Below are 40,689 nucleotides of genomic sequence, written 5' to 3' on the forward strand. Positions count from 1 at the left end.
CGGCGAGCGCGTGCTCGCCGGGGCCTCGTGGTCGGTCGCGGGCCCGTCCCAGGCCCGTCCGCGGGGGTCAGTCGGAGGGCTGGTCGCCGTCGCGCTCGGGGTGCGTGCCGAACGCGAAGTGCCGCCCGGAGAGGCGGGAGATCTCGACCTCCACGTAGAAGTCCTTCAGCGTCGGCACCCACGGCTCGATGCCGAGGGACTCGGCCTCCGCGATCTCCGCCTCCGTGTCCAGGCGGCGGGCGGTGCCGCGGGCCAGCACGGACCAGGCCTGGTCGGAGAGGATGCCGTCGGCCTGGACCACCACGGTGGGGTTGATGGTCAGCTCGGCGAGCTTGGAGCCGGGCGCGGTGCGGAAGTAGACCTTCCCACCGGAGCAGGCGACGTTCACCGGCACGATGTCCGGCTCGCCGTTCACAGCCAGCCCCAGGCGGGCGTGGCGGGTGCGCTCCAGCAGCTTCCAGCACTGCTCGTCGGTCAGGACCAGCACGGGCCCGCCGTCGGCGTGCTCGAACATCATGGGGGACCCGGACTCGTGGGACACGTTCATCATGGACGGCTTGTCGGTGTGGGTCATGCGGGGTCCTCCTCGCTGCCTGCTGCCAGGCGATCTGGTTCCTGTTCCCAGTCTATGTCCGGGGCGTGACGCGCGTCTCGTGGATGACGTGCAGCACCCGTGCCGCCGTGGGGGCCCGGCGCCCGGGTGCGAGCGCCAGCGCGAAGGGGGCGGTGTGGGCCGCGGCTGTCATGGCGGCGGACGCGTCCGAGGACAGCCCGGTCCAGGTGCCTCCCGCTGCACGCAGCAGGTGCATGCCGGCGGCCACGTCCCACGGCTTCGTGTCCACGTAGAGGGCGGCGTCCGCCCAGCCGGCGGCCGTGTGGGCGAGCTCCAGGGCGCCGGAGACCGTGCGGCGGACCGTGGCGTAGGTGCGGACCAGCTCGCCGAAGCGCTCCAGCGCGGCCGTGCCCTCCAGGGCGAGGGCCTCGCCGCCGGATACGAGGTCACCAGGTTCAGGCCGCGCTCGCCGAGGGCCGGATCCGGGGCGGGCCGGGAGAGCTCGGCCAGGGGCCGTTCGTCCTTCACGACGACGGCGCTCGCCTCCGGTGCGCCGCCCGCCCTCTCCATCGGTGCTCCGCCCGCCCTCTCGGTGCGATCCGGTCGCGGCCGCCGTGCAGGACGGTCTTCCCGGGGGCGTCGGGGGCCGGTGCCGCGGCCGGCTCGACCTCGGCGAGATAGGCGCCCGTGTCGTCCGAGGAGAAGACCTGGCCGGCGGCGGGGTCGGCGATCGCGCCGGCGACGACCTCGCCGTCCACCTCGGCGGCGATCGAGACGGAGAACATCGCGAAGCCGTGGGCGAAGTTCGAGGTGCCGTCGATGGGGTCCACGATCCAGCGCAGTGGATGGCCGGCCGCGCCGTGGGTGCCGGTCTCCTCACCGAGCACCCGGGAGCCTGGGACGGCGTCGGTCAGGGCCCGCACCAGGGCCGCCTCGGTGGAGCGGTCGTGCTCGGTGACCAGGTCGTGGTGGTTGGTCTTCAGGCTCGGGCGGGCGGCCGTCGTCGGGAAGCGGGGGCCGGCGCGGAAGGCGGCCCGCAGGGCCGGCACGCGGGAGGCGGCGGCGTCCACGGCCAGGCGCCGCAGGTCAGCGGGGGAAGGGACGGGGGCGAGGGTGCGGGCCATGGACACAGCGTAGTGAGAAGCCGTAGTGAGAAGTCGCACGTACGCGTGCACGCGCGAGCGGGTTGTGGGATTCTTGAGGCTTGTGGTCCGCCTCTGCAGGGGCGGCCGCAGCCTCGTCCGTGCCGGAACCGTCCTGCCCGGACGTCTTCCCCCAGCATGTGAGGAGCTTCCCCTTGCCTCGTCCGGTCAACAAGTCCGCTGCCTACTATCCCGGGCTGGACGGTCTCAGGACGATCGCCGTGGGCCTCGTGGTGGCCTACCACATCGGCGTGCCCGGAACCGGCGGCGGCCTGCTCGGCGTAGGCGTCTTCTTCACGCTCTCCGGCTTCCTCATCACCATGCTCCTGCTCAACCGCTGGGAGAAGCACGGGGACCTGGACCTGAGGCACTTCTGGATCCGCCGCTTCCGCCGTCTGCTGCCGGCGGTGGTGCTGCTGCTGATCGTGGTGCTGGTGGCCACCGTGTTCGTCCACCCGGACAAGCTCGGGGACCGCGGCGAACAGGCGTTCTTCGCCCTGATCTACGTGGCCAACTGGCACACGATCTTCACCGGCGGCTCCTACTTCGAGCAGTTCGACGGCCCGTCCCCGCTGGACCATCTGTGGTCCCTGGCGGTGGAGGAGCAGTTCTACGTGGTGTGGCCGCTGCTACTGCTCGGCATGCTGACCCTGTTCCGGGCCAGGAAGGACGGCGAGGGGACGGCGTCTGCGTTCAAGAAGGCCGCCGTGGTGACGTTCGTGCTGGGTGCGGCCTCCTTTGTGCTGCTGGCCCTGCTCGCGGACCCGACCGGGGACTCCACCCGTGCCTACGAGGGCACGGACACCCGCGCCGGCGGCCTGCTCTGGGGCGCCGTGCTGGCCATGCTGTGGCGGCCGAAGAAGGTCGCGCAGATCCAGTCCGAGAAGGCCCTGTGGACCCTGGACGTGCTGGGTGCGGTCGGCGTGGCCGGGATCCTCTACCTGGCCGCCACCACGGACCAGCTGGACTACAGCCTCTACACCTGGGGCATCGCCGCGCTGACCGTGTCCACGGTGCTGGTGCTGATGCCGCTGATCCACGCCCAGTCCTGGACCAACCGGATCCTCGGTGTGGCCCCGCTGCGCTGGATCGGAGAGCGCTCCTACGGCATCTACCTGTGGCACATGCCGGTGGTGGCGTTCCTGCCGGAGCGCACCCTGTACGGGCAGGACGTGTGGCGAGGGCTGATCGTGGTGGCGCTGACCGTGGTCTTCGCGGAGCTGTCCTGGCGGTTCGTGGAGGACCCGATCCGCCGCCACGGGTTCCTCCCGCTGATCACCGGCCGGGCCCAGCGCGAGGCGCGTGAGCGCCAGGCGACCGTGGAGGAGGGCAACCAGCGTGCCCGCCGCGCCCAGGTGGAGCAGACCCCCGTGCCGAAGGTGGTGGGCCGTGGCCTGCTGGCCGGCGGCGCCGTGGGCGTGACCGTGCTGGCGACCGCCGCGATGGCAGGCCTGGCCGTGCTGCCGCAGAAGTCCGTGGTGGAGATCGCCCAGGAGGAGCAGGCGAAGCAGGCCGAGACGGGCGCCCCCGGCGGCGCCGGGTGCGGCCAGGGCGAGGGTGCCGCCCCGTCACCGACCCCCACGAAGCCCGTGGCCCGCCCGGCCGCCACCGAGACCTTCTGCGAGACCGTGATCCACATCGGCGACTCGACCTCGATCGGCCCGTCCAACAACTCCCTGACCAAGGTGGCCGACCCCGCTAAGCGCATCACCGGCCAGTACGAGGCCGTGGGCGTGCAGGTGGTCGTCGAGGAGGTGGCCGGCGGCCGCTCCATGATCGAGACCCTCGAGCCGTCCGAGCTGAACCCGGGGGAGAAGGGCACCAACGCCCCGGACACCATGCGCGAGCACGCCGGCGAACTCGGGGAGGACGGCTGCTGGGTGGTCAACGTGGGCCTCAACGACGCAGCGAACATGGCCAGCCAGGGCGACTTCTCCAGCACCGAACGGCGCATCGCCGGCGTGATGGAGGCCTCCGAGGGCAGGCCGGTGCTCTGGGTCAACGGCATCACCATGCCGTGGACCAAGAACGAGAACTACGCCAACGAGAACGTCCAGAGGCTCAACGCCTCCCTGGTGGAGGCCACCGAGCAGTACGACAACCTGCGCATCTACGACTGGGCCGCCGACGCCACACCGCACCCCGAGTGGTTCCTCGAGCAGGACGCGAACCACAACAACGCGGAAGGCTCCGAGGCCAAGGCCGAGCACATGGCCAAGGCCCTCGTGGCGGCGTTCCCGAAGGGCGAGGACATGGTCGAGGAGAAGGTCGTCCGCATCGACTGAGGTGCCGTGCCCGCCGGGGGCGGCTTGACGCCCGGTCCGGTCGTTTGCGCTAGTGAGACGGGAGGCGCCGGGAAGGGCCCGGAGGGAATCCCCTCGCTTTCGCTAGCGAAACGGGTGAGTCCCGCCCGGGGCGTTTTCGCTCGCGGAACGAGCGGTCGTCTGCATCCGTCATGTCCGGGGGACGCCGTTATCGCCCCCTTCCCCCCCCTGACCACCCGGTGGTCCTGGACTCCCATCGCTCCCACACCCTCCCCGCATGCGGAATACTGGTCTGCATGTCAGAGCGCGAGTCGCACACCACCCTGCCCCCGTCCGCCCACAACGAGGCCTTCGAGGAGCAGCGGGACGCCCACGAAGCCGTCCCGGCCCAGGCGGACGAGGTGAAGTCCCCGGCCGGCAGCAGCCACGTCTCGGAGAAGCCGACGAAGGGTGAGCACATCGCCACCCGGCTGCAGGACAAGTGGAACGTGTGGCAACGGGAAAGGGCGGAGAAGCGCGGGCACGTGCCACGGCGATCGCGTTCACGGGTTACGGCACCACCGAGTGGGTGCGTGTGCTCTCCCGTGTGATCGTGGCCCCGGACGAGGACTTCCTCAACGGCCGCCGCGTACACAAGGTGGTCGCGGACGGCATCCGCGGCTGGCGCAACTTCTCGTCCCCGCCGATGGTGGGCGCCGAGGTGCAGGTGACGGTGGACGGTCAGACGCACACCGTGCTCACGGACCGCATGGGTGTGGTGGATGAGGTCCTTCCCGCGTCCTTGAAGCCGGGCTGGCGCACCATCACCCTCACCGTCGGGGACGACGAGGTCGTCACCTCGGACGTCTACATCACCGACCCGTCCGCGGATGTGGGCATGGTGTCCGACGTCGACGACACCGTGCTCGTGACCGCCCTGCCGCGTCCCATGTTGGCCGCGTGGAACTCGTTCGTGCTGGATGAGCACGCCCGTACGCCGACCCCGGGCATGGCGGTGCTGCTGCGCCGCATCGCCACCGCCAATCCGATGGCCCCGGTGCTGTACCTGTCCACCGGCGCGTGGAACGTGGCGCAGATGCTCACCCGGTTCCTGGGCCGCAACCTGTACCCGGTGGGTCCGTTGCTGCTGACCAGCTGGGGTCCCACGAAGGACCGCTGGTTCCGTTCCGGCCAGGAGCACAAGCTCACGCAGCTCGAGCGTCTCGTGGGGGAGTTCCCGCACATCAAGTGGATCCTCATCGGCGACGACGGCCAGCACGACCCCGAGATCTACGCCGACTTCGCCAAGCGCCATCCGGAACGCGTGAAGGCGATCGTGATCCGTCAGCTGACCCCGTCCGAGGCGCTCCTCGCCGGTGGTCGCGCGCAGGACACCCGCCACTCCACCCCGGGCGTGCCGTGGTGCTATGGCCCGGACGGTGCGGCGCTGGCGGCCCAGCTGGAGGACCTCGGCATCCTGGAGACCGAGTTCGTGGACGTCCGCCCGGATGGCTGGCGGGACGAGATCGAGGGATGGGACGAGGAGTGACCGTGGCCCCTGGCACCGTTTTCCTTGACGACGACGGCCACCTCGCCGTGGACGTGCACGTCCCCTTGCGCTGGAAGGACATGGACGCCTACGGGCATGTCAACAACATCCAGGTCGTGCAGCTCATGGAGGAGGCCCGTGTGGCCGCCTTCGGCGTCCCCGCCGGGTCCGCCGGTGACGCTGAGGCCGAGCCGGCCCCCATGGATCTGACGGCCGGTGCGGGGGAGGGCGTCCGGGCGTTCGTGTCCGAGCATCGCGTGAAGTACCGCGCGCAGATGAAGTACCGGGTGAAGCCGGTGCGGGTCCGCGTCTCGATCGACGAGGTCAAGGGCGCGTCCGTGCATGTGGGTTACAAGATGTATGACGGCGTGGACGATGCGCTGCTGGTGACCGCCACCTCGGTGATGGTCTATGTGGACGCCGAGAGTGGACGCCCCGTCCGGCTGACTGCTGAGCAGAAGGCGGCGTTGACCGGCGGTCAGTGACGCGGTCGCACTGAACGTGGCCGAGCTGAACGCGGTCTTGCGGGACGAGGCCATGCAGACGGGCCCGGGAGGATCTCTCCCGGGCTCGTCTGTGTCATGGGCGCTGAACTGATCGCTGCGGTCAGTCCGTGGGCTCGCTGCCCGGGGCGCCGCACCCCCAGCCGCTGGGGTTGGAGACGCAGTCCTCTGCGACATTGCGGGTGACGGAGCGGAAGATGTCGGCCTGGGCCGGGTCGGAATCGATCACCAGCTGCCCGGGGACAAGCTCCCAGGTCTCGCCGTTGTCATAGGAGACTTCGCCGATGAACACCGTCGACAGGCCCACGGCGTACGTGCCGGTGTTCTCGTAGATATGACTGGTCGAGGTCTCGGTGTTGAATTCCGCGATGTCCTGGCCCGGATCCGTGGTGGTGCGGGTAGTCCCGTCGCCGTAGTCCCAGCGGAACTCGATCGGTGTCAGACGCATCAGCGTCAGCTGGCCGAACTGGGTCTTCCGCTCAAGGATCTGCTCCGCGTCCGCGTAGATGTTGGTGTGGGCATCGCGCATTCCGCGACCGCCGTTCTGCAGGTGGATGTCGATCTTGCTCGGGGCCACCTTGGCCAAGTCCTCCATGGTGATGGCAGGCCGCTCCTGTGAGCCGTCTGCTCCAGCGCCACCGTCACCGGCACAGAAGCGTGACCCGTACTCGATCGGTTCGTCGGGATTCTCCTGCCGGACGCGCACCTGCTGTACCCAGGTGGCCTCGTCGCCGCAGAAGACCTCCTGCTGGCGCTGACAGTCTCCGAAGTCCGGGTTCTGGAGCTGGTCGGGGTAGCAGCCAGAAACGTGGCGTGAATAGACCGCGTGGGACTTGTCGTAGGCACTTGCGCCAACTCGTCGATCATTCGTTCCTGACCCGGGGCGCTGGGCTGTCGAGCACTCTGTCGTCATGTTGTACGACTTGTTATCAAGATCGACGGCTGCTTCAGAATCACACCTGGTCAGCTCACTCCAGTCTGCCTGAGCTGGACCAGGAAACGCGATCACGCTGACGAGGACGGCGAGTGCTCCTTGGCTTGCTGCGAGACGCTTCATTCCGGCTTTCCTTCGAGACGAGCATAGGTCGTGCGCCAATGACCCATTTCGGAATCGAACTGAACATCTGTAATCCAGGGGGCATCAGTTCTGGCGTCCGTTCTCTGATCTTCGACCTCGGTGCCGTCCTTGTTGAACGCTTTGGCGTCGCTCATGTCTAGCAATGTGGTGACCTCAAGGATCCCCATTTCACTGTTGAGGACACCCGTCAACGCTGAGGTCACCCGGATGTCGGTGCCGGTGAGCCATCCGCCTGCCTCATAGTGCTCAACAACGTCATGGGCGTAATCGTTGCAGAAGTCGCATTCGTCCGCAGAGACCTCTCGCATCGGTCCAATGTCACCCGTCCGCTGCAGGTACGTCACCGTGTCCCACCAGTACTGCACCGCAGCCTTGGCGCCCTCCGGGGTCTCCTCCTTCATCTCCTCGGGCATCTCGGGCTTGGGCACGTTCTTCGCGGGACCGTCGGCGGAGGCGGGGACGTACTTGCCGTCGTCCTCCCTGCTCGGGTCGCTGTCGCCGCCATCGGCCTCGGTGGACTCTCCGTCGCTCGGCCGGTCGTCACTCGGCTCGGTCGACTCGTCGGTGCCCTCGGACTCATCGGCTCCGTCGGACTCGGAACCCTCCGACCCCGACCCCTCGGACTCGGTGCCCTGCGAGGCGGAGGCGGGTGCCGTCGTCGTGGGCGAGGTCGTCTCCTCCGGTTCCTTCTCCTCACCGCCGGTGCAGGCGGTGAGTGAGAGTGCGAGGGCGGCGGTCAGTGCCAGGCCACGGGCGGGTGCGCCACGGCGCATGAGAACCCCTCCAGATGTCTCATCGTCGGTAGGCCACCGGGCCGGCCGCTGATCCCGCAACGACCTCCGACCCCCACGGTCGGCGGTGACACATCCCACAGTCTAGACAGACGCGGCGGCGGAGGGGGAAGTTCTCCACAGCCCCTCCGCCGCCGCGCCACGGTGCCGCAACCTCGCCGCGGCTGAGTCCGCTCAGACGATGCCCTGCGCCAGCATGGCGTCCGCGACCTTGATGAAGCCGGCGATGTTCGCGCCGGCCACGTAGTTGCCCGGGGCGCCGTAGCTGTCCGCGGTCTCCACGCAGCGGTCGTGGATGGAGCGCATGATCTGCTCGAGGCGCTCGTGCGTGTAGTCGAAGTCCCAGGTGTCGCGCTGGGCGTTCTGCTGCATCTCCAGCGCGGAGGTGGCCACACCGCCGGCGTTGGCGGCCTTGCCCGGGCCGAACAGGATGCCGGCGTCCAGCAGCTGATGGGTGGCCTTCTCGGTGCATGGCATGTTCGCGCCCTCGGCCACGGCCTTCACGCCGTTCTTGATCAGGGTGGCGGCCGCCTTGTTGCCCAGCTCGTTCTGGGTGGCACAGGGCAGGGCCACGGTGCCCGGGACGTCCCACACCAGGCCGCCCTCCACGAAGCGCGCCCCGTTGCCGCGCCGCTCGGCGTACTCCGAGATCCGGCCGCGCTCGACCTCCTTGACCTGCTTGAGCAGATCCAGGTCCAGGCCGTTCTCATCCACCACGTAGCCCGAGGAGTCCGAGGCGGTGATGACCTTCGCACCGAGCGACTTCGCCTTCTCCGCCGCGTAGATCGCCACGTTGCCCGAGCCGGAGATCAGCACCTGCTGGCCGTCCATGGACTCGCCGCGGGTCCGCAGCATGGAGTCCGCGAACATCACGGTGCCGTAACCGGTGGCCTCCTTGCGCACCAGGGAACCGCCCCAGGTCAGCCCCTTGCCCGTGAGCACACCCGCCTCGAAGCGGTTCGTCAGCCGTTTGTACTGGCCGAACATGTAGCCGATCTCCCGGGCGCCCACGCCGGTGTCACCGGCCGGGACGTCCGTGTGCTCGCCCACGTGGCGCCACAGCTCCGTCATGAAGGACTGGCAGAAGCGCATGACCTCGCCGTCGGACCGGCCGGACGGGTTGAAGTCAGAGCCGCCCTTGCCGCCGCCGATCGGCATGCCGGTCAGCGAGTTCTTGAAGATCTGCTCAAAGCCCAGGAACTTCACGATCCCCAGGTACACCGACGAATGGAAGCGGATGCCGCCCTTGTACGGCCCCAGGGCCGAGTTGAACTCCACCCGGAAGCCTCGGTTCACCTGGACCACGCCCTCGTCGTCCACCCAGGGGACACGGAAGATGATCTGCCGCTCCGGCTCGCAGAGGCGGTGCAGGATGCCGGCCTCCACGTACTCCGGGTGACGGTCCACCACCGGGTCCAGGGCCTCGAAGACCTCGGAGACGGCCTGGTGGAACTCCTTCTCACCGGGGTTGCGGGCGAAGACCTCGTCGCGGAGGGCGGACAGCTCGGTGTGCATGGGACGACTCCTCGGGTGGGCCTCCCCGGCCGCGAATCTGGTGCGGGAACAAGGCGGGGACGGCGGCGTTCACAGTGCTGTGCTCGGGGCGAGGTCGCCCCGGGGCTCCATGGTCCCAGGGGAGTGCCGGGTCAGGCCGGTGTGTGTCAGCAGATGGACACACACGCACACCGGGTCAGAACGTCAGCGGCCAGGTGGTGTGGTGCTGCAGGTGACGCAGCGCCACCTCGTCCCGGCGGCGTGAGTCCACGTGGATCGCCTTGCCGTAGTACCCCAGCAGCTGCTCGCAGAGCACCGCCCAGGTCCGGCCCTTCACGGACTCGCGGGCGGCCTCGGCGAAGGCGGCGCGCTTGGCGTCGTCATAGACCAGGTCCGCCACCCGCTCGCGCAGTTGTCCCAGGTTCTTCGGCTCGTAGATCCAGCCGGTGCGGGAGGAGTCCACGATGTCCAGCGGGCCGCCACGGCCCACCGCCACCACCGGTACGCCCGAGGCCATGGCCTCCTGCAGCGTCTGGCCGAAGGTGTCCGACTCGCCCGGGTGCACGAACAGGTCCAGGCTCGCCACGTGCCGGGCCAGGTCCTCCCCGCCCTGGAAACCGGCGAAGTGCGCGCCCGGCAGCGACCGCTGCAGCTGATCCTTCAGCGGACCCGAGCCGATGACCACCAGGCGCGTGCCCGGCAGGTCCGCGAGCACCGCCAGGTCCTCCACCTGCTTCTCATGGGCCAGTCGGCCCACGAAGCCGATCAGCCGCTCGCCGTTCGGGGCCAGCTCCGCGCGCAGCGCCTCGTCCCGCTTGGCCGGGTGGAACCGCTCCGAGTCCACGCCGCGCGCCCACCGATGCACCCGGCGGACACCGCGCTCATGCAGCTGCCTGATGGTGAACGAGCTCGGCGCCACCGTCAGCGTGGCCGTGTTGTGCAGCCGGGCCACGTGGTTCCAGAGCAGGTCCTCCAGCCACGGGGCGCCGTAACGGGCCGCATAGCGGGGGACCTCGGTCTGATAGACCGCCACGGATGGGACGCCCAGCTGGTCCGCGGCCTGCACGGCCCGCCAGCCCAGCACGAACGGCGAGGCGATGTGCACCACGTCCGGGCGGAACCCCGCCAGGATCGAGCGGACCCGTGCCACCGGTCCGGCGGCCACCCGCACGGACGCGTACCCGGACATCGGCACCGACGGCAGCCGGTGCACGTCGAAGCCCTCGACCTGGGCCGGGGCCGTGCCCTGGCCCGCCCCCTGCGTCCAGCCGGCCATCCAGGAGGAGGCTGGGGCGATCACGATCGCCTCATGGCCCTCGCACCGCAGGTGCTTCAGCACCTGGAGCACGGAGTTGGTGACCCCGTTCATATGGGGCAGGAACGACTCGGCGACCACGGCAACGCGCATGCGAGGCACGCTATTCGGCGCATACGACCGGGCTGTGGCCGCTGCGTGGCCCTGCCGTGAACTCTCTGGCTCCGGTGGTGAACTCCCGGTGACCACACGGCCCCGGTGGGCGGGCCCGACCGGGGCAGCGGCCGTCGTCGGGAGACCGGGCGGGGCACCATCCCGAGAGCACCCTGTGAGGTGGGTCCCGGGGCCGTGCCCCGCAGTCCCGGAGGCCCCCGACGGTGGCACCATGGTGGGGATGACTTCCCCCACCTCTCGCACGTCCCGCCTGCTGCGCCCCCTGCCCCTCCCGCTCTGGGTGCAGGGGGTGATCGAGGCGCTCATCGCGGCGCTGCTGAGCCTGGTGATCGTGGTGGTCCCGACCCTGTTCGTGTGGGTCACCGGCGGATTCCACATGCCACGCATCGACGACGTCCTGCAGACCGCCGGCGTCCTCTGGCTCGTGCTCCACGCCGCCCCCGTGACCGTCACCTCCGGCATGCCGATCGTGGACGGCGAGGTCGCCGCCGGCCTCGTCTGGATGGTCCCCTGGGGCCTGTCCCTGCTGCCGATGTGGCTGTCCTGGCGCGCCGGACGCAAGCTCGCCCGCGCCTCCTACCGGGACCAGGCGTGGCAGGCGCTCGCCGGCGGCATGGGCGCCTACGGGCTGGTGGGCCTGACCCTGGCGCTGCTGCCGGGCACCAGCGGCGAGACCGTGCACCCCGTGGTGGGGACGCTCTTCCCTGCGCTGTTCTTCGCCGTGTGCGCGGTGGCCGGGGCGCGCCGTGAGGCCGGGACCTGGGCGCATCTGGTGGGCGTGGACGTGACCGAGCGGATCGCGAAGCGCTCCCAGTACGAGCGCTGGGCCGGGTCCTACGCCTGGTCCGTGCTGCGCGCCTGCCTGGTGGCCGTGCTCAGCCTCGTGGCGATCCACGCGCTCCTGGTGTCCGTGACCCTGGCGATCCGCTGGGCCGACGCCGTCCGCATGTACCAGCTCGTGGACGCCGGCCCCGTGGGCGGCACCATGCTCACCCTGCTGGAGATCGGCTACCTGCCGGCCATGATCGGCTGGGCCGTGGCCTGGTCCGCCGGCCCCGGCTTCTCCGTCGGCTCCCAGAGCCTCTACTCCGCCTTCGGCACGACGACGGCCCCCCTCCCCGCGCTGCCCGCCTTCGCCGCGCTTCCCGCACCCTGGGAGCCCTGGCACCAGGCGTTCGTGCTGCTCCCGGTGCTGGCCGGCGCCGTGGCCGGCTGGTGGCTGCTGCGGGAGGGCGAGAACCACCTCGACGACTGGATGGTCCGCCGCGTGAAGACCCGGTGGATGTCCCTGCTGGCCTCCACCGCCGTGCTGGCGCTGCTGCTCGGCGTGGTCTCCGGGCTCATGACGATGGTGCCCCTGGCCCTGACCTCCGGGTCCATGGGCGTGGGGACGTACACGGTGATCGGGTCCAACGTGTGGCTGGTGGGTCCCGCCGTGGCCGGATGGATCGCGCTCGGCGGCTTCGTGGGGTATCTGGTGGCCATGGGCCTGCAGTCCCGTGAGCTCGACGCCGAGGCGCGGAAGGCCGAACGGGATCGGACGCGCGCGGAGAAGAAGGCCGCGAAGGAGTCTGCGAAGGCCGAGAAGGAGGCTGCCAAGGGGGCCGCGAAGGGTGAGAAGGCCGCGAGGGCCGGGAAGGGCCAGCGCCGCGGTGCCGAGGGCAGTGCGGCTGAGGCTCCGGAGGCGGGGGTTGAGACCGGCGACGCCGCGACGAAGGCAGCTCAGGACGTGAAACAGGCCGCCTCCGCAGATGCCGAGGGCCAGTCGGCGCAGGCGACGCCGAGACCGACGGTGCGAAGGGCGCCGGAGGTGAGGGCGCCGCCGTCGGGAAGGGTGGAAGCAAGCCCGGGAAGAAGACCGGCAAGGGCAGGCGCAAGGACGGGAAGGGCGCTGCCGCTGCCCGCTTGGGCAAGGGTTCGACCGCCATGGTCGTCAGCGCCGAGCGGCCCGTGAAGGACGATGCCGAGGTCAAGAGTGCGTCGGCTGAAGGCGGTGGGCCGAAGGCCCAGCTGAAGGGTGCCGAGAAGGACGCCGGGCGCGACGCCGAGCCGGGCGAGTCCGAGGGCACCGCCCGGGACGCAGCCGAGGGTGGCGAGGCCGGAGACGGAGCGGCGGCGAAGTCCGAGGCGCCGACCGACGAGCGCACGCCCGATGCGGAGGAGCGTGCTGACGTCACTCCGATGCGGCCGGTGAAGGCACGCATTCCGCGCCCGCCCCGGTCGTCGCGCGGCGGTTCCGTGCCCGCGGCGAAGAATGCTGCGAAGGGTTCTGGAGAGCGTGGGGAGGAGGCCGCGAAGGCCGAGGAGTCGACGGGTGTGGCGCCGGCCCGGGGCGGGTCCACGGGCGAGGCGCGTGCCGACGCGAAGGCCCCGGCGAAGGGCGCGGCCTCGGAGGTGCCGGCCGATCGCCATGGCGCCTCGCCGAGGCCGACGGAGAAGACCCCGGCGGAGGCCACCGTGACGCCGACGGGTGCGGGCGAGAAGACGGCCGGTGCGAGTGCAGGTGCGGGTGCCCGTGTCGGCACGAAGCCGAGCGGGTCGAGCGAGTCGAGCGAGTCGAAGGTCCCGCAGGGATCGCCGGAGAGGTCCCGGGAGCAGCTGGCCGCCGAGCGTCGTGCCCGGGTGGCCGCCCTGGCCCGTCGCCATCGGCAGAAGCAGGCGCCGGCGGACGAGCCCCGCCGCCGTGTGTTCCGCGACGAGGACGAGCGGCCTGCCGGCCGGGCCGGAGCCGCGGGCGCCCGAGAGCGGGCGTGCTCCGCAGGTGGAGCGTGGTGCCCCGGGACCCGAGCGTGCCTCGCAGGCGGAACGGGAGGCAGCGCAGGCGCACCAGCGGGAGATCGTGCAGGCGCGCCGGCGGGAGATCGCGCAGGCGGAGCTGGAGGCCTCGCAGGCGGAGCGGGAGGCCGTGCGCGGTCACGACGGTGCCCGGGGTTCGGAGGCCACGAAGGACCATGGCGGACATGGCGGACATGGCGTCGGTGGCGAGCGGGGCGCCGATGGCGAGCGCACCGTCGAGGCGACTGCTCCGGCACCGTCCCGCGGTGCAGCCCGTCGCGTCGGGGAGCGTGAGGGGCGTGTCGAGGCAGAGGTCGGTGACGCCGGCCGGTCGGATGAGAAGAAGCCCGGCCTCTTCGGCCGCGGCCGAGACACGCGGTCGGCGAAGGGCAAGAAGCCGAAGCCGAGCTTCGACGCGATCGTCGCAACGCGTGACCCGCACGCCGGCACCGGTCCCTCGGCGCAAGGCGGTCCGGGGGAGCTGGGCGACCCGTCCGGCACCGGCTCCCACCCGGCAGGATCGAAGGGGCCTGCCCGAGTTGACGAGCGCGACGACGACCGCAGCCCGGACCCCGCGGGCCGTGAGCGCCGGGACGGCAACGGCCCCCGCCGGGCTCGTCCGCGACGCGCGCTCTGAGCCGCGGGAGGTCCCGGCTCAGTCCCGGTCAGGCTCTGCTGGATCACGACCGGACAGCCCAAGTGCGGCCGGTCTGGCTGTGGCCGGGCCGGGTTTGACCGGGGCCAAGAGAAGTTGGACACCCAAGCGGGCATCAGAGTTGCCGGAACTGCCCTCGTTGAGGCGGCGGTTCCGGCACATCTGATGCCAGCTTTGTCGTTCGAGTAACCCCCGTATCCAGGCACCGGAGGGCGAACGTCTCCTCCACAGCAGACGGATACCCGCGCTGTGTCCACAGATCGTGCGCACCGGCCTGCAGCAGGTGAGGCCTCGCCGCCACTGTGGAGCCATGCGACCGCCGAATACCCTGCCCCCCCGCGCTGCAGGGGTGTGTGTTCAGCATCGCGGAGGCAGAGGCCCACGGTGTGCCGTACTCACGCTTGCGACGCCGAGACATCGAACGCGTGAGCCGTGGACGGTTTCGGCAGATCGCCGGTCCCGCACCCACCACGACTGCGGACCGTTCGAAGCAGATCGACTTCGAAGGCAGATCACCGGGCACCGCAGAACAGGGGCCGGGGCTCGAGCCGCGCGGGAGGGCAGTTCAGAGCAAAGCGGCACTGACGAGGAGGGCCCGGGCGGTGAGATCTATCGCTGGAGTCCGCCGCTGTCCCGCCCCATGCTGATGCGGTTGGGCGCCGCCCTGGCAGGGAGGGAGGCGACCGCAGTCTCACACGAGACGGCGGCCCGGCTGCAGAACCTCTGGTTGCCGCACCGGCTCCATGACCAGCAGATCCTGCACATCAGTCGTCCTCGCAGACAAGGGGCGCTGCGCATCCCGGGGCTGATCACGCACCGCACGTTCATCACCGCCGGCGAGGTGACCACGCTGACGGTGGGCGGAAGGACGATCGATGTCACGTCCCATCCGCGGTTGTGGGCGGATCTCGGGCGGACTCTGACCGAGTCGGAGCTCGTGGTGCTGGGGGAGCATCTCATACGCCGCACAGTGGGCAGCCGAGAGGAGCTCCTCCGGCGCGGCCCCGAACTGCTGGCACACCTGAGAGCGGCCGCGCTGTCCTCAGCGGGCCGGGCCTCCCGGCGCAGACTCCTGCGCGCGCTTGCCAGGATGCGGCTGGGCGCAGACTCCCCGCCGGAGTCGGAGCTTCGCCTGGCGATCGTGGCCGCGGGGCTTCCTGAACCCGAGTTGCAGATCCGTGAGAGTGCGGTCAGCGGGTGGCCGATCAGGACCGCGACGGCAGACATGGGCTGGCGGTCCGCCAAGATCGTGGTGCAGTACGAGGGCGAGCACCACGGGCACCAGATCGCCGACGATGTGGACGGCGACGCGATCTTCCAGAGTCGCGGGTACATCGTGATCAGGGTGTCCAAGCGGGACCGGCGTCAGGGATTCCGTGCCGTGATCCAGACTCTGCGGACGCTGCTCGCGGAGAGGACGCCCGCCTGACCCACCGGCTGGCTCTGTGGGGCCGGGCGAGGGATAGACGTGGCGAGCTTCGGAGCCGGGCCGGGGGTGGACGTGACGAGCTTCGGGGCTGAGGTCGGCGGGGAAGAGATTGGACGGCAAAGCTGGCATCAGAGTTGCCGGAACTGTCTCGCTTCATCGCGCAGTTCCGGCAGATCTGATTCCAGCTTCACTGGTCGAACGATTTCGAGCCGGGTGAGAGGCGGTCCGAGTTCCAGGTGGGGAGGACCTGCGGTGCTGGGTGTGACGGCTGGTCCTGGTTCCAGGTGGGGAGGACCCGCGGTGCCGGGTGTGCCGGGCAGCGCTGGTTCCTGGTGGGGTGGAAGCGCGGTGCCGGACCCAGGGCACTTCAGTTCAGCCCATATGTCGGTGGCCGGGCCGACCTCAGCCCCGGAGGCCGCCGAACTGCTGCACGGTCTCGGTGAACTCGGCCTCGCACGTGGCCTCGGACTTCAGGGTCAGGGCCTGGCGCAGGCACTCGTCGTAGGTGGTGGAGGCGTCCCAGAACAGCAGCGGGGTCAGGGAGCTGACCGTGATGAACGTGCCGAGCGCCAGCCCGGCGCCCAGCATGAAACGCAGGAACCCGGGCTTCTTCAGCTTTCCGGCCTTCCGCCAGGCCACGAACCCGACCACCACTACACCGACGGCGAACACTGCGGCCAGCATCTTCCACGGCAGCATCAGGTCGATCGCCAGCACGGTGCAGAGCAGCAGCCCGCACTGCCAGAGCAGCATCCGGCCCACCTTCTTGCGCAGCTCGGCGTCCTCCGCGTCGTTCACGGGCGGAGTGGCGTTCGGGCCGGCGGGAGGCATGGGAGCTGACACGCGTTCCACCCTACGATGAAGGCATGCGCATCGTTGCCCTCGTCTCCGGTTCCGGCACCAACCTGCAGGCCGTCCTCGACGCCGTCGCGCGCGGCCACCTGCCCCTGGACATCGCGGCGGTGGGCGCGGATGTCCCCGGGGTGCAGGGCCTGGCCCGGGCGGAGGCCGCGGGCGTGCCCACGTTCACGGTCTCCCCGAAGGACCATGCGGACCGTGAGGCCTGGAACGTGGCCCTGGCGGACGCCGTCGCCGCCCACGATCCGGACCTCGTCGTCTGCTCGGGCTTCATGCGGATCCTCGGCAAGGACTTCCTGGACCGGTTCGCCGGCCGCATCGTCAACACGCACCCCGCGCTCCTGCCGTCGTTCCCCGGCGCGCACGGGGTGCGCGACGCCCTGGCCTACGGCGTGAAGGTCACCGGCTGCACGGTCCACTGGGTGGACGCCGGCGTGGACACCGGCAGGATCATCGCGCAGGCGGCCGTCCCCGTCCTGGACACGGACACGGAGCAGGAGCTGCACGAGCGCATCAAGGTGCAGGAGCGTGCCCTGCTCGTCCGCACCCTCGGTGAGTTCGCGGCCCGGCACGCGGAAGGGGACACGGTCTCGGCCTGAGACCGTCACGGCCCGCCCGGACGCACGGTACTTCGTGCCACCCGCCCGCCACAGCACCCAGGCAACGACGACGGCGCGTCACCTCATCGAGGTGACGCGCCGTTCGCTGTGGTGCGGTGGTGGGTTCACCAGCCGCGGCGGTAGTGGCGCATCGCGCGGTCGCGCTCGCGGGAGTTGAACGCGGCCACCTGGATCGGCAGGGTCACCAGGTCCCACACGATCATCAGGCCCCAGGCGATGAGCGGGATCCAGCCGATGAGGATCGCGGCGGTCGCGGAGCCGACGCCGAACAGGACGGCCATGGTGAGGCCGGTGATCCACTTGCCGAGGTACATGCGGTGCACGCCGAGCCAGCCGAGGAGGACGAGCAGGACGTACGCGAGGACGGTGCTGCGTCCCTCCTGGACGATCACGGTCGGCTGCGGGGGATAGGCCATGGGCAGGGATTCTAGACCGCGTTTGCTGGAATTGTCTGTCCTTCTCCCGCACAGGTCGTTCCCCTTCGGGCCGTCCGCGCAGGCCTGCCGGGCGGACATGGCCCCGCCGCCCGCCCGGCCCCACCCGGGTCACCCGCTCACTGCTGCACCGGCAGCGTCCCCTAGGCTCCCTCGAGGTCCTCGCCGGTGGTCTCCGGCGCCACGAATGCCATCGCCGCGAGGGACAGCACCACCAGCACGCCGGTCACCATGAACGCCCCGGTCAGTCCGAACATCGGCTGCAGCCAGCCCACGAACACCAGTGGTCCCACGCCGGCCGCCACGCGGGAGGCCGCGGAGGCCCAGCCGAAGCCGGAGGCCCGCAGCGTCGTGGGGTACAGCTCGGTCACGTACGTGTAGAGCACGGGGATGGCCACCTGTACCAGGAAGCCGAACAGCAGCACCAGCGGCAGGGCCGCGGCCGGCACACCGAGCACCGCGCTCAGCCACACCAGCACGGCGCAGGAGGCCAGGGCGCTCACGGCCAGCAGCCAGCGGCGTCCGGTGCGCTCCACGAGCACGGCGGAGACCACCACGCCCAGCAGCCCGACCGCCGCCATGCCGGAGGTCATCACGAACGCCCTCGACTGCGCGTAGCCGGCCTCCACCAGGAACGTCGGCAGCCACTGCAGCGCCAGGTAGTAGCTGAGCATGATCGTGCAGAACAGCGCCCAGGCCACCGCGGTGACCTTCGGCGAGTGGCGCCACACGGCCACGAGCTGCTCGCCCACGGCGCTCAGCCCGCCGCCGAGTCCGCCGCCGGTGGCCGGCGGCATCGTGTACTCGCGCCGCTCGGCCCCGGTGTCCGCCACCAGCGTGTCGACGACGGCACGCGCCTCCGTCTCCCGGCCGCGGCTCATCAGGTAGAAGGGGGACTCGGGGACGCCGCGGCGCACCAGGAAGACCAGCAGTGCGGGCAGGACCATGGCGAACAGGGGCAGACGCCAGTCGCCCCAGGTGGCCACCAGCCAGGCGGAGACCAGGCCGCACAGCGCCGCGCCGACCGGCCACCAGCCGTCCATGGCGGTCAGCACGCGTCCGCGCAGGCGCCGCGGCGTGAACTCGGAGACCAGGGCGTAGTCCACGGGGATCGTGCCGCCCAGGCCGATGCCCGCCAGGAAGCGGAAGAACGCGAACCAGCCGATGGACGGGGCCAGTGCCCCGGCCAGCGTGAACACGGAGAACACCAGCAGTGTCAGCGTGAAGGCCTTCTTGCGGCCCAGCCGGTCGGCGACCGTCCCCCAGAGGAACGCGCCGACGCCCATCCCGATGAGGTTCGCGGTGCCGATCCAGGCGGCCTGCTCCTTCGCCAGTCCCCACTCGGCGGTGAGCAGGGGGATCATCACGCCGTTGAGGGCCACGTCCCAGGCATCGAACATGAAGCCGAGGCCGCCGATCAGGAAGATCCGGCCCTGCACGGACCAGCGCCACGGCAGCTCCTGCACGACCTCCTCGCCGGTCGGCAGGCGGCCGCCGGCGCGGCGGACGTCGGTGGTGGGGGAGGAGGACATCGCGTCGGTCTCCTGTGTCTGAAGTGCGGTGGGCCGCCCACCTGCGCCCGCCGGGTCCCCTCGGACCCGGCCACGCAGGTCACGGACGGCGACCCACGCGGGGCGAGTGCCGTCGTCGTGGGTCTGGGGAGAGTATGCGGGTGGGGGAACCGCACGTCACCCCTAGACTGGCTGCGTTACTTCACTCCTGACTTTTCCCTTGACGCTGAGGAGAGCCCTGCCGTGACCACCGCGCAGCCGAACGCCGCCGCCCTCGACACCGTCCCGCTGAAGCGGGCCCTGATCTCCGTGTATGACAAGACCGGCCTCGAGGAGCTCGCGACCGGCCTGCACGCCGCGGGCGTGGCGATCGTCTCCACCGGCTCCACCGCCAAGCGCATCGCGGACGCGGCGTCCCCGTCACCGAGGTCTCCGAGGTCACCGGCTTCCAGGAGTGCCTGGACGGCCGCGTGAAGACCCTGCACCCGCGCGTGCACGCCGGCATCCTCGCCGACCGCCGCCGCGAGGACCACCGCGGCCAGCTGCAGGACATGGAGATCGAGCCGTTCGACCTGGTGGTGGTGAACCTCTACCCGTTCGTGGACACCGTGCGCTCCGGCGCCGGCGAGGACGACGTGGTGGAGCAGATCGACATCGGCGGCCCGTCCATGGTCCGCGCGGCGGCGAAGAACCACGCCTCCGTGTCGATCGTGGTGGACCCGGCCAAGTACGGCGAGGTCGTGGAGGCCGCCAGGGCCGGCGGCTTCGACCTGAAGGCCCGCCGCCGCCTGGCGTCCCTGGCCTTCGCGCACACCGCCGCCTATGACAACGCCGTGGCCGCCTGGACCGCCGCCCACTTCGGCGCGGACACCGAGGACGAGGACGTCCCCGTGTTCCCGCCGTACGCCGGCTTTTCCCTCGAGCGTGCGGACATCCTCCGCTACGGCGAGAACCCGCACCAGCCGGCCGCCCTCTACGCGGACCCGGCCGCCGCCCCGGGCATCGCGCAGTCCGAGCTGCTGCACGGCAAGGCCATGTCCTACAACAACTACGTGGACGCGGACGCCGCCGTGCGCGCCGCCTACGACCACGCCGGCCCGGCCGTGGCGATCGTCAAGCACGCCAACCCCTGCGGTGTGGCCGTGGCCGCCGAGGGCGAGGACATCGCCGTCGCCCACGCCAAGGCCCACGCCTGCGACCCCGTCTCCGCGTTCGGCGGCGTGATCGCCGCGAACCGCCCGGTGACCGCCGCGATGGCCGCCCAGGTGAAGGACATCTTCACCGAGGTGGTGGCCGCCCCGTCCTTCGAGCCCGAGGCCGTGGAGATCCTCACCGCCAAGAAGAACCTGCGCCTGCTGGCCCTGCCCGAGGGCTTCGAGCGGGACACCGTGGAGGCCAAGCAGGTCTCCGGCGGCATGCTCATGCAGATCTCCGACGCCGTGGACGCCGAGGGCGACGACCCGGCGACCTGGACCCTTGCCGCCGGCGAGGCCGCGGACGAGCAGACCCTCGCCGACCTCGCCTTCGCCTGGCGCACCGTCCGCGCCGCCAAGTCCAACGCCGTGCTGCTGGCCACCGACGGCGCCACCGTGGGCGTGGGCATGGGGCAGGTCAATCGCCTGGACTCCTGCCGCCTCGCCGTGGAGCGCGCCAACACCCTGGGCACCGCCGTCACCGGCGGCCAGGACGTGCACTCCGCCGGCGGCGCCGAGAACGTCTCCGGCACCGGCGCCCCCCGAGCGTGCCCGCGGGGCCGTGGCCGCCTCGGACGCGTTCTTCCCGTTCGCCGACGGCCTGCAGATCCTCATCGACGCCGGCGTGAAGGCCGTGGTGCAGCCCGGCGGCTCCGTGCGCGACGCCGAGGTGGTGGAGGTTGCGAACGCCGCCGGCATCACCATGTACCTCACCGGCGCCCGCCACTTCTTCCACGGGTGAGCCGCTGACCTCCCCGGATCCCCGCCGTGACGCCGCCCCGCTCCATGAGGACCGGGGCGGCGTCGCCACGTCCGGCCTGCCCGAGCCCACCGAGGACGCCTCCCGCTCCGGCGGCGTGGAGCCGTTGGGCCGGCTCTACCTGTCCACCCCGGTGCGGACCCTGATGCGCGCCCGCATCGTGTGGCTGCTGGTGCTGGCCGTGGGCGCCACCCTGACCGTGCAGGTCCTCGAGGTCTTCGAGGAGCCCCTGGAGGAGCTCGTGGTGCTGTCCCTGTTCGTCCCGCTGGTGATCGGCACCGGCGGCAACACCGGCAACCAGGGCGCCACCACGGTCACCCGCGCGCTGGCCCTGGACGACGTCCGCCCCCGCGACGCCCTGCGCGTCCTCGCCCGCGAGCTCCGGGTGGGCCTGGCGCTCGGCGCCTTTCTGGGCGTCCCCGGCACCCTCGTGGACGCCCTGGGCCTGGTCCTGTACTTCCTCATCGCGCGGGCACTTCTCGGACTGTGAGCCTGCTCCCCGGAAGGGGAGGGGACAGGCGGACGCGCGGGCCGTCGTCGGGATACCGTGGGCTCACGACGACGGCGCCTCGCCCTGCGCGGGTCCGTCACCTGACGCATCGCAGACATCGGAGGGCCACGATGAGCACGCCGTACGAGCCGCACGAGAAGGACGCCCGCGCCCCGGAGCAGGGCCGATACAGCTGGGATCGGACGGACGAGCGTCAGCCGGACCAGGACCGAGACCTGGACCGAGGAGGCCCCGGCGCGGACAGGCAGGGCGGCTACGGTGCGGCCCCGCAGGGCGACTACGGCGCAGGGGCTCCCGGAGCCTACGGCGTGGACCCGCAGGGCGGCTACGCGCCGGCCCCGTACCAGCAGTCCTACGGCATGGCGGTCGCCCAGGAGGGTCGCCGGGCGGGGCAGCTGGCCATCGCCTTCGGCGTGATCGGCCTGTTCTTCAACCTCGGCCTGATCTTCGGCCCCCTCGCGCTCTGGCAGGCGAACAAGGCGGACCGCGCCGGCGGCGTCGGCCTCGGCGGCCGCGTGCTCGGCTGGGTGGCGATCGCCCTCGCGATCGTGGTGACGCTGTTCTTCATCGCCTACGGCGTCTTCGTCTTCAGCATGCTCGAGTACATGTCCACCGAGCTCGGCGACGAGTTCAGCACCCGCTCCTGACCACCGCCGGAGGAGCTCACAGGAGGCGGTGCGGCCTCCGGGCGACCCGAACGGGCCGCCGCGATGCTCCTCCGGTAGATTTGGGGGCAGAGGAAGCCCATTTCCCCTGACGAAGACCCGGGGTGCCGACGAGGTGCGCCCCAGAAGGAGAGACGTCCCGCATGTCCAAGATCACCTACACGTTCACCGACGAGGCCCCCATGCTGGCCACCGGCTCGCTGCTGCCGATCATCGAGGCCTACGCCGGCACCGCCGGTGTGGAGTTCGAGACCAAGGACATCTCCCTGGCTGGCCGCATCCTCGCCGCCTTCAACGACGTTCTCCCGGAGGACCAGCGCACCGCCGACGCCCTCGGCGAGCTCGGCGAGATGGTGAAGACCCCGCAGGCCAACGTCATCAAGCTCCCGAACATCTCCGCCTCCGTGCCGCAGCTGCGCGCCGCGATCAAGGAGCTCCAGGCCGCCGGCTACGACCTCCCGGAGTACGTGGACGAGCCGAAGACCGACGCGGAGAAGGACGTCAAGGCGCGCTATGACTCCGTCAAGGGCTCCGCCGTGAACCCGGTCCTCCGCGAGGGCAACTCGGACCGCCGCGCCCCGAAGGCCGTGAAGAACTACGCCAGGCAATTCCCGCACTCCATGGGCGAGTGGACCGCCGACTCCAAGTCCGCCGTCGCCACCATGGGCAAGGACGACTTCCGCTCCAACGAGAAGTCCGTGACCCTGGAGAAGGATGACGTCCTGACCATCGAGTTCACCTCCACGGACGGTCAGACCACCGTGCTCAAGGAGGGCCTGAAGGTCCTCGAGGGCGAGATCGTGGACGGCACCTTCATGTCCGCCAAGGCCCTGGACGCCTTCCTCGCCGAGCAGGTCAAGCGCGCCAAGGAGGAAGGCATCCTCTTCTCCGCGCACCTGAAGGCCACCATGATGAAGGTCTCCGACCCGGTGATCTTCGGCCACGTGGTGAAGGCCTACTTCGCCGACCTCTTCGCCCAGTACGGGGAGAGGCTGGCCGAGGCCGGCCTGTCCGCCAACAACGGCCTCGCCGCCATCGAGGGCGGCCTGGACAAGCTGGACGCCGAGACCGCCGAGGGCGTCAAGAAGGCCATCGCCGACGCCTACCAGAACGGCCCGGACCTGGCCATGGTGAACTCCGCCAAGGGCATCACCAACCTGCACGTCCCCTCGGACGTGATCGTGGACGCCTCCATGCCGGCCATGATCCGCACCTCCGGCCAGATGTGGAACAAGGACGACAAGACCCAGGACGCCCTGGCCGTCATCCCGGATTCCTCCTACGCCGGCGTGTACCAGGCCGTGATCGAGGACTGCAAGGCCAACGGCGCCTATGACCCGACCACCATGGGCACCGTCCCGAACGTCGGCCTCATGGCGCAGAAGGCCGAGGAGTACGGCTCGCATGACAAGACCTTCGTGATGAAGGCGGACGGCAAGGTCGAGGTCAAGAACTCGGCCGGCGAGGTGCTCATCTCCCACGACGTCGAGGAGAACGACATCTGGCGCGCATGCCAGACCAAGGACATCCCGGTCCAGGACTGGGTCAAGCTGGCGGTCACCCGCTCGCGCGACTCCCAGACCCCGGCCGTGTTCTGGCTGGACTCCGAGCGCGGCCACGACGCCGAGCTCATCAAGAAGGTGGAGAAGTACCTCGGCGACCACGACACCGAGGGCCTGGACATCAAGATCCTGTCCCCGGTCGAGGCCACCAAGCTGTCCGTGGAGCGCATCCGCCGCGGGGAGGACACCATCTCCGTGACCGGCAACGTGCTTCGTGACTACAACACCGACCTGTTCCCGATCCTCGAGCTGGGCACCTCCGCGAAGATGCTGTCCATCGTCCCGCTGATCAACGGCGGCGGACTGTTCGAGACCGGCGCCGGCGGCTCCGCCCCGAAGCACGTCCAGCAGCTGCTGGAGGAGAACCACCTGCGCTGGGACTCCCTCGGCGAGTTCCTCGCCCTGGCCGTGTCCTTCGAGCACGAGGCGAAGACCAACGACAACCCGCGCGCCCAGGTCCTCGCGGACACCCTGGACGCCGCCACCGGCACCCTGCTGACCGAGGGCAAGTCCCCGTCCCGCAAGGCCGGCGAGCTGGACAACCGCGGCTCGCACTTCTACCTCGGCCTCTACTGGGCCCAGGAGCTGGCCAAGCAGACCGAGGACAAGGAGCTAGCCGACGCGATCGCTCCGATCGCCGAGGAGCTGGCCGCCAACGAGGAGAAGATCGTGGCCGAGCTCAACGGCGTCCAGGGCAAGCCCGTGGACATCGCCGGCTACTACTACCCGTCCGTGGAGAAGGTCGCCGAGGTGATGCGCCCGTCGCAGACCCTCAACGCGATCATGGCGAAGCTCGCCAAGTGACCTGCTGACCGGCCGGCCGCGCCCCACCCCGGACGTTTTCGTTCGTGAAACGGTCGGGTTCCCGGACGCTTTCGTTCGCAAAGACGTCGGGTTCGCCGAGCTGATCGGCCGACCGAGAAGGGCCCCGTCCTACCGGAGAGCTCTGGTGGGACGGGGTCCTTCGTCATGGGTGGGGCGGGTACTTCTCGGGGGGCTGCGCACGCGTGGTGAAACTGGTGCCTGCACACACGCGGCGAATCAGTGCCCGCCCCTGCGCGGCGAACCAGAGACTTCGGCTGGTTCAGAGGTCACGGAAGTGACCGATTGTTCTGGTTCGGCGGGCGGGGCGGCGTGCTGACCGGAGGAGCGTGGCCGGTGCCTCAGGAGGCCGCGCTGCAGGTCGCGCTGCGCTGGCCGAACGCTTTCTGGAGCGCACCGCCCTGGAGCACACAGCCCCTGTCACCCCGCGTGCTTCGCCTCATGCTCCAGCAGTGCCTGCTTGGCCTCCGCCCCGTAGAGGTAGGACCCCACGGACCCGTCGGCCTTGACCACGCGGTGGCAGGGCACCACCACGGCGGCCATGTTCTTCGCACAGGCGGTCCCCGCCGCACGCACGGAGGTCGGCTTGCCGATCAGCTCCGCGAACCGCCCGTAGGACACCGGGGCGCCGGCGGAGATCCCGCGCAGCCCGTCCCAGGCCGCCTGTCGGAACGCGGTGCCCGGCTGCTCGACGGTCAGTCCGTCCAGCGCGGTCACGTCACCACGGGCGTACCTCGCCAGCGCATCCGCCACCGGCTGCTCCACCCCCTCGCGCGGCTCCACGGGCATCGGGTTCATCTCGCGGGCCGCGGTCTGCGGTGCGTCGTCCTCGAGCCGGTCCATCAGCTCCAGCAGCAGCCGGCCGATCGCCGCGGCCGGCGGTTCGCCGTCGGCGGGCACGGCCACGCCCGAGGCCCGCACGGTCTGGTCCTCCGGGGAGAACACGGCCACCAGGGTCAGCTCGGTGCCGGGCAAGGCCGCGGCCGTCCAGCGCAGCTCAGGCAGGAAGTCGTCGAACGAGGTCACGGTGGCCTTCCGGTGGGGACAGGGATCAGGACGAGGCCGCCCACCAGGAATCACAGGATCCACGGAGCCGACAGCCCCCTGACAGTGTCCCACCCGCATGGGACGCTGGCCACATGACCACCGCTGACGAGAACGTCGCCCCCGAGACCCCCGCCAAGACCCATGTCTTCGAGCATCGCACCCTGCTGCGCCACCCGCGTGAAGTCGTCTGGCGCTGGCTGACCAGCAAGGGGGCCCTGACGCGCCTCACCCCGGACTACGCGGGCACCGTGCTCCAGGAGCCCGAACCGGGCCTGCCGGTCGGCGCCGAGGCCGTCCTCAGGATCTCCGCCCCGGGAGGCCTGGGCCTGTTCGCCGGCGCCGCCCACGGCACGGTCTCCCAGGCCCTGTCCGCGCTCCTGCCCACGCGTCTGCCGGCCCCGCAGGCCACCTGGCGCGCCCGTCACACGGCCCTGGAGCCGGGCACCATGTTCCGGGACGAGATGGTCTCCGGTCCGCTGCGCTCGTGGGTCCACACGCACACGCTCTCCGACGCCGCCCCCGGCGAGGCGGACACGGCGGACGGCCGGCCCGGCACCGTGGTCCACGACCGCATCGAGTACGCCCTCCCCGCCGGTGACGCCCTGACCAAGGTCCCCGGAGTCGGCGACCGCACCGGCCGCGCCGCCCACAACGCCTTCGAGCGCACCCTGGCCGCCCAGTTCTCCTCCCGCGCCGCGATCATGGCCGAGGACCTGGACTTCCACGCCGCCCACCCGGGCCCGCTCCACGGCGCCCCGGCCAAGACCATCGTGGTCACCGGTGCCAGCGGCCTGATCGGCACCCGCCTCTGCGCGCTGCTGACCTCCGGCGGCCACACCGTGGTCCGCCTCGTCCGCGACCCGAAGCAGGCCTCGGCCGAGGACGCTCCCTCTGGGACCCGCTCAAGGGCGAGGTGGACCGGGACGTCCTCGCCTCCGCGGACGCCGTGGTGAACCTGGCCGGCGCCTCGATCGCCGGCCGCATGACCGACTCCCACAAGGAGGCCGTCCACCACTCCCGCGTGGCCGGCACCCGCACGCTGGCCGAGGCCCTCGTCGGCCTCGCCTCCTCGGACACCTCCGGGAACCACGACGACGGCCGCCCCGCTCCCGCTCTCATCAACGGTTCCGCGGTCGGCTGGTACGGCGCCGACGCCGGAGACGGGGGCCTTCCCGAGGGGCTCACCGAGGACCTCCCCTCCGGGGAGGACTTCCTCGCCGAGGTCTGCCATGACTGGGAGGCCGAGGCCCAGGCGGTCGAGGCGGCGGGTCTGCGCTGTGCGCGTATCCGCACCGGCATCGCCCTGAGCCCTGCCGGCGGCATGCTCCAACAGCTGCTGCCGATCTTCCTGGCCGGCCTCGGCGGGACGCTGTCCACGCAGGGCACCGGCCCGGACGGCACCCCGTGGATCAGCTGGGTCTCGGCGGACGACGTGGCCACGCTCTTCGCACATGCCGCCCTGGACGACTCGGTGTCCGGCCCGCTCAACGCGGTCGGCCCTGAGCCGGTCACGGCGAAGGAGTTCGCCGCCACACTCGGCACCGTCCTGCACCGCCCCGCAGCGATCCCGGTGCCCGGCTTCGGCCCGCGGTTGCTGCTGGGGCGCGAGGGAGCCGAGCTGATCGTGGACGCGGACCAGAAGGCCTCCTCCGCCGCGGCAGAGCAGGCCGGTCACCGTTTCCGGCACCGCACCCTCGAGCAGGCCTTGCGCAGCGTCCTCGGCCGCTGAGCGGGCGGAGCGACTCGGAGCCGCCCGCGTGGCGGCAGTGGGCGCGCTACGAGACCGCCCCGTCCGCGGGACGGGCTCGTGGGGTCCGTCGAGGGGACGTCGTCGGGGTCCGGATCAGGTGGGGACGGCCACGTCCACGCCGCACAGGACTCGGTAGGAGAGGGCGCCTGCACCGCTCTCGGCGGGACGCAGCTCGAGGCATTGGCCGGCGACGAGCTCCTTGGCGGAAGTGGAGTACCAGCCGCGGTGGGGAGCATGTCCCTCTGCAGGGATGAGCTCTGCGGCGATCGGGGTGTCGAAGGCCAGCGTCAGCACACTCCCCAGACGGCGCACGACCACGGCCTCCGGGAGGACCTCCACCTCAGCATTGTTGGCGAGGAGGAATCGGGCGACGAGGCCCGGGGGGCCGGAGTCCCGGTAGGTCAGGACCGGGCCGTCCTCGAGACCATGGTCCACCTCGAGCCGCCGCACGAACGTGTGGCCGTCGACCTCCTTGCTCAGGACGACCGACTTCTCCGTCGGCTCCGTAAGGGCCCCGGAGACACGCTCCCGGCCCTTCCTGTAGGCGACCCACGGATACATCGGTTCCGCGTCTCGCACGTCCAGCACACTGTGCCCGATCTGGCTCCGCAGGGCGGGGACGCGCGGGTCCGCGTAGTTGTAGGAGTGGAAGCCGCCGTCCAGGAAGAAGTCGTTGCCGTCCCAGTGCAGGTACACCTGGGTGTCGTCCACGTGCTTGTGCACGATGCTCGCGTGTCCGGCCGTGGCCATGAGGTAGAGGCCGTTCACGTGGTGGGTCCACACGCCCACCCGGGTGCTGAAGTGGGTGCCGTTCACGGGCACGAGCTTGGTGCGGGCGCGAGGACTGTCTCCCCGCGGGACATAGCGGGCGTTGGGCAGGAGCAGGAATCGGGAGACCTCGTCTGCCTTCTCGAGGATCTCGTCGAGGCGTCTCTCCAGTCCGAGGCCTGCCAGCTCGGGAGCGAAGCCGCGCTGGAGTTCGCGCAGGAGGTTGATCCAAACGCGGTCGTACATGGGGGAGTTCTCCCCGCACCAGCCGTCGTCCGCGTAGACCAGGTCCAGGATCGCCGGCAGACGGTCGCGGACGGTCGCCTCGATGTCCGTACGGTGCTCGGTGAACTCGGGCTCCAGATGGGGAACGGAGAACAGCAGGCCCTTGAGGAGGAAGACGCCGTGGTTGTTCAGGTGCACGTTCTCAGGGGTGGACGCCCAGCGCAGGTCTCTCAGCAAACACGCCAGCAGCGCAGGGCCGGGTCCCTCCGGAGCGCGTGCGGCGAGCACCCACGTGCTCTCCAGCCGCATCGCGGTGGCGTGGTCCCAGGAGCCGTAGGACCGAGACAGGCCGCGGTGTCGGTCGTCCATGAGCCAGGCATAGAACGACTCGATGCGCTGCCAGGTGTCCGGGGAGTCCGGCGGGAGCAGGGTGAGGAACCGTCCGCAGTACAGGTACAGGCGCCCGGTGATGTCCTGGGCCGCCTCGACGGCGTCCCAGTCCGTCTCCGAGTCGAGCACGAACGGGCTGCCCGAGGGAAGCGACACGAGGTGTCCGCCCTCGCGCGCTGTCGCCGTGGTGCTCGGGGCCACCGTGAAGACGGTCTCGTGCAGACGGCGCACGGCCTTGGCATGGGTGAACTCCATCGATCTCCTCTCCTCGGCGGACACTCCGCCTGGTGCGGCGGGCGTCCCCACCTCTCGTTGGCCGCGCCGTTCAGGCGAGGGCGACCTCGGCCTGCAGCCCGCGCTCGGCGACCAGGGCGTCCACCTGGGCGGCCTCGGCGGGGTGAGCGGACCGGTACCGGGCTACGAACCCGGCCTGCGCCTTCACGATCGTCTGGATCGCGCGGATCTCCACGTCGTCCGTGAGGCGCTCCCGCACGGCCTTGAGCTCGGTGATCACGTCCAGGCGCTCGCGGACCGCGAAGTCGAACGTCAGCTCTCTGCGGGACACCGAGTTGTCCCGCAGGACCCGCAGGTAGGCGGACTCGGGCATGGGCGCCGCCGGCGTGAACCTGAGGCCCCGGCCCAGCAGCTGGGACATGAAGGCTACGTCCTCGCCGGAGCGCAGATGCTCCGGATAGTGGCACTGGCCGGCCACCGCCGTGGGGATGAGCTTGCAGGCGTTCTGGCCCAGGGCGCCCGGACGCCAGCCCAGCGGCTGCCGCGAGCCCTGCAGGAACCGCACGCTGTTCGCACCGGGGGTCTTCTCGTTGCGGACGCCCTCGGCGGAGAGGTCGTGCAGCACGCTGAGCACCACGTCCCGCGGAGACGCGCTGAGCCACGCGCTGAGGAGGTAGTTCTTCTCCAGCACGTCGTCGTCGTCCACGAACGTCAGGTACTCGCGGGTGGCCTCCGCGATGCCCAGGTTGCGGGCCCCGCCCACACCGGGTTCTGTGAGGAAGTGGTACCGGGTGCTGATGCCGGTCGCCTCGCCGAAGCGGCGGACGGACTCCCGGCTCTCGGGCTCGCCGCCGTTCTCCACCACGACCACCTCGATCAGGCGGGCCGGCAGGGTCTGAGCGGCGATGGAGTCCAGCATGGTCCCGATGCGCTGGGACCCGCGGTGCGTGGCCAGGACGATCGAGATGCCCTCCTCTGAAGCGCCGCGGTCGGCGACCACGGCCTGGAGCTCGCCCGTGCGGAGGTCCGCACCGACGGCGCCGGGCTCCTCGTCGGCGGCGTCCGGACGCGGACCCGTGATGCGCACCGGCAGGCCGACGCGGCGCAGGAAGTGCTCCGGCGCCGCCTCCCACGGGCGCTCCTTCGAGACGGGGAGGACACGCTCCACGGACAGCGGGTTCAGCCGCAGCAGGGGGCCGGCCTGCGGCTGCCCGGTGACGGTGACGATGTCCGCCTTGCGCAGGGTCGCCGTGAGCGTCGACGGCCATGTGGCCACACCGTGGCCCACGACGAGGGCGCGTGCACCAGAGGCACGTGCGGCGTCGAACAGCCGAGCACTGTCGGTCGTTCCGGTCGCCGCGGTGGAGGTCAGGTGCCCAGCCCATGCGGGCTCCTGCACCAGCGCGGCGTCCAGGACCACCAGGTCCGTGTCCGGCGGCACCGGAGCGGTGAGGTCCTCGGGGGACAGGGCCGTGACTCGGGCACCGGTGGAGGCCCAGGAGGACACGAACTCCTGATCGCCGGCGACCAGCACGCGAAGGTCCTCCAGCGGGCGCTCCAGGGCCCGTGGCACGCCCGTATAGGCCGTCGGGGAGACATGACGATGGACCTCGATCACGCCCGGCAAGTCAGTCATCGGAGAGTCGGCCAACGATACGACCGCCGCCAGCGGGCTGTCCGCGACCGTGCCCGTCTCGTCCACTACGCGGCTCATGCCCTCGAAGGTCCGCAGCGCCGCGTACTCGATGAAGTCCGCAGAGAACGGGGACATCAGGACGCGTGCGGCGCGGTAGACGTCGATCGGGTCCGTGACGATCCAGGTGACGGGGAGGCCGAGACGGTCGCCGGCGAGTGCGGCGGCCAGGGCCACCCACCACGGGCCACGGGCGAGGATCTGGTCCGAGCCGCGCAGCATGCACTGCACCGAGACCTCCGCGGCGTGGGCCTCCAGCCAGCGGTCCGCGCGGATGCGCTCGCCGGGCGCGGAACGCCGCAGCGGGGTGTCGTGCTGGATGTCGTCATGGCTGCCGGCCGGCAGGGCCAGCGGGTCCGCGTACGGGTACTCGGCGAGGTCGAGGGTGTCCAGCTCCAGGCCGAGGCGGGCCCACCGGGACGAGCTCTCCCCGGCCCGGCGCACGGTCAGCGGGCGGCGCTTCACGGTGAAGGACTCGGCGGTCCGGGGCAGGTAGAGCGAGAGCCTCCTGGCGTCCAGGGCCGCGATGCCGCGCACCCAGAGCTCGGCATCCTTGAGCACGGACGTCGAGTGCGCGGTGACGGAGATCCCCGCGTCCAGGACCTCGAGGGCCCGTTCGTAGGAGCCGGCCTCGAGTGCGTCGTCCACCTCCGCGAGCAGGGCCGCCTCGACCGGGTCCGTGGGGCGGTCGGCGGCCGCCGCGCCGGAGCGGACCTCCGCGGCCTCCCGCCCGGGACGCCGGGAGACGTCGGCGATCAGGTCCAGCCAGCGGTCCGTGACAGCAGCGGTGCCGTAGCGCAGGGCGTAGCGCTGTGCGGCCAGGGACTCGCTGCGGTAGACGGACTCGTCCGCGTTCGCGGCCAGCACGAAGTCCGCGACCTGCTCCGTGGACGAGAAGTTCCAGCGGTCACTGAAGATCTCACGTGAGCCCTCGCGCTCCCACACCAGCGGCACGGCGCCGGAGGCGGCGCCCTCGATGCCGGCAAGGTGGAACGTCTCCCGGTAACTGGGGGAGAGGATCCATCCCACGCGGCGCAGCCAGTTGCCCATGTCCGGGCCGAACGGCTCGAAGGACACCGCGGACAGCAGGTCCGGGTCCTGGCCGATCTCACGGAACACGGCGCGGTAGGAGTCCTGGTGGACGGACTTCTTCCACTCCCAGCTGTAGTCCCACGGGCTGTGGCCGCGCAGGTGCAGCACGTAGCGCTCGTCCTCGGCGCGCAGCCGGCGCAGCAGGTCCACGGCACGGTCCGGACGTTTCAGGATCGGCACGTAGCCGGCGAGCCCCAGGTGGAACCGTGCGTCGGCGAACTTCGCCCGGCGCAGCTCGCCGTCGTCGACCGAGTTGGGGATGACCTTGACCAGCTCAGGCGCCCAGTCCATGGCGGCCAGGGCACGCTCGCGGTAGAACTCGGAGGCCACCACGATCGCCGCGCAGCGGTCCGCTCGCAGCTGGTCGATCCAGTCCTCGCGCAGCTCGAAGCCGTGCAGGTGCACGATCAGCCGCTGGTGGGGGCCGATGTTCCGGGAGTACCAGATGGCGTTCCAGCTGGAGAACTCGGCGATCACCACGTCCGCCCACTCCAGGTACTCCCGGCTGACCTCCGGCTGCGGGGCGGAGTTGTGCGTGAAGAGGTCGATGCGGACGTCCACGTCCGGGTGCTCGACCAGGGCGGTGATCATGTCTCCGGCGAACTTGAAGTCCGCACCTGCCAGGACCACGCGCAGCGGGCGTCCGTCCGCCCGGGTCAGGCCACGCGAGGGCCGGTCCACGGGGAACCAGCCCGGCGGCGGCAGCGGCTCGGTGTCCTCGCCGGGCACCCGGCCGGGGCGTCTGCTTGCCGGACGGCGTCCGGTGCGGACGGCGGCCGAAGCAGGTCAGCGCTGGAGCCGACCACGGTCACCCGGGGGTCCTCCTCGGGGCGGTCTCCTGCCACGGCCACGGGGATCAGGCCGCGGGAGATGTAGTACTCCAGGGCCTGCGCACGGCCCACCGTGTCATGGGCGTCTGGCAGCAGTCCGTAGACGGCGGCGGGCGCGGCGGCCGCATGGCCCAGCATGCGGCCGGGCAGGCTCCGCCACACCGAGTCCTCGGCTGCGGGGGAGGAGCCGTCGCCCGTGATGGTCACCCGAGGCACCGTGCGCAGGCCGCGCGTGGCCTCGGCATACGGCCACAGGTCCGGGAGGGATCCCTCGGCGAAGTAGTCCAGGTTGACCTCGAGGTCCGCTCCGGAAGCGGGCCGCCCGTCGTCGTGCCCGTCCTGAGTGGCGGAGGAGACCGTGCCTTCGAGGGGCGGCAGCACGAACACACGGGAGGTCGCCGCCGTGGACGAGGCCTCCAGAACGGCGCGCTGGGACTCCGCGGCCACCAGGATGCGCTGGCTGCCCAGCAGCAGCGGGGCCAGGCGGTCCCGGACCTCCCGGGCCACCGGTTCGGTGCGGTACGGCACGTCCACGGGCATGGCCATGAGCTTGTCCTGCAGGGCGCGGCCGCCGGCCAGGGCCACGCTCAGCTCCACCCCCTGCGCGAACACCCAGTCCACCTTGCGGTACCGGGCGATCGAGACGAGCCGGCGCGCGCGGAAGCGCGGCAGGTGGCCGCGCTCGTCCTCGTGCGCGGGATCGAAGGCGTCGTAGCGCAGCACCTCGTGTCCCTCGGCGGACAGCGTCTCGGCGAGCCCGCCGAGCTCGCGCTGCCGCGGATGGAACAGGACGGTGTGGCCGAGGCCCCCGAGGGCGCGGCACGTGGCGGCCACCCAGCGGCGGGCGGCGGCGGAGTCCGCGACAGTGACGTCGGGGGCGAAGAGCACGAGGGCCATTCAGCTCACTTCCCGGGGTGGTCGGTGCGGGCGGGGGAGAAGGCCCCGGCGGCCTCGAGGAGCACGTCCCAGAGAGGCGGGTGCGGAGCGCCCTCCTCCAGGTCCGCCGCGGGGATGCGCGTCAGGTCGAGCGTGCACGTGGAGATCAGGCGGGCGTCGCCGGAGGCCGTCAGCGGACGCCGGGGGATGCCCAGCACCATCCGTCCTGCGGCACGCATGCGGCGTCCCGCCTCGAACAGCTCCTCCGTCAGCGCGTGGGCGGAGTGCGTGTCCGCGCCGAGCCAGGGGCCCTCTGCGAAGGCCCGCCAGTCGATGACCAGGGTGTCCACGGAGGGCAGGTCCACCTGCTCCGGGAGGACACCGGGGACGCCCGGCACCGCCGGGGTCGCAGCGGACACCGCCTTCAGCAGGGAACGGGGCCCCACCACCACAACCCGGGCGTCGGCCTGCGCCTCGGCCACCCCGAGCAGGCCCGCCCGGGTGAGGCCGAACGGGTTGGTGCGCACCGGCGGGGCGGCGGCGCGGCCGAGGTTGGCCAGGACTGTGTCCAGGTTTGTGGCGGGGCCGGCGGCGGTGCTGCTCACGGTCGGTTCCCTTCGACATCGGCGGGCGGGGCGGGTGCCGAGGAGGCCGGTGTGGCAGGCGACCCGGAGGCCGGTCCGGCGAGGTCTGCGAACTTCGACTCCAGGGCGCTCCAGAGGACCTCGCGGGCGGCGGCCACGTCGTCGACGGGCGAGCGGTGCGGCGGATCCAGCCGGGACATGGTGCTGTCCTGTTCGAGGATCGCCCAGGTGGCCGCGGTGGAGCCCGAGTAGTCGCTCCACTTGGATGGCAGGTAGGGGTTCACCTCGTGGTGCTCGCCAGTGGCCGCGTCACGTACCACGAGCAGGTCGAACGCATCCGTGGCGGAGAGGAACTCCAAAAACGGCAGGGACGGATGGAACGCCACGAGGTGCTCGATCCCCTGGGCGCCGACGCCGTCCACGGCACGGGAGACCAGGTCCGCGTACTGCCGCGCGGAGAAGTTGCGCGGGCGCCGACCGCCCTCCGCGGCCGGCACGTAGTTGGTGAACACGTGCAGCCGGATCCGCTCGCGCAGGTCCTCCGGGAGGGTGCGCATGGCGCTGGTGACCTCGATCAGTCCGCGGGAGGAGTAGAACTCACCGAAGTAGGCGATGTTCAGGTGCTGGTCCGAGACGGGCGGCCGGGCCGGGCACATGCGGTAGAAGGGCCGTGGCAGCGACGGGTGGTGGCTGACGGTGGCGACCGATTCGATGCGTTCGCGCAGCACTGGGTCCTCGACCTTGGCCAGCATGGTGTGCTTCTGCAGGGCGTTGGTGAAGATGATCTCGTCGGCGAGGGCGAAAACCATGTTCTCTGCCAGGGCGAAGAGGGAGCGCTGCTGCTCGTTCATCGTGCCGTGGCGTGCTTCGAAGGCGGACACGAGGGTGCGGGCGCACTCGTCGTCTCCGGTAGGCCCGCCGCGGTGCCTGCCCTCCACGTCCTGGGACAGCGGGTCCGAGAACTCGGCCACCCAGCGGATCTCAGGGTGGCGCAGCTTCACGAGCGCGCCGGCGATCAGGGACGGTGCCCACATGGCACGGGAGTACAGGAACTCATAGGGCGTCTCCCGCTCGGCCAGGTACCGGTCTGCGAGATTCGCGGCCTTCATGGCGAAGGCGGCGTGAGCGGCCCACGTGGCCCAGGACGGGGCTGCGGGGATGAAGTACTTGGACTTCACGTATGGGGCGCTGATGCGCTCGATGGTGGGGTCGGCCTTCTTGTGGTGCAGGAAGGAGCAGGCGATTACGTCCACCGTCTGTCCGAACTGGCGCAGGCGCTTCGAGGCCACCGTGGAGCCGGTGTCCTGGAACGGGGAGAAGTTGTACAGCAGCGCCAGCCCGCGGGGGTCCGGGATCAGCTCGGGCCACGGCAGCGCCTCGGTGCCCGGAACCAGGAGCACGTGGTCCCCGATCCGGCGGCGCAGCTCCGTGTCCGCATGAGCGATCACGGTCCGCAGGTGAGCGAGGGCGGCGTCAGCGAGGTTGCCGACGCCGTGCTCGGACGCGGCGGCCCAGACGGCGGCCGCGACCTGGGCGTTCCGCATGGCCGCGTCAGGGGTGTCCCCGCCTGTCCCCGCATGGGGGGAGGGAGCCGGGAGGTCGACCATGAGCCCGGCGTCTGCGGCCGAGCGCAGCAGCTCGGCGGCGCTCATCGGAGCGTGGAGCCGGAGGAGTCTGCCACCGGCAAGGAGGCGGCCCGCCCGCTCTGGGACTGCAACAGCTCGGCCAGCACGAGCCGGGTCATGCGCAGCTCACGGCGGAACTCGTTGACGGTCGCCTGAACGTCCTGGTCCGCGGCCGCCGGCCGGGCCTGCGCCGGTGCGGCCGGCACGGAGGTCTCGAGGCGGTCGAGGATCGCCTGCATGCGTGCCAGGTCCTGCGAGGCGGCCGGCATCGGCGCCGGCACGGAGGAGCCTACCCTCCGGCTCACCCGGGATCCGACCGTGGAGCTGACGCGCACGAAGCGCCGGGTCTGCAGGTGCAACAGCGCGGGCCACTGAGCCACGGCGAGGGCGAACACGGCCAGGGCCCAGCTCCAGTTCTCGAACAGTGCCAGGATGGACGACGCCACCGCCGTGAGGGCGGCGGTGACGATCAAGGCGCGGTAGAACGCGTGGGTCATGGCGGGCTCAACCTCGGATTGGATGGGGTCGTGCTGCAGTCTGGACCTGCCGACCTTGGGCGGTGGGTCCTGCTGCGCATCAGTGTACAGGGTGTGTTCTTCCTGCATTTCTCGTGAACGTGGCGTGATCGTCCATTCACCGGGGTGAGAGCGAGATTCAATCCTGCAGTGCGCCCGTCTCGCGGACGAGCTGCTGCAGGGCCGTGAACGCGTCCCGGGCGAGGGCTTCCCAGAGCTTCATGGCCAGCTGCGGGGTGGCCTCCTCGAGGGCGTACATCACCTGGGCCGTGAGGACCCGGGTGGTCACCGGGCCGCGGGCACGCACGGTGGAGGGCTGACGGCCGGGCTGGCCGAGGGCCATCTCGCCGAAGATCATCCCGGGGGTGAGCAGGGTGCGTCGCATGCGGCGGCCGCCGGTGGCCTGGCCCGTGAGCTCCACCTGGCCCGAGGTGATCACGTAGATGCCGCCGAACGGCTGGCCGGCGCGGCGGATGATCTGGCCGTCCTCGTACCGGCGGGTGTCCATCATGGACTCGACGAGGCGGGCGTCGTCCTCGGAAAGGTGCTGCAGCAGCGGCGAGTACGCGGCCTCCTCCTCGGACTTCGGCAGCAGGTGCGGGGTGTGACGGGCCAGCAGGCGCTGCTCGCACCACTGCATGGCCTGCGAGCGGGAGCGGAAGAACACGAACTGGGTGGAGTCCAACGGGACGTCCGGGAGGAACGCCTCGGACTCGCGCAACGGCTCGCGCAGCTCGACGCCTTCGGCGGCGCCGGTGGCACGGACCTGGTCGAGCAGGTCCTCGTCCCGGTCCGTCACCACGATGTCGAGCCCTTCGCGGAGTGCGTGCGCGATCCACTGGGCGATCAGCCGGCGGGCCGGCGCGGAGATGCTGCTCACGGACCGGACGTCCATGGCCAGGGTCTGCAGTGCGTCCGGCATGCCGGACACCACGTGCACGAGCGCCTCGACCTGGCTGAAGCCGATGTGGCCGCCGAGCTCCATCAGGTGGATGGTGTCCCCGTGGTGCTCGAAGGCGGCCATGACCTCGGCGGTGCGGGCCGTGCCGGAGGGGGCCTGGTCCACGCGGTAGTGGGTGCGCAGGGCCGAGCGCGGCGAACCGGCCACGACGGACGGGTGCATCTCGAAGGCGTCCACCAGCGAGCGCAGGGCGTCCATGCCGTGCGCGGAGACGCCGTTCTCGTCCAGCCCGTGGGACTGCAGGGCCAGGCCGAGGTGGCCGGGGACCACCACCATGACGGTGCCGCCGCGGCGGGAGGCCCACCCGGGCTGTCCCACGGTGAGGGACCACATCGGGTCACGGGTCACCAGGCCGCAGGAGGACATCAGGGACAGGACGGCCCGCACCGTCTCGCCGGAGAACACGCGGTCCCCGGTGTGGGGGTGGACGCCGCCGTGGGCGAACACGGCCGCGATCACGGACAGGTCCCGCACGTCCACGGGCACGGCGCGCAGGCGGGAGATGTCTCCGAGGATCACGGTGGGGTCTGCGTCGATCGCCTCGATGGACTTCATGAACCAGGCGGCGGCGCGGGTGCGGCGGTTGGCCTTGTCCTCCACCCGGGCGGCGGTGTCCGTCACGGACACCTCGCGCTCGAGCAGGGTGGAAGCCAGCTGCATGAAGCGTCCGGTGCGGTCGCGCCCGCCGCGGCCCTTCACCATGGTCGCCGCGGCCACCACGCCGGTGTCCGTCAGCCCGTTGTACGCGCGGTGGGTCTCCGGCTCCACCTCGATCCGGTGCAGCGGGTCGGCGGCCGGCTCCGTGCCGATGCGCTCGAGCACCGCGTCGATGCCGTGGTCCTCCACGGCCATCGCGTAGATCAGCGGTGCGGCGAGCGCTCCGAGGGTCACCTGCGCACCGGCGCCGGCCTCGTAGCCGTAGCCGTCCACCAGGGTCATGGCGACGCCCAGGCCGCTCCCGTCCTCGCCGTCTCCGCGGTACGCGGCGGCGAGCAGGTCGAGGTGGTGCTGCACGGGCGTCATCATGCGGCACAGCCTATCCACTGGGGGCGGTCGGTGGCACCCTGCCGGAGGCGGTCAGAGGGTGTTGCGGATCGCCTTCATCGCCGTCGCGGCGGAGAGCCAGTCCGTGCGCTCGTAGGGGAGGACGCCGAGGCGGATCAGACGTGCGTGCAGGTCGGCCCGGGTCTCCAGCGGGAGTCCGGCATGGGCGTGGGGGTTGAACCGCTCCATGAACGAGAGGTCGGTCCGGGTGATCCGCTCGACGACCGTCTCCGGGATCCCGCCGTCGTAGGCGTCGGTCACCGCCTCCGGGCCGAGGACCCGCAGGCAGTACAGGGCGGACAGGTCGTCGGCGAAGTTCGCCCCCCACCGGGAGAGGGTCCGGGGCGGTGCGGCGGGCGGCAGCGTCAGGTCCAGCCCGAGCCGTGCGGCCACGGCGCGCAGCATCAGGTGCTTGCGGTGGTACTTGGTCTCGCCGGGATGGGCGACGGATTCGAGCACCCTGACGGGCAGCTCGGGCTCGTTCTGGACGGCCACCGTCATGGCGCCGATCTCGCAGAGGCCGGACACCGGGTTCATGATCCGCATGTCCGGGGCGGCCGCCATCCGCGTGCGGTGCTGGTCCACGGGGCCGGTGAAGAGCTTGGGGAGGGAGCCCGCCTGCACGGACCCGAACGAGTAGGTGCCGAGGTCGAGCTCGTCGCGCAGCAGGATGGCGCCGACTCCCATGAAGGACCAGTGGTTGCGGTTGAGTCCGAGGTCCACGAGGTTCGTCTCCACGATGTGCGGGCGGAACCGCTCGAACAGCGGCCGCTCGCGGGCGAACCGGCCGCCGAAGTCGAGGGACACCAGGTCGGCCTCGGGGAGGACGGCGCGGGCGGCGAGCGAGTCGAAGCCCCCGGAGAAGTTCAGGATGTGCCGCCGTCCGGGCTCGCGGTCCACGTCCGTGCCGTCGCCGGAGTCGATCGGGGTGGCGAGGGCCTCCTCGAGCCGGCCCCGGGTGCGCGGCCCGAGCGGCAGGTCCATCCGGACCCGGTCGAATCCGGTGCCGCAGAGGGTGGCGAAGGCGGAGGCCACGAGGTCCGGGGCCGGGGCGAAGGCGTGGGGGAGGGCGAACCTGAGCTCGTCGGCGCGGTCGCCGCGGTGGACACGGCAGCGGATCTCGCCCTCCTCCGAGACGTCGACCTCGGTGAAGGCGATCGTGCCGGCCATGGGGTCTCCTGACGTCTCGTGGTGGGGGACTGATCATGATAGCCACGCCCCGGTCCGGACCCCCGTGGGCCACAATGGACCGCGATGCCCTCCGTCTCTCCGCTCTCCCCGCTCGACCTGGACTCGTTCGTCTCCGGCCTCACGGTCGCCCGGGTCCTGCCCGAGCTCTCGTCCGCCCTCGCCGTCCACGGTGCGGCCGTCCTGCACGCCCCGCCCGGCACGGGCAAGACCACGGCGGTGCCCCCGCACGTCGCCCTTTCGCTCGCCTCCGCCTCCGGCCTTCCCGACGACGGCACCGCACCCCGGTCTTCCACCTCGCCTTCGTCGACCATCCCACTCTCGTCCCCCGCACCCCGCGTCCTGGTCACCCAGCCACGGCGGGTGGCGGTCCGCGCCGCCTGGCGCCGCCTGCACTCGGCGGTCCAGGCCGGTCACGTAGCCACCGGGACCACGGAGGCCGACGCCCGGAAGGCCGCCGACGCGGCCGTCGGCTACACCGTCCGCGGCGACTCCGTGGGCGGCGGGCGCAGCCAGGTCGAGTTCCTCACCCCGGGCGTGCTGGTCCGGCGGCTGCTGGACGACCCCGAGCTGGCCGGCGTCGGCGCCGTGCTGCTCGACGAGGTCCACGAGCGGGACCTGGACACGGACCTGCTCTTCGCCCTGCTTGCGGACCTGCGCCAGCTGCGCGCGGACCTGCAGACGGTCGCCATGTCTGCCACCCTGGACGCCGAGGCCCTGGCGGCCCGCTGGGCCGAGGGCATGGGGCAGGAGCAGGTGCCGGTGGTCCGCACCGAGGACGTCCTGCACCCGCTCGCCGAGCACTGGGCGCCCTTCGGCTCGTCCCGTCTGACCGCCCGCGGCGGCTGCGAGCGCGGCTTCCTGGACCACGTGGCGGCCGAGACCGTGGCCGCCCACGCGAGGCCCTCGCCCAGGACCCCGGCGTGGACGCCCTCGTCTTCCTCCCCGGCGTCGCCGAGGTGGAGGCCGTCGCCGAGCGACTGCGCGCCCGCGTCCCGGGCCATGACGTCCTGACCCTCCACGGACGCCAGGAACCGGAGGAGCAGGACGCCGCCATCGCCGGCCGCGGGCCCGGGGGAGCCCCGCGCATCGTGGTGAGCACCAATGTGGCCGAGTCCTCCCTGACCGTCCCGGGGGTCCGCCTCGTCGTGGACTCCGCCCTGGCCCGCGAGCCCCGGAAGGACGCCGCCCGGGGCATGACCGGACTGGTCACCGTGCAGGTCTCCCGTGCCGCCGCCGGCCAGCGCGCCGGCCGTGCCGCCCGCCTCGGACCCGGCACGGTGGTCCGCT

Annotated in this window: 31 protein-coding genes and 3 pseudogenes; 15 read left to right on the top strand and 19 right to left on the bottom strand. The window is 71.4% G+C overall.

Going from position 1 to position 40,689, the window contains the following annotated elements; genetic code table 11:
* Positions 1-67 precede the first annotated feature (67 nt).
* From AC2W7A_RS00265 to AC2W7A_RS00275, 3 genes are all read right to left on the bottom strand, one after another.
* Positions 68-517 carry a pyridoxamine 5'-phosphate oxidase family protein gene (locus tag AC2W7A_RS00265; RefSeq protein ID WP_485989623.1) on the bottom strand — a complete coding sequence of 150 codons (450 nt, stop codon included), beginning with the start codon at positions 515-517 and terminating at the stop codon, positions 68-70.
* Between the two features lie 109 nt (positions 518-626).
* Positions 627-971, bottom strand: a complete 345-nt coding sequence (locus tag AC2W7A_RS00270; RefSeq protein ID WP_485989624.1) for an inositol monophosphatase family protein — start codon at positions 969-971, stop codon at positions 627-629.
* Between the two features lie 106 nt (positions 972-1,077).
* Positions 1,078-1,677: an inositol monophosphatase family protein gene (locus AC2W7A_RS00275; protein ID WP_485989591.1), complete on the bottom strand. Its 600-nt coding sequence runs from the start codon at positions 1,675-1,677 to the stop codon at positions 1,078-1,080.
* Between the two features lie 173 nt (positions 1,678-1,850).
* Between AC2W7A_RS00275 and AC2W7A_RS00280 the strand changes: the two genes are divergently transcribed.
* The 3 genes and pseudogenes from AC2W7A_RS00280 to AC2W7A_RS00290 all read left to right on the top strand — a co-directional run bounded on the left by AC2W7A_RS00280 (position 1,851) and on the right by AC2W7A_RS00290 (position 5,972).
* Positions 1,851-3,980 carry an acyltransferase family protein gene (locus tag AC2W7A_RS00280; protein WP_485989592.1) on the top strand — a complete coding sequence of 710 codons (2,130 nt, stop codon included), beginning with the start codon at positions 1,851-1,853 and terminating at the stop codon, positions 3,978-3,980.
* A 380-nt stretch (positions 3,981-4,360) separates the two neighbouring features.
* Positions 4,361-5,487 (top strand): annotated as a pseudogene (locus tag AC2W7A_RS00285) (App1 family protein phosphatidate phosphatase).
* A gap of 2 nt (positions 5,488-5,489) precedes the next feature.
* The gene (locus AC2W7A_RS00290; protein ID WP_485989593.1) at positions 5,490-5,972 is read left to right on the top strand and encodes an acyl-CoA thioesterase; all 483 of its coding nucleotides are present in this window, start codon (positions 5,490-5,492) and stop codon (positions 5,970-5,972) included.
* A gap of 121 nt (positions 5,973-6,093) precedes the next feature.
* Here the strand turns inward: AC2W7A_RS00290 and AC2W7A_RS00295 are convergent, their stop codons facing one another.
* The 4 genes from AC2W7A_RS00295 to AC2W7A_RS00310 form a co-directional block, all read right to left on the bottom strand.
* Positions 6,094-7,047, bottom strand: a complete 954-nt coding sequence (locus AC2W7A_RS00295; RefSeq protein WP_485989594.1) for a hypothetical protein — start codon at positions 7,045-7,047, stop codon at positions 6,094-6,096.
* The gene (locus tag AC2W7A_RS00300) at positions 7,044-7,841 is read right to left on the bottom strand and encodes a DUF6318 family protein (protein WP_485989595.1); all 798 of its coding nucleotides are present in this window, start codon (positions 7,839-7,841) and stop codon (positions 7,044-7,046) included. Before AC2W7A_RS00300 ends, AC2W7A_RS00295 begins: the two co-directional genes overlap by 4 nt.
* A 192-nt stretch (positions 7,842-8,033) precedes the next feature.
* A complete protein-coding gene (gdhA, locus tag AC2W7A_RS00305; protein WP_485989596.1) occupies positions 8,034-9,374 on the bottom strand; it encodes an NADP-specific glutamate dehydrogenase in 1,341 nt (446 codons plus the stop codon).
* A gap of 175 nt (positions 9,375-9,549) precedes the next feature.
* On the bottom strand, positions 9,550-10,761 hold the full coding sequence (locus AC2W7A_RS00310) for a glycosyltransferase family 4 protein (RefSeq protein ID WP_485989597.1): 1,212 nt from the start codon (positions 10,759-10,761) through the stop codon (positions 9,550-9,552).
* Positions 10,762-11,002: 241 nt separating this feature from the next.
* On the opposite strand from AC2W7A_RS00310, the gene AC2W7A_RS00315 reads away from it, so the two are divergent.
* The 3 genes from AC2W7A_RS00315 to AC2W7A_RS00325 all read left to right on the top strand — a co-directional run bounded on the left by AC2W7A_RS00315 (position 11,003) and on the right by AC2W7A_RS00325 (position 15,641).
* Positions 11,003-12,736 (top strand): cell division protein PerM, encoded by a 1,734-nt coding sequence (locus AC2W7A_RS00315; protein WP_485989598.1) that lies wholly within the window; start codon positions 11,003-11,005, stop codon positions 12,734-12,736.
* Positions 12,737-13,621: 885 nt separating this feature from the next.
* The gene (locus tag AC2W7A_RS00320; protein ID WP_485989599.1) at positions 13,622-14,194 is read left to right on the top strand and encodes a hypothetical protein; all 573 of its coding nucleotides are present in this window, start codon (positions 13,622-13,624) and stop codon (positions 14,192-14,194) included.
* 670 nt (positions 14,195-14,864) lie between these two features.
* Positions 14,865-15,641: a hypothetical protein gene (locus AC2W7A_RS00325; RefSeq protein WP_485989600.1), complete on the top strand. Its 777-nt coding sequence runs from the start codon at positions 14,865-14,867 to the stop codon at positions 15,639-15,641.
* Positions 15,642-16,043: 402 nt separating this feature from the next.
* Here the strand turns inward: AC2W7A_RS00325 and AC2W7A_RS00330 are convergent, their stop codons facing one another.
* Entirely contained in the window at positions 16,044-16,484 is a 441-nt protein-coding gene (locus AC2W7A_RS00330; protein ID WP_485989601.1) for a hypothetical protein, read from the bottom strand.
* A 23-nt stretch (positions 16,485-16,507) separates the two neighbouring features.
* On the opposite strand from AC2W7A_RS00330, the gene purN reads away from it, so the two are divergent.
* On the top strand, positions 16,508-17,098 hold the full coding sequence (gene purN / locus AC2W7A_RS00335; protein WP_485989602.1) for a phosphoribosylglycinamide formyltransferase: 591 nt from the start codon (positions 16,508-16,510) through the stop codon (positions 17,096-17,098).
* A gap of 125 nt (positions 17,099-17,223) precedes the next feature.
* Here purN and AC2W7A_RS00340 read toward each other — a convergent pair whose 3' ends face one another.
* Both AC2W7A_RS00340 and AC2W7A_RS00345 read right to left on the bottom strand, forming a co-directional pair.
* A complete protein-coding gene (locus tag AC2W7A_RS00340; RefSeq protein WP_485989604.1) occupies positions 17,224-17,535 on the bottom strand; it encodes an NINE protein in 312 nt (103 codons plus the stop codon).
* A gap of 161 nt (positions 17,536-17,696) precedes the next feature.
* A complete protein-coding gene (locus AC2W7A_RS00345) occupies positions 17,697-19,085 on the bottom strand; it encodes an MFS transporter (protein WP_485989606.1) in 1,389 nt (462 codons plus the stop codon).
* A 222-nt stretch (positions 19,086-19,307) separates the two neighbouring features.
* Between AC2W7A_RS00345 and purH the strand changes: the two are divergent.
* From purH to AC2W7A_RS00365, 4 genes and pseudogenes are all read left to right on the top strand, one after another.
* A pseudogene (purH, locus tag AC2W7A_RS00350) lies at positions 19,308-20,999 on the top strand (bifunctional phosphoribosylaminoimidazolecarboxamide formyltransferase/IMP cyclohydrolase).
* 82 nt (positions 21,000-21,081) lie between these two features.
* Positions 21,082-21,507 (top strand): annotated as a pseudogene (locus AC2W7A_RS00355) (magnesium transporter); the annotation flags it as partial.
* Between the two features lie 131 nt (positions 21,508-21,638).
* Positions 21,639-22,175, top strand: a complete 537-nt coding sequence (locus AC2W7A_RS00360) for a hypothetical protein (RefSeq protein WP_485989607.1) — start codon at positions 21,639-21,641, stop codon at positions 22,173-22,175.
* A 161-nt stretch (positions 22,176-22,336) separates the two neighbouring features.
* Positions 22,337-24,559, top strand: coding sequence for an NADP-dependent isocitrate dehydrogenase (locus AC2W7A_RS00365; RefSeq protein WP_485989609.1), 2,223 nt, complete (start codon positions 22,337-22,339; stop codon positions 24,557-24,559).
* A gap of 438 nt (positions 24,560-24,997) precedes the next feature.
* On the opposite strand, the gene AC2W7A_RS00370 is transcribed toward AC2W7A_RS00365, so the two are convergent.
* Positions 24,998-25,603 (bottom strand): methylated-DNA--[protein]-cysteine S-methyltransferase, encoded by a 606-nt coding sequence (locus AC2W7A_RS00370; protein ID WP_485989610.1) that lies wholly within the window; start codon positions 25,601-25,603, stop codon positions 24,998-25,000.
* A gap of 113 nt (positions 25,604-25,716) precedes the next feature.
* On the opposite strand from AC2W7A_RS00370, the gene AC2W7A_RS00375 reads away from it, so the two are divergent.
* Together AC2W7A_RS00375 and AC2W7A_RS00380 are read left to right on the top strand one after the other, a co-directional pair.
* Positions 25,717-26,577: an SRPBCC family protein gene (locus AC2W7A_RS00375; protein WP_485989611.1), complete on the top strand. Its 861-nt coding sequence runs from the start codon at positions 25,717-25,719 to the stop codon at positions 26,575-26,577.
* Positions 26,538-27,353, top strand: a complete 816-nt coding sequence (locus tag AC2W7A_RS00380; protein ID WP_485989612.1) for an epimerase — start codon at positions 26,538-26,540, stop codon at positions 27,351-27,353. The genes AC2W7A_RS00375 and AC2W7A_RS00380 overlap by 40 nt, the downstream gene beginning before the upstream one ends.
* A 114-nt stretch (positions 27,354-27,467) precedes the next feature.
* Here the strand turns inward: AC2W7A_RS00380 and AC2W7A_RS00385 are convergent, their stop codons facing one another.
* The 8 genes from AC2W7A_RS00385 to AC2W7A_RS00420 all read right to left on the bottom strand — a co-directional run bounded on the left by AC2W7A_RS00385 (position 27,468) and on the right by AC2W7A_RS00420 (position 39,381).
* Positions 27,468-29,012 carry a heparinase II/III domain-containing protein gene (locus AC2W7A_RS00385; RefSeq protein WP_485989613.1) on the bottom strand — a complete coding sequence of 515 codons (1,545 nt, stop codon included), beginning with the start codon at positions 29,010-29,012 and terminating at the stop codon, positions 27,468-27,470.
* A gap of 70 nt (positions 29,013-29,082) precedes the next feature.
* On the bottom strand, positions 29,083-32,505 hold the full coding sequence (locus tag AC2W7A_RS00390) for a glycosyltransferase (RefSeq protein ID WP_485989614.1): 3,423 nt from the start codon (positions 32,503-32,505) through the stop codon (positions 29,083-29,085).
* Positions 32,433-33,494: a hypothetical protein gene (locus AC2W7A_RS00395; protein ID WP_485989615.1), complete on the bottom strand. Its 1,062-nt coding sequence runs from the start codon at positions 33,492-33,494 to the stop codon at positions 32,433-32,435. The genes AC2W7A_RS00390 and AC2W7A_RS00395 overlap by 73 nt, the downstream gene beginning before the upstream one ends.
* Positions 33,495-33,508: 14 nt before the next feature.
* Positions 33,509-34,087 carry a hypothetical protein gene (locus AC2W7A_RS00400; RefSeq protein WP_485989616.1) on the bottom strand — a complete coding sequence of 193 codons (579 nt, stop codon included), beginning with the start codon at positions 34,085-34,087 and terminating at the stop codon, positions 33,509-33,511.
* Positions 34,084-35,718, bottom strand: coding sequence for a hypothetical protein (locus AC2W7A_RS00405; RefSeq protein ID WP_485989617.1), 1,635 nt, complete (start codon positions 35,716-35,718; stop codon positions 34,084-34,086). Before AC2W7A_RS00405 ends, AC2W7A_RS00400 begins: the two co-directional genes overlap by 4 nt.
* The gene (locus AC2W7A_RS00410) at positions 35,715-36,188 is read right to left on the bottom strand and encodes a hypothetical protein (RefSeq protein ID WP_485989618.1); all 474 of its coding nucleotides are present in this window, start codon (positions 36,186-36,188) and stop codon (positions 35,715-35,717) included. The genes AC2W7A_RS00405 and AC2W7A_RS00410 overlap by 4 nt, the downstream gene beginning before the upstream one ends.
* Positions 36,189-36,345: 157 nt before the next feature.
* Positions 36,346-38,193, bottom strand: a complete 1,848-nt coding sequence (locus tag AC2W7A_RS00415) for a glutaminase (protein WP_485989619.1) — start codon at positions 38,191-38,193, stop codon at positions 36,346-36,348.
* 51 nt (positions 38,194-38,244) lie between these two features.
* Entirely contained in the window at positions 38,245-39,381 is a 1,137-nt protein-coding gene (locus AC2W7A_RS00420; protein ID WP_485989620.1) for a hypothetical protein, read from the bottom strand.
* A gap of 84 nt (positions 39,382-39,465) precedes the next feature.
* Here AC2W7A_RS00420 and AC2W7A_RS00425 point away from each other — a divergent pair, with 84 nt between their 5' ends.
* Positions 39,466-40,413, top strand: coding sequence for a DEAD/DEAH box helicase (locus AC2W7A_RS00425; RefSeq protein WP_485989621.1), 948 nt, complete (start codon positions 39,466-39,468; stop codon positions 40,411-40,413).
* Positions 40,323-40,689: helicase-related protein (locus AC2W7A_RS00430; RefSeq protein WP_485989622.1), on the top strand; the 367-nt coding region annotated here is incomplete at its 3' end. The genes AC2W7A_RS00425 and AC2W7A_RS00430, both read left to right, overlap by 91 nt.

This window comes from Micrococcus sp. LASM2_SD2 (assembly GCF_057364565.1).

What these genes read in the sequence shown, in the direction of transcription:
- AC2W7A_RS00265 (WP_485989623.1), bottom strand. Translation starts at nt 517, where the DNA reads ATGATGTTCGAGCACGCCGACGGCGGGCCCGTGCTGGTCCTGACCGAC.
- AC2W7A_RS00275 (WP_485989591.1), bottom strand. Translation starts at nt 1,677, where the DNA reads ATGGCCCGCACCCTCGCCCCCGTCCCTTCCCCCGCTGACCTGCGGCGC.
- AC2W7A_RS00295 (WP_485989594.1), bottom strand. Translation starts at nt 7,047, where the DNA reads ATGAAGCGTCTCGCAGCAAGCCAAGGAGCACTCGCCGTCCTCGTCAGC.
- AC2W7A_RS00300 (WP_485989595.1), bottom strand. Translation starts at nt 7,841, where the DNA reads ATGCGCCGTGGCGCACCCGCCCGTGGCCTGGCACTGACCGCCGCCCTC.
- gdhA (WP_485989596.1), bottom strand. Translation starts at nt 9,374, where the DNA reads ATGCACACCGAGCTGTCCGCCCTCCGCGACGAGGTCTTCGCCCGCAAC.
- AC2W7A_RS00310 (WP_485989597.1), bottom strand. Translation starts at nt 10,761, where the DNA reads ATGCGCGTTGCCGTGGTCGCCGAGTCGTTCCTGCCCCATATGAACGGG.
- AC2W7A_RS00315 (WP_485989598.1), top strand. Translation starts at nt 11,003, where the DNA reads ATGACTTCCCCCACCTCTCGCACGTCCCGCCTGCTGCGCCCCCTGCCC.
- purN (WP_485989602.1), top strand. Translation starts at nt 16,508, where the DNA reads ATGCGCATCGTTGCCCTCGTCTCCGGTTCCGGCACCAACCTGCAGGCC.
- AC2W7A_RS00340 (WP_485989604.1), bottom strand. Translation starts at nt 17,535, where the DNA reads ATGGCCTATCCCCCGCAGCCGACCGTGATCGTCCAGGAGGGACGCAGC.
- AC2W7A_RS00345 (WP_485989606.1), bottom strand. Translation starts at nt 19,085, where the DNA reads ATGTCCTCCTCCCCCACCACCGACGTCCGCCGCGCCGGCGGCCGCCTG.
- AC2W7A_RS00360 (WP_485989607.1), top strand. Translation starts at nt 21,639, where the DNA reads ATGAGCACGCCGTACGAGCCGCACGAGAAGGACGCCCGCGCCCCGGAG.
- AC2W7A_RS00365 (WP_485989609.1), top strand. Translation starts at nt 22,337, where the DNA reads ATGTCCAAGATCACCTACACGTTCACCGACGAGGCCCCCATGCTGGCC.
- AC2W7A_RS00375 (WP_485989611.1), top strand. Translation starts at nt 25,717, where the DNA reads ATGACCACCGCTGACGAGAACGTCGCCCCCGAGACCCCCGCCAAGACC.
- AC2W7A_RS00385 (WP_485989613.1), bottom strand. Translation starts at nt 29,012, where the DNA reads ATGGAGTTCACCCATGCCAAGGCCGTGCGCCGTCTGCACGAGACCGTC.
- AC2W7A_RS00405 (WP_485989617.1), bottom strand. Translation starts at nt 35,718, where the DNA reads ATGAGCGCCGCCGAGCTGCTGCGCTCGGCCGCAGACGCCGGGCTCATG.
- AC2W7A_RS00410 (WP_485989618.1), bottom strand. Translation starts at nt 36,188, where the DNA reads ATGACCCACGCGTTCTACCGCGCCTTGATCGTCACCGCCGCCCTCACG.
- AC2W7A_RS00415 (WP_485989619.1), bottom strand. Translation starts at nt 38,193, where the DNA reads ATGATGACGCCCGTGCAGCACCACCTCGACCTGCTCGCCGCCGCGTAC.
- AC2W7A_RS00420 (WP_485989620.1), bottom strand. Translation starts at nt 39,381, where the DNA reads ATGGCCGGCACGATCGCCTTCACCGAGGTCGACGTCTCGGAGGAGGGC.
- AC2W7A_RS00425 (WP_485989621.1), top strand. Translation starts at nt 39,466, where the DNA reads ATGCCCTCCGTCTCTCCGCTCTCCCCGCTCGACCTGGACTCGTTCGTC.